At 61.4% G+C, this 57,671-nt stretch carries 19 protein-coding genes (1 of these 19 running past the window's edge); 6 read left to right on the top strand and 13 right to left on the bottom strand.

Annotated features, from left to right (window positions below):
• On the bottom strand, window positions 1-33,745 hold the 5' portion of the coding sequence (locus ACILSO_RS27790; protein ID WP_395740754.1) for an autotransporter-associated beta strand repeat-containing protein. 3,635 nt of this gene lie to the left of the window's left edge; the window shows 33,745 of its 37,380 coding nt (coding positions 1-33,745); its start codon is at window positions 33,743-33,745; its stop codon lies off the left edge, out of view.
• Window positions 33,746-34,212: 467 nt separating this feature from the next.
• Complete coding sequence (locus tag ACILSO_RS27785) at window positions 34,213-35,073, bottom strand: hypothetical protein (RefSeq protein ID WP_395740753.1); 861 nt, start codon at window positions 35,071-35,073, stop codon at window positions 34,213-34,215.
• A gap of 258 nt (window positions 35,074-35,331) precedes the next feature.
• On the opposite strand from ACILSO_RS27785, the gene ACILSO_RS27780 reads away from it, so the two are divergent.
• Complete coding sequence (locus ACILSO_RS27780; RefSeq protein WP_395740752.1) at window positions 35,332-36,630, top strand: MFS transporter; 1,299 nt, start codon at window positions 35,332-35,334, stop codon at window positions 36,628-36,630.
• Between the two features lie 52 nt (window positions 36,631-36,682).
• Here ACILSO_RS27780 and ACILSO_RS27775 read toward each other — a convergent pair whose 3' ends face one another.
• The 6 genes from ACILSO_RS27775 to ACILSO_RS27750 form a co-directional block, all read right to left on the bottom strand.
• A complete protein-coding gene (locus ACILSO_RS27775; RefSeq protein ID WP_395740751.1) occupies window positions 36,683-37,153 on the bottom strand; it encodes an RNA recognition motif domain-containing protein in 471 nt (156 codons plus the stop codon).
• A gap of 172 nt (window positions 37,154-37,325) precedes the next feature.
• On the bottom strand, window positions 37,326-38,750 hold the full coding sequence (locus ACILSO_RS27770) for a hypothetical protein (protein WP_395740750.1): 1,425 nt from the start codon (window positions 38,748-38,750) through the stop codon (window positions 37,326-37,328).
• 23 nt (window positions 38,751-38,773) lie between these two features.
• Window positions 38,774-39,631 carry a Spy/CpxP family protein refolding chaperone gene (locus ACILSO_RS27765; RefSeq protein ID WP_395740749.1) on the bottom strand — a complete coding sequence of 286 codons (858 nt, stop codon included), beginning with the start codon at window positions 39,629-39,631 and terminating at the stop codon, window positions 38,774-38,776.
• The gene (locus ACILSO_RS27760; protein ID WP_395740748.1) at window positions 39,628-39,975 is read right to left on the bottom strand and encodes a hypothetical protein; all 348 of its coding nucleotides are present in this window, start codon (window positions 39,973-39,975) and stop codon (window positions 39,628-39,630) included. The genes ACILSO_RS27765 and ACILSO_RS27760 overlap by 4 nt, the downstream gene beginning before the upstream one ends.
• Window positions 39,959-40,489 (bottom strand): RNA polymerase sigma factor, encoded by a 531-nt coding sequence (locus ACILSO_RS27755; protein ID WP_395740747.1) that lies wholly within the window; start codon window positions 40,487-40,489, stop codon window positions 39,959-39,961. The genes ACILSO_RS27760 and ACILSO_RS27755 overlap by 17 nt, the downstream gene beginning before the upstream one ends.
• Before the next feature lie 82 nt (window positions 40,490-40,571).
• Complete coding sequence (locus tag ACILSO_RS27750) at window positions 40,572-41,651, bottom strand: hypothetical protein (RefSeq protein ID WP_395740746.1); 1,080 nt, start codon at window positions 41,649-41,651, stop codon at window positions 40,572-40,574.
• Window positions 41,652-41,825: 174 nt separating this feature from the next.
• Here ACILSO_RS27750 and ACILSO_RS27745 point away from each other — a divergent pair, with 174 nt between their 5' ends.
• From ACILSO_RS27745 to ACILSO_RS27735, 3 genes are read left to right on the top strand one after another with little or no spacing between them, the layout of a single operon-like run.
• Window positions 41,826-44,810, top strand: a complete 2,985-nt coding sequence (locus tag ACILSO_RS27745) for a serine/threonine-protein kinase (RefSeq protein ID WP_395740745.1) — start codon at window positions 41,826-41,828, stop codon at window positions 44,808-44,810.
• Window positions 44,811-44,831: 21 nt separating this feature from the next.
• Window positions 44,832-45,539, top strand: a complete 708-nt coding sequence (locus ACILSO_RS27740; RefSeq protein ID WP_395740744.1) for a formylglycine-generating enzyme family protein — start codon at window positions 44,832-44,834, stop codon at window positions 45,537-45,539.
• 17 nt (window positions 45,540-45,556) lie between these two features.
• The gene (locus ACILSO_RS27735; protein WP_395740743.1) at window positions 45,557-48,994 is read left to right on the top strand and encodes a protein kinase domain-containing protein; all 3,438 of its coding nucleotides are present in this window, start codon (window positions 45,557-45,559) and stop codon (window positions 48,992-48,994) included.
• 34 nt (window positions 48,995-49,028) lie between these two features.
• Here the strand turns inward: ACILSO_RS27735 and ACILSO_RS27730 are convergent, their stop codons facing one another.
• From ACILSO_RS27730 to ACILSO_RS27710, 5 genes are all read right to left on the bottom strand, one after another.
• On the bottom strand, window positions 49,029-49,847 hold the full coding sequence (locus ACILSO_RS27730; RefSeq protein ID WP_395740742.1) for an oxidoreductase: 819 nt from the start codon (window positions 49,845-49,847) through the stop codon (window positions 49,029-49,031).
• Window positions 49,848-49,927: 80 nt separating this feature from the next.
• Window positions 49,928-50,392 (bottom strand): hypothetical protein, encoded by a 465-nt coding sequence (locus tag ACILSO_RS27725; RefSeq protein WP_395740741.1) that lies wholly within the window; start codon window positions 50,390-50,392, stop codon window positions 49,928-49,930.
• A 173-nt stretch (window positions 50,393-50,565) separates the two neighbouring features.
• On the bottom strand, window positions 50,566-50,868 hold the full coding sequence (locus ACILSO_RS27720; RefSeq protein WP_395740740.1) for a DUF3253 domain-containing protein: 303 nt from the start codon (window positions 50,866-50,868) through the stop codon (window positions 50,566-50,568).
• Window positions 50,869-50,882: 14 nt separating this feature from the next.
• Window positions 50,883-51,359, bottom strand: a complete 477-nt coding sequence (locus ACILSO_RS27715; protein ID WP_395740739.1) for a TspO/MBR family protein — start codon at window positions 51,357-51,359, stop codon at window positions 50,883-50,885.
• 5 nt (window positions 51,360-51,364) lie between these two features.
• Window positions 51,365-52,894 (bottom strand): cryptochrome/photolyase family protein, encoded by a 1,530-nt coding sequence (locus ACILSO_RS27710; RefSeq protein ID WP_395740738.1) that lies wholly within the window; start codon window positions 52,892-52,894, stop codon window positions 51,365-51,367.
• Window positions 52,895-53,011: 117 nt separating this feature from the next.
• Between ACILSO_RS27710 and ACILSO_RS27705 the strand changes: the two genes are divergently transcribed.
• Together ACILSO_RS27705 and ACILSO_RS27700 are read left to right on the top strand one after the other, a co-directional pair.
• Window positions 53,012-55,921 (top strand): PSD1 and planctomycete cytochrome C domain-containing protein, encoded by a 2,910-nt coding sequence (locus ACILSO_RS27705; protein WP_395740737.1) that lies wholly within the window; start codon window positions 53,012-53,014, stop codon window positions 55,919-55,921.
• The gene (locus tag ACILSO_RS27700; protein WP_395740736.1) at window positions 55,914-57,335 is read left to right on the top strand and encodes a DUF1501 domain-containing protein; all 1,422 of its coding nucleotides are present in this window, start codon (window positions 55,914-55,916) and stop codon (window positions 57,333-57,335) included. The genes ACILSO_RS27705 and ACILSO_RS27700 overlap by 8 nt, the downstream gene beginning before the upstream one ends.
• Window positions 57,336-57,671 lie beyond the last annotated feature (336 nt).

Raw genomic sequence — 57,671 nt, 5'->3', positions numbered from 1 at the left:
AACTGTTGAAGCTGCTGGCCGCGGCCGCACCGCCGAAGGTGATGTTCTGGTTCACCACCGATGCGGTGAGCGCATTGTTCAGAGTGATGATGCCCGTGGCTGTGTCAACATTCGTGACGGTCGTGGAAGCGGCAATGCCGATGCCCGTCACGGTTGATCCAACGGACAGCGTGGCAGCCTGCGCAGGAGTCACCGTCAGGGTGGTGGCACCAGCCGCCCCAGCAGTGGACGCGTAGGTCTGGGTCGTGCCAAAAGCAAAGGTGCCGGCGTTTGTGGTGGCCACGGCGGCCTGCGAAAGGGTTACAGCGCTGCCTGCCACAGAGGTCACTGTCGTGCCCGGAGCAATACCGGTTCCATGAACCGTCATCCCGGCGACAACACCTGCGGCGGCGGTGGCACTCAAAGTGAGCGTGTTTGTACCAGCAACGGTTGCATTTGTGGCGGCACCCGTCGCGCTAAGCGCACCGGTCGTCGTCGGTGTCAAAACCAACGTGCCGTCTCCGGCTTTAACCAGACCACCGGCAGTTCCAGTCACAATCCCACCCAGAGTGGCGGTGACCTGCGGGCTGGTGACCGTGATCGTGCGGGCGGCGCCGCCCAGGTTCACCACTCCATTCAGCGTCAGGCTGTGCGTGCTAGCCGTTCCACCGAAAGTGAAGTTGCCATTCACCACCAGATTGTTCGAGAAGGTGCGGGCGGTGTTGTCTGACTGGAGGGTGGTGCCCCCAGCAATGGTCAGGGCGCCTGTGCCCAGCGGACCGCTGGTGATGCCGGCGCCGGCGGTGCTCGGCGTGCTGGCAGCACCAATGATGAGAGTGCCCGTGTTAAGCTGCACACCGCCTGCGAAGGTGCTGGCACCGCTGAGCACCAGGGAGCTGGTGCCTGCTTTGACAAGGCCGGCCACCGTGGTGCTCATGGTGTTCTGCACCACACCGCTCATGATCATGCCCATGGGGGAGCTGCCGTTGACCGTGATGGTCTTGGTCACGCCATTGAGTTCCAGGATGGAGGCAATCGTTGGTGTGAAGCCGTAGTTGTCGTTGGTCGTGGTAATCGCACCGTTGATCACGATCGTGCCACCGGTGACGGTCGGAGTGGCAGAGCCGCCACTGTTGTTGAAGGTGAGCGACTGGAAGGTGTTCTGAGTGACCAGGGTCAGGACACCACCTCCGTTGATGGTGATGTTGCTGGTGGAGGCGATGGAGCCGTTGTTTGTGATCTGGGTGGCATTGGCGTTGTTGAGGATCAGATTGCCGGGAACCTGGATACCGCCGAGCTGGGAAGCCGCGTTGCTGATCTGGAGCGTGCCTTGGTTGACCACCGTGTCACCCGTGTAGGTGTTGGAGAAGTAAGGCAGCGGCGCGGTGAAGGTGAGCGAAGTCGCGCCAGAGCCGGTGGCCGCCGCAGACAGGACAAAGGTCGTGCCGTTCGTGATGGAGGCGATGGTGGCGCCGTTCGGGATGTTGGTGCCGAAGACAGGCATGCCGACCGCAAGGCCCGTTGTGTTGCCCGCGTTCACCGTCGTAGTTCCCGCCAAGGTGAAGGTGGATGTGATGCTCGGGACGTAGTTGGCGATTGGCGCTCCGAAGATCAGGTTGTCAGAAGCAGCCGAGGCAGTCGCCGTAACCGCTGCGCCAGTGGTCGCACTGACAAGCGTGACCGTGGTGCCACTGACGGATCCGACGACCGTGTTTTGAGGGATGCCAACACCCTGCACATACATGCCCGCCACGATGCCTGCCGCATCAGCCGCGGAGGCCATGGTGATGGTGCTGCTTGCATTGGTGACAGAAGCGATGGCCGTGCGACCGATCGCGGGAGACAAACCATAATACGCATTGGCAGTGCCAGTGGCGGAAGCGTTGACGGAAAGCGTGATGGTGTTGCCATCCACGATGCTCGCGACCGTCGTACCGGCCGGAACGCCAGGGCCTTGGACTGGCTGACCGACGAACATGCCCAGGCTGCTCAGGACCTTGACCGTGCTGCTGCCGCTGGTGGTGGCAGTAATGACGGAACGCTCAGCAGGTGCGGTGGCCGACATCGAAGTCACGCCCGCCGTGGTATTGGCCGAGAGGGTGACCGTGGCTCCGGCTCCGGTTCCGGAGAGGGCGGTGATATAGGTGTTGGCCGGGATGCCCGTGCCGGTGACCAGCTGACCCACCACGAGGCCGGTGGCATTCGTCAGCGCCACCGTATTGGTGCCACTGGTATTTGTCACGGCGATCGCGCTCTGAGTTGCAATAGGAGCGAAGAGCAGTGTCGCGGAACCCGTGCCGGTCGCATTGGCGGACAGAGTGACGGTAGTACCCGACACGCTGATGACAGTGGTGTTGGCCGCCAGTGTACCGGTGCTGCCGACAGCCGTGGAGACCACCATGCCCGGATACACCACCGTCCCGGTCGGAACAGTGACCGTGGCCGAGCCGCTGGTCAGCGAAAGGTTGCCAAGCACCTCGGTTGTCGGCGCCGTGAAGGTCTGATCTGCAGCGGTCGTGGTTCCAGTGCCCACATTCTGGCTGACGGTAAGAGTGGAGCCACTGTTCACCTGAGTGATGACGGACGAGGCCGGGATGCCCACGACGGCCGCATTGAAGCCCATGCCGACCACAACGCCGGCAACACCCGTCTGACCGGTGCTGTTGGTGCCAGCCGTGGTGACCAAGGGGCTTCCGGACGTGGAACTGGCGAAGCTCAGACGCGGCTCAACGCGAATGGCAACTGTCGCGCCACCCGACTTCACAAAGTTCACCGCACCGCCGCCGTTGTTTTCCAGGCGGCTCAGGAACTGGGTGGTGCCGTTGTTGGCGAATGCATAAATGCTTGAGTTTGCCGTGGAGCCGGCGGTCATGCGACCGTTAAGGAAGTTGACCGTCTGGCCGTTGTTGTTGGTAAGGATACCGCCAGTTCCGATGGTCAGCAGTTGGTCCATGGAACGGAACACCATGCCTGCAGTCGCGGTCGCGCCCGTATTGCGCACCGCCCAGGAGTTGATCGTGCGGGCAGTGATGTCCGTAACGGTGGCACCGGTGTTGATGTTATCTGCTGCAACACCCGCTGTGATGGCATTGGCGGAATAGCCTCCGAACGGCGTCTGGCCGTTGGTGCTGAAGCCGAGGTTGCCGATTCCGAACGCGCCGGTGATTGGATCCACCGTCGAACGGTAGGTGGCGAAGTCCGCACCGTTGATCACAGCCCAGCCGCCGATGATGCCATTCACGAGCGTCGGCGCGGAGGTGATGACAATTTGCGGATTGGCTCCCTGGTTGAGAAGGGCCGTGTTGGATGCATTGACGAGCGTGCCCACCGGACCGCCCAGGTTGCCGCCGGCACTGGTGAAGTTGATGGTGGACTGAACCGCACTGCCACGCGTGAGGCTGGCGAGAGTCAGCACCGAGCTTGATCCGGAGGTGGCGCCGCTGGCAAAGATGGTGTTGTTGATGACGTTGGCACCACCGTTGATGGTGACCGCACCGAGCGTCTGGGTGTCTGAAATGTCGCCAGCCAGGAAGGACAGCGTGCCGCCTGTCAGGCTGAGGGCGCCTGCGCCGATGCGGGAGGAACTGACGATGCCGAGGCCACTGTTGTCGAGTGTCACCTGTCCAAACGGCAGGCTGATAGTGCCGGTGGTGGTCATGGTGGCACTGTCACGGAGAATCACAGAGCCGCCACGCACGGTGAAGCTGCCCGAGCCGAGGTTGCTGGCGCTCACCAGAGTGAGGCTGTTGGAACCCTGTTTTTCAAAGTTGATGTTACCACCGGAGATAGCTCCAGCAAAGGTGATGGCGGTGTTGTCCTGAACCACCAGCAACGTGGCGGTGGAGCCGCTGCTGTTGGTGACGGTGCCGGCGCCACCAGCATAGATATTGGCGGTGGTGTTGGTCAGCCTGCGGACGGCCTGGGTGTTGCCATTGAGGTCGAACGTGCCGCTGTTGACGTTCAGATCGGCAACGGTCGCGACGGTTGCCGTCGGGATCACAAGCAGCGGATTCGCGGCAAGACCTGCTCCGAGTCTCAAAGTGCCATTGTTGACCGAGGTCGGTCCCGAATTGTAGCTGGCCTTGGTCAGAACCGCCGTGCCGGAGTCATCCTTGGAGATGCCGCCTGTGCCGAGAATCGTCGAGCCGATCGTCAGCGTCGTGCCCGCACCGAGAACGTGGAAGTTCCACGGATTGGCGGCTGCCGTCATGGTGCCGCCAGTGAAACCGACGTTGCCGCTGTTGGCGACGACACCGCCGCTGGTGATCGTCAGGGTGTTCAGGGCGCCATTGAGACCGTAGAACTGGCCGCTTGGACTGTTAGTCGAAGTCATGTTGCCGCCACTGAAGTAGCCAATACCGCCGCCACTATTAAGGGTGAGGCTTTGGAGCGTCGTGGCCTGCTGAATGGCGTTCGACACGGTGGTGACGAAGTTGGCGGTGGCGGTGGCTCCGAAGGTGATGCGCTGGGCCTGTGCGCCACCTGTGGTGGCTGCGCTCAATGTGATGGTGTTTCCCGAAATGCTGCTGATCACCGTGTTCGCTGCGATTCCGGTGCCGCTGACAGCCATGCCCGGAAACAGATTGGAGGCATCCTGAACCTGAAGAGTGGTCGAGTTGTTCATCGAACCGGTCAGCACCACGCCTGTGCCGGCGTTTGAGGTCAGAAGACTGCGGTACTCAGAAGAGGTCAGCAGGCGGAAGCCGTTCGCGTCATGCGTGACGAATCCGCCCGTGGTGTTGGAGGAATCGATGCCAATGATGTCAGGACGGATACCGTTGGTGACTGATCCGCTAACTGCGGGGTTGGTACCAACGAGGTTGGGTGTCGTGGCAATGACCGTGACCCGGTTGGCTCCTGCGGCACCGCCGCCAAGAGTGCCGGTGGCTCCAGCATTCAGGACAAGAGAACCCAAGTTCGTGCTGCTCTGGGCAGCCACGCTAGCAATGTTGATGCGGGTCTGGTTGCCCGTGTTCTGAGTCAGATTCCACTGGGTCTGGCCAGCGAGATTGGTGACGGCGTTCAGATTTTCGGCCACGGCGGCGCTGCTGCTGCCCTGATAGTTCAGGACACCACCACGATTGTTGAAAGCGCGGTCGGCGGTCGTTGTCTGGATGGAGGTGGTGCCGCCGAGGCGGTCACTGACGGCTCCGGTGCCGTTCAAGGTAAGGACACCACCCTTGCCGAGGTTGGTGGTCACAAAGCCCACCTTGCCGGTGGCCTGGTCCATCGAGACGGCATCACCGAGGATGGTCAGCGTGCCCAGCAGGGCGCCTGAGCTGTCGCCTGTGAGCGTCCAGTCTCCCGAACCGACTTTCGTGACCGACAGAAGGCCGGAGGTGTAGTCGCTGAGGAAAGTGCCCGCGAAGGTGCCGGAGGTGCTGTCACCCGTCACCAATGTGGCAGCAGTGCTCACGTTGAAGTTCTTGATGAAGGTGCCTGCTGCGCCGCTGATGGTACCAACCACAATGTTGCTGTTGCCACGCATGTCGAGAATGGTGCCGGCATTGGCAAGATTGACCGCAGTGGAGACATAGTTGGAGGCAGCGGTGCCAGTGTTCGGGCCGAGCACCAGAGTTCCGGCATTGACATTGACCGTGAGCGTCTGGCTGCTGAAGCCGCCCAACTGAAGAACGCCTGCGCCTTCCTTGTTGATGGTGCCGCTGGTAAGGATGTTCGAGTTGATCGCGAGACCGATCTGCTCATTCGACTGTCCGGTGGTGCCTTGGACCGCAGTCAGGCCGCCAGCCACCTGGGCCACCGTGATGGTTGCCGTCGAGGGCAGTGCCAGACGTCCGCTGAGCATGGGCACGATGCGAACATCATCCAGTGCGCTGGCGCTGATCGTATCAGCCGTGTTGCCCAGAGTCAGAGTGCCGATGCCACTGATGACAAAGGTGCTGCCAGGACCGTTCGTCGCCGTCAGGAATCCGCCCTGAGACTGGAACGCGAGCTTGGAAACGGTTTCGTTGAAACCATTGAGGTCCCAGGCTGCGCCACCACGAACGGTGACCGTTGCGGTGTCAGCGATCTGCTGGCTGCCGAGATTTCGCGTGGTGGAATTGCCAACCCCTGCGGTGTCACCACCGCTCTGAGTGCCGCCTGTGATCACCAGGTTGCCAGTGATGGCATTGCCAGAACCGGTCTGATTGTTGAGGAGGAGAAGAACTCCATTGCTGTAGGCGGTGCCAGCATAGGTGTTGGCGTTGGTGAGGTTGATGGCCGGGGTGTTGGCAACCTGGGCCATGGCGTCCATCACCAGGTCGAAAGTGCCGGTGCCATTGGCGCCGATGTCGGAGTTGATGGTCAGCGTATTGGCACCGCTGTGGAGGAAGAGTTCCGAGCCGCTCGTGGTCAGGCGGCCACGAACCGTCGCAGAACCGATCGTGCGTGCGGCATTGTCAGTGCCTGAGAGGAGGCCACCGGAGGCGAGGGTGAGCGTGTCGGTGGCAGCAGCGAAGTTCACTGTGGTAGCCGCACCGTTCAGGCTGAGGGAGTTGATGATCTGGCCGCCGGTGATCACACTTTGTGTGCCGCTAAAGCGAACGTTGCTGGTGCTGGTGGCTGCTGCCAGCGTGGTTGTTTGTTCGATGCCGTTCAACTGGCGGATGCCAGTGGCAGGGTCGTATTTGGCAAACTCGGCGTTTACGGCAGCGGTGGTGCCGTCAGTGGTGACCACGGTGGCCCAGCCGCCGATGATGTTGTTGGTGTTGGTGGTCAGGGCCGCTGCGCTGGCGGTGACAAACGGATTGCTGCCCAGCACACCGCCACCAGAAGTAAAGGTGAGGGTGGACCCTGTCGAGCGGCTGAAGGTGCCTCCAAGATTAAGGGTGGCCTGGCCGAGGCCGCTGTTGCCGACGTTGGCACGAATGACGGCATTGCCGCCCACGACAGAGAGGTTGCCTAAGGTGACGGACCCGACCGTTCCGCTGCGGCTGATGTACTCAAAGGCGCCCCCATCGAGACTGATCGCCACGGCACTGCTGATGCGATTGTTCATGGCCTGGAGGCCGGAGTCGTCCCAGCGCAGGAGGCTGTTGCGAATGCTGATGGTGTCACCAGCAGTCATGCCGGACAGACGGCCCTGATCCACCAGCGCGGTGATGCTGCCCATGAAGGTGGCGTTGCCGGTGAACTGGTTGTTGTCGCGCAGGTTGAGCTGCGTGCCGCCGGTCTTGATGAAATTCAGGTTGCCATTGATCTGGCCGGTCCAGTCACGAGCTGTGTTCACGTTTGTGATGAACGTCGCCAACGAACCCGCGTTGTTGATGATCCCGCCACTGCCTTCGGTGCTGTTGCGGCTGAGGAGGTCGCCGAAAATCTGATTGTTGCCGTTCAACTCAAGCAAACCACCCGTCATGACCAAGGCGTCATTGTTGGCGGTGGTCGTGCTGGCGGAGATGAGCGGAGCCGTGGCAAAGCGGTAGAAGATCGCGTTGTCCGGAGCAGCGGCGGCGATTTCGACCGTACCGAGATTGATGGTGGTGGCCCCAGTGTAGCTGTTACCGGCTGTTGAGCTGAGAAGCAGCTTGCCGTCACCGCTCTTGGAGAGGCCGGCTGTCGTCGGAGCCACACGTCCACCGAGCGCTACATTCAGTGTCAGCGTCGTGCTGCTGCCCATGGTGTGAATGGTCCAGCCCGTCGTGGCCGCGGTGGTCGTCAGCGTACCTGCGCCGGTGATGGAAGCACTGGTCTTGGCCAGGATGCCACCCGACTCGACCTGCAGGTTGCGAAACGCGTTCACCGTGAACGGCCCGGAGCTTTCGAAGGTGATGGAGTTGACGCTGTTGGAGGTGACGCCCGTGGCAGCCGCACCGGAGTTCAAAGCTCCCGTGACACGCATGTTGGCATTGGCGGTAAATGCCGTGGCCATTTCGGTGCTGGTGTTCAGTGGGCGAAGACCATTGGTGGCACCATCGTTAACCAGGAATTGAGTCGTAGCTGTGGTCCCATTGCTCGTCGACGAGGTGTCGGCGATTGCCCACGGGAAGATCTGTTTGTTGGTTGCACCATTAGCACCGGCCTGGCCAAGAAGGGTCTGGAAGTTGGTCGGCGCCGTGGTGGTGGCGAGGATGATGTTGGTGTTGGTGGCACCCGTGCCCTGTCCAAGAGCGTCACCACGAATGAACAAGGTTGCACCGTTGGCACGGGAGAGCGTGCCAGCACCGGCGGTTGTGATGCGGAGGTTCGCGCCGTTATTATCCAGCGAGATGAGGTTGTAGCCGAAGTTGATCGCAATCTGCGCGTCCGTTGCCAGCGCTTCATTCACCGCCGTGGTGCTGTTGCCAAGCATCTCAAGCAGACCACCGTTCAAGGTGACCGCACGCGTGCCGAGGCGGACGCTGCTGGCAGTGCCCGTGTTGTCGAGTGACAGCTTCACATCCGGGACGATGCCGGTGTAGGTGGCGTTGTTGAGGGTGGTGGCAGTGGTGCCGAAAATACCAAGGGTTCCAGCGCCGCTAAGCGTGATGCTGCCCTGGTTGATTATGGTAGTTCCCGTCGTTGCTGTGCCGTAGGTATTGGCAGCGGTCAAAGTGAGGTTGTTGGTGCCCACCTTGGTGAGGGTGAAAGCTCCGCTGACCACGCCACTAAGCGTGATGTCGCCGGAAGTCACACCACTCAGAGCATTGACGCGGCTGCCGCCAATGCTGGTGGCAGCTGACATCGTCACCGGACCGGCAAGGCTGGCCGCAGTCGCGGATGAGTTGATCAACGCAGCCAGAGAACTGACTGTGCCGACGCCCGAAATGGTGCCGCTGCCGCCGAAGCCAGCACCCGCGAGGGTGATCGGCTCAGCACCGATGGTCAAGCCGTTGAGATCAAGCACCGCGCCGCTGGAAATGGTGGTGGCGTTCGTCGTGTCGCTCAAGGCGCCGGCATCCCCCAGTTTCAAGGTGCCCAGATTGACAGCAAGGGTGGTGAAGCTGTTGCCGGAGCCCGAAAGGGTCAGGGTATCGGTGCCGGTCTTGGTCAGACCAAAGGCTCCTGTGATGTTGTTGCTAAAGATCAAATCTCCGTAGCCACCGATGGAGGAGGCACTGCCAAGGGTGATAACACCAGAAAGCGTTGCCGCGGTGGCGCTGCTGTTCCAGATGGCACCCTTGAAGTTGCCAGCGAGCACAGCGGTACCAGTACCGTTGATGGTAAGCGCTTTAGTGATGCTCAAACCATTCACGTCCAGCATGCCGTTGGTGGCTCCCACCAGGTTGGCGATGGTTCCCGATGCCGTAGCACCCTGCGAAATGGTGATCTGCGTGGCACTGTCCACGCTGACAATGTAGGCGCCGTTCGGGATGCCGGTGCCAGTCACCGCCATGCCCTGCTGCATGCTCGCGGTGGAACTGATGCCTGTGATCACGGCGGAACCAGCGGCAGTGGTGGCGGCAGCTTGGGCGGCGAGGGTATTTCCAGACACCGTGACGAGGCCGGACGGCAGTGCCCCGACGTTATTGAGCATCACTGTGCCGTCCTGGATGGCGAGGTCGCCGGTGAAGGTGCCGGCAGTGGCGTTGTTTCCACCGAGGATGAGGGTGCCCTGGCCGGCCTTGATAAGCGCGCCACTGACCCCTGTGCCGGTGACCAGACCCGTACCACTTTGGGTGACGGTGCCGATAAGGTTCAACGTGCCGGCACTGGCAGTGGTGCCAACACTCGTGGTGGCGATAATGGCACCCGTGCCAATGGAGATCAGCCCGTCCGCGCCGAACCAGCCGGTGCCGAAGCTGCCAGAGGCACCATTGGTGATGTTCAGGATGGAGTTGTTGCCCAGCACCATGGCGAAAGCGCCTGCGCCTTGGGTGCCCGTTGTGTCGATTTGGTTGGAAGCCTGGGGAGCGACCACCGCGCCGAACTGTGTGCCGAAGGAGTCGAGCGTGGCTGTGGTGCCGCTGGCCAGATAATAGGCATTATTGATGATGGCTGCACCATTGTAGCCGTTCGCTGCCGTGGGAGCTGCGAGGGTGCTGAAGAGGTTTCCAGAAGCGATGGACTGGAAGCTATTTCCGGTGTCGGCACCGGAGTAGAGCAGGCGGAAGCCGCCTCCGCTGCCAGCATTAGTGACCTTGTAGACAATGGAGTGATAGCCGCTGGTGAGGTTCACGGTGACGTTGGCAAGGTCGCTGAGGCCGTGGCCGAAGGTGCCGTCGCTGGCGACAGCCACGCCATCGATGTAAAGGGCGAGACCGTCGTCGGAACCAGAGCGGAAGGTGTAATTGCCACCTGTCGCAATGTTCAAGAAGCCGGAATAGGCGGCAGCACCATTGGTGAAGCTGCCAGCGGTGGAGACCGGACGATAGGCGAAGGTACCGTCGGCGAGCTGGTTGATGAACAGGTTCGAACCCGAGAAGCCCGCCCCAGAGAATGCCTGGGAGACTGTGGCGGTCGGTGCCGCAGCAAGCTGGGCGAAGCCGGCGTTAAGGCCGCCGCTGCTGTAACCGTAGCTCGTCATGTTCGCACCAGTGAGCACGGCGCTGTTGATCTGAATGGGGTAAGCGCCATTGAGGACAATCGGTGCGCCAGAACTGAGTGTGGTGGTGGTGCCGATCTGAACCTGGTCGGTAAAGAGCAGGTTGCCCTGGCCGACATTGACAGGCTTGTCTCCGGACCAGCCGAAGACGACCACCGTGGAACCCGAGGCGACGTTGATCAGGGGCGCGGCACCACCGGCCGTGTCGCCACTGATGTTCACCAGGCGCAGAGTGTAGCCGTTGGCACTCGAGACGTTAAGGATCTGGCCGCCATTGAGCTGCAGGTCGTTGATGGCGATGGTGTTGCCCGTGTTGGCACCGTTGTTGCCGACGTTGAGGCTGGCCGCAGCAAGCGCACCGTTGACCACAATGTTGTTGGCGTAAGAAATGACACCGTTGTTGGCCGTGCCGTTGTTCTGAAGGGAAAGGAGACCCCCGTTGCCGATGGTGGCCGTGGTGCCGGAGAAGACAGGGGCCGTGCTGTTGTCATTGAGGCCGGCGAGGGTGAGCGTGCCCGCGTTGACCGTGACACCACCCGTGAAGGTGTTGTTACTGCCCAGAAGCAGCGTGCCGAGACCTTCCTTGGTAATGCCGTAGCCATTGCCGCCGTCATCCAGAAGCATGTTCAGGGTCAGCACCGCCTGGGGCGCATCCACAGTCACCGTGGTATTGCCCAGCAACGTGGTCGTGGTGTTATTACCCTGGATGGTCAGGTTGTTGGTGCCCTTGAGCGTGATCTGCGTGCCGCCGAGCACCAAGGCGTTGCTCAAGGTATTCGCAGCCGTGGAAGTCAGGTAGGTGCCCGCCGCACCGGTGGTGAGAGCGCCAATACCGACAGGGCCGTTGGCAAAAGCGGCGACGACACCCGTAGTACCGTCACGCGTGGTCACATTGGTGCTGCCACCGACGGCGAGGCCGCCTGCCTGCACATTCACGCCGCCGCCGAAGAGGCTCGCGCCGGAAAGCTGAAGGAGGCCATTGCCCATCTTGACGAGGCCAGTGGTGCCGACGTTGGAAGAGCTGCTGATCGGCGCGCTGATCGCCAAGGTTGGCGTTACGTTGGCCACGGTGGTGTTGCCGTTCACCGTCACGGGGTTCACCGTCAGGGTGCGATTTGTGCCACCCAGATCCACGGCGAAACCGCCAGTGCCTGTACCAGAGATGGTGGAGACCGTGCCCGCGTTGCTCGAACTTGCGGTGATATCACCGTTGAGTGTCAGGATGCCGGTGCCGGTGGTCAGCGTTGGCGCTGTGCCGCCGTCGTTGTCAAAAGTCAGGCCGGCGAGGGTCTGATTGAAGTTGTTCAGGTTCAGCGTGGCCAGGTTGCCGCGGATCACCGGGGTGATGCCGAAGTTGATCTGGTTGGCCTGCAGGAGACGAACATTGCCGCCATTGAGGATGAGCGAGTCGGCCACGTTGGTGGCCAGCGGGATTGCAGAGTTGCCCGTTGTGCCATTGGCACCGGTCACGTTGAGGTCGAAGATGCCATTGTTCGCTCCATTGGGCGCGTTGACGATGGTGCCACCGGAGTAGGTGTTGGCACCGTTGGTGATCTGGAGGGTGCTGGCATTGTAGCCGGTGTAAACCAGGCGCACCACGTCGCTGCCATTGTCAACAATACGCGAATTGATGATGAAGGCGTTCGCGCCGGTGTTGACAATGCTCAGGTCAGCCGGGGTGGCGCTCGGCACACCGCCCGCCGTGAGGCGACCGCTGTCCACCGTCGCACCAAAGTTCGTGCTGGACGTTGCCGATTTGACGATGAGACCCGCCGTCAGATTGAAGACGTCAGTAGAACTGCTGAACGTAAACGTCTGTGCCACCGCGGCGTTATTCAGGACCATGGCGTTGATGTTCAGCCCGCCCGACGGAAGGGCGATGGAAGCTGCTGTGCCAACTTTATAGTTTCCGGCAGCATTGCTGGCCGCAGGGAGAGCGACACCGTCGTAGCCTTGATAGCCGGCAGTGCCGAGCGGAGCAAAGCCACCGGTGGTGCTTCCGGCTGACGCAGCCACATAGCTCACCAGCTCAGCGCCGCCGCTGTTCATCCACGGGACGATGCCGTTCACCAGCAGGCTGGTGCCATTGGTGGCAGTCAGGCGCTGGTTGCTGCCCATCTGGCCAGTCATGTTGTTCAAGAGGAGCATGGCGCCGTTGGTCTGCGTAACGTTGCCGAGAGCGATGACCGTGGAGCGAACCGTGCCCAGGGCTTGAGTGGACGGGAAGGCGATGTTGTTGCCCCCTTCAGCAAACAGCACATCGCCGAGGGTTTCCAAGGTGTTGGTCTGGTCACGCCCCGTGATGGTGAGAGTACCGTTGCGGAACGTGAAGTTCGCGGCGTTGTTGATCCGGTCGGTGTTCGACATGGTGCCGGCATCGTTAAGCGTGAGGACGGCGCCATTGAGGTCGATGCTCGTGGTGCCAGAGAGGCGGCCTTCGTCCTGAAGGGTCAGCGTGCCGCCATTGATGAGCGTGCCACCCGTGTAGGTGTTGTCAGAGTAAAACACCGTGTTGTTAAGGCCCGATTTGTTGAAATAGAGGCCCGCGCCCTGGATGCTGCCGCCCCACGCACCGGTGGTCCCAGAGGAGTGGGCGGAGATGAGGGTGCTTGTCCCGGTGATGACCCCGGAACCTGCGAAGGCCAGACGGTTCGGCGAGCTGATTTCACCGACCATCTGTGCATTCGCGCCAAGATTGAGTGTTGCCCCCGGACCGACGGAAAGGTTCTGCCCTGCAGTGCCACCCTGCGCACCCTGCCAGAGGGTGTTCTCGCCACCATTGAGGGTGGTCGTGCCACCAGCCACCGTAAAGAAGTTGTTGCCTGCGTTGAAGAACTGCTTGGTGTTGAAGGTAAGGCTGCCTGCCAGGCTCTTGGTAACATCCTGAGTGTTATAGAACGCGGCATTGACCGAGAGGTCGGCACCCGTGTCCACGGAGATCGCGCCTGCGACGCTGGTGAAGACAATGGCGGCGGCACTGGTGGCGGCAGGCTGCGGGGCAGTGCCAAAGAAAATGGCCGGGGCGGAACCGCTGCCTGCCAGAGTCGCGTTACCGATTGTCTGCCCGGCGCCGGCGGCGAGGATCATGCCCGTGTTGATGGCAAGCTGCGTGCCACCGGAGGTGGCGAAGGTGACGTCGGTTCCTGTTCCTGAGATTTTCAGAGCGTTGGTCGTGCGCAGGTTCAGGCCCGGGTTGCTAAGCGCCCCAGTATCACCTGTGATGTTGATGACATTGCGTCCGCCCGTCACAGTGGCTGCGTCCTGAGCATTCATGCCGTAGGCAGTGCCGCCATTGACATTGGTGTATCCCAGATCGGTGCCAGTACCGGTGCCATCAATGGTGGTGTAGGTCGAGTAAGCCTTGACGTTGCCGGCGGCACCGGAGCCGGTGTAGGTCGCGAAGTTCGTGCCCGTGGCGTCCCTCACAATGGCGCGCAAGATGATGCCGTCACCTGCTACTGTGCCGCTATTGACCGGAGTGGAACTGACAAAAGTAGCAGGCATCGTCGCCGCCACTGGCGTGGTGGTGAAGATGATGCGGTTCGTGGTGGCATTGAAGGTCTGCGCACTCTCAAAGAGCAAATTACCGCCTGTGGCTGGAACGGTGAGCGAAGCGAACGTCAGGGTGGCATTGGCCGTTCCTGCATTGTTCAGCGTGAGCTTGCTCCCGCCCGGGCCGGCAGCGAGCGCTGCGAATGTTTCGGCGGAAGCGGAAGTGCCGTTGGCAGTGTAAGCGAAGTTGCCGGCATTCAGAGTCAAGGCGCGGGCAGTGCCACCACTTAAACGGGCAAGCGGTCCGCTTGTGGTGTCGTTTACGCTGAGCAGCCCATTGTTCTGGACGATGATGGCGCCAGTCCCGCCGGTAAACTGACCGGCACCTGAGACGTTGAAAGTGCCTTGTGTCACCGTGATCGCCAAAGCCGTCGTCTGCGCGGTCGTGAAGTTCAGCGTGCCAGTGCCAATCTTGGAGATGGTCACACCAGCCGTGCCGATGCTGCCATTGACATTGATGACGCCCGTGCCCACCGCATTGAAGGTGGGGCTGTTGCTCAACGAGAGGCCACTGATGTTCAGCGTCGCCCCGGTGGCAGCACCGAATGTGAGGCCCACAGAGGCCGTGTTGGTGATGGTACCACTGATCGTGTTGACACCGCTCAAAGAGAACACACCGCCCGTGTTGTTGATGCCGCTGGGTGCACCGGAACCCGTGCTGGCCATGTTAATGTTGTTCGTCAGGGTGATGTTATTGGTCAGATAGAGAGCAGCGCCTCCACCCACTGCTGCACCTGTGCCGAGAACGATCTGTCCCGAGCCGAGCGCATTGGCATTGTCGATCTGGACAACGCCCGCAAAGATGTTGGTAGCGCCGGTGCGGGTGCTGTTGTTTGCCGTGATGAACAGCGTGCCGATGTCGTTTTTCTGCAGGGCGTTCGTGGCGGCGCTGAAGGTGAACGGCGTGTCAATGACCCCTGTGGTGTTGGCAGCAACATCAATGCCCACGGTGGCTGCATTGAGGTTGATGGTGCGACCTGTGAGCGTGTAGGTCGTGCCGCCAGTCAGCCGCAGGCCCTTGGTGCCCGAGTTCGCACTGAGGCGGATGACGTTGGTGGAGTTGCCAAAGGCTCCATTGCTCGTGCCGGACAAGATGCCGTCCGTGACGTCAATGATCGCGCTGGTGCCACCGAAGGTGTTGCCCGCGTTGGTCAGTTCCATCGTGCCTGCTCCAGACTTGGTAAGGACGACGTTGCCCGCACCCGTCTGTCCGCCGCTGATGATGCCGCTGAGGGTCAGACCCTGCACCACGTTGGAGTTGGTGGCGGTACCGACACTGAAGGTCGGGAATCCGCCGCTGGTGGCCAGAGCCTGATTGTTTGAAATCAGCAGCCCGTAGCCATTGGCATTGTTCGTCACAGTCAAAGTGACCGCGGGGTTCGGACTCGCGATGCTGAAATTGTTCAGCTCGATGGTCTTGTTCAGCGCTGCCAGGTTGAGTGGCGCAAAGGTCAGCGCGGCACGGTCCACGGCAATGGTGGCAGCCGTGGTGTTCATGGTGACGGCGTTGCTGATCGTGAGGGTCTCAGGTTTGACACCCGTGGAGACTGCCGTGCCATCCCAAAGAATCTGAAGGCTGCCACCGTCGAGGTTCACAGGAGCCGCGCTCAGCGGCGAAGCACCCACGCTGGAAAGCGTGCCTGCTGCCACGTTGAAACTGGAGGTGCCGGTGATCGTGGTCGTATTGTCGGCGTTGAGACGCAGGATGCCCGCTCCGACCATGGAAATGGTCTGGCTGGCCGCCGTCAGCTTTCCATTGAGCTGGAGCAGTGTGGCGGGGCTGAAAGCGCCTCCGCCTGTGCCGATGGTCACTCCGCGATTGGCGGCAAGCACCGGGCTGTTCGTCGCAGCGAGAATGGCGCCGTTCTGGATGGTCAGCTGGTCAGCCACAAAGCTGGCGGGATCGGCACCGAGGCTGTTGCTGCCGGAAATGGAAAGGACCCCATTGTTCACGGTAGTCTTCCCAGTGTAAGTGTTGGCCACTGCCGCATTGGAGAGGGTCAGAGTGCCAAGGCCTTCCTTGGTAAGGCCAAAGCTGCCGCTGATGAGGCCGCCGATGGTGCCGATCATTTGCGGTGCCGTCACTGTGATGACGGGGGTGGCATTGAGTGTGGTGGCACCGTTGAGGGTAACGCCAAGGATGCCGTCGAAGGTGAAATTTCCGCCCACCGTCACTGCATTGGCCACCGTCGCAGCGGTGGAAGCAAGGAGGCGGGTGTTGTTGCCAATGTTCAGAGTGCCTGTGCCCAGCGGGCCGCTGGTGACGGTGGATCCCACCGCGCTCCCGGTGCTGCTCACATTGAGGACCAAACCGCCCGCCTGGAGGTCCACGCCACCCGTGAAGGTGTTGGCTGCCCCAAGCTGCAGGAGGCCATCGCCCGTCTTGATGATGCCACCGGAGGCACCCGAGTTCCCGATGATTGCAGTGACATTCAAAGTCGGTGTCAGTGAGGCCACCGTGGTGGAACCGTTGATGGTCACGGGCGCAATGTTGAAAGTACGGTTGGCACCATTCAGGTCCAGGCCCAGCGCTGCAGTGCCGGAGATAAGCGAAACCGCGCCAGCGTTGGAAGAGGTCGCCGTGACATTTCCAGTCAGCTTCAGAATGCCACCAGCAGCCCCGAGAGCCACGGTTGGAGCTGCTCCACCATTGTTGTTGAAGTTCAAGCCAGCGAGGGTTTGAGCAAGGGCGTTCAGGTTCAGTGTGGACCCGCCGTTGAGGATCGGCGTGACGCCGAAGTTGATCTGGTTGGCAATCGTCGAACGCACGGTGCCACCGTTGATGATCAGTGAGTCGGCCACCGTGTTAGCCAGCGGAATCGCCGAGACGGCCCCGCCGTCGGCACCCGTCACACTGAGGTCGATCTGACCGGAAACCGCGCCACCGTTGAGCACCGTGCCGCCGCTGTAGCTGTTGGCGCCGTTGGTGATCGTCAGCAAGGAAGCCGCCGTCTGCACCGGAGTGAACACCAGCTTCACGCGATCCGTACCATTGTCCACGATCCGGGCATTGAGCGTCACCGACTGGGTGGCGTTGTTGAAAATGTAAAGGGTGTCGGGGTTGCCGTCCGCAGTGCCGCCTGCGGTAAGGCGGCCATTGTCCACTGTCGCACCGATGTTGAGCACAAAGGCGCCGCTGTGAAGCAGGGTGCCTGCGGTCAAGTTGATCGTGTCGGTGGCATTGGCGAAATTCAGCGTGCCAGTCGCGGTTGCGCCCACCACGTTCAAAGCGTTCGCTTGGAAGACGCCGCTCGCCACTGGGACCGTGACAGAACCAGTGAATGCGGTGAACTTGAAGTTGGAAGCCGCAGACGGGGTGTAGTTTGCGAAGCTTGTGGCCGGTGCGAAATCATAGCCCCGGTAGCCCACGGCATTGAGATTTGCGACGCCGCCAGCGGTGTAATTCGGCGTGGTGCCGCTCGGATCCACATAACTGGCCAGTTCCGTACCTCCCACCACCGCCCAGGGGATGATGCCATTCGTCAGCAGGCTGGAGCCATTGGCAATGGTCAGACGTGAGGCGCTGCCCATCTGGCCGCCAGCGCCCTGCACGTTCAGCGTTGCGTTGTTGGTTTGGGTCAGGGTGCCCAGGTTGAAGGTCGTGGAACGCACGGTGCCGGCACCGTTGGTCACGGTGATGTTCGATCCCCCCTGTGAGAGGGCCACCGTCCCGACCGTTTCTGTGACGACGCTGGTGTTGTCGCGACCCGTCATGGTGATGCTGCCCCCACGCAATGTGAGATTCGAACCTCCCAGGCGGTTGTTGATCGCCACCGTGCCGTTGTTCGTGAAGTTCAGGGCGGCGTAGTCAATTTCAATGGCTCCGCCTCCGGACAGCTTGCCCTGGTCCTGGAGGGTTATGGTACCGCCATTAACCAGTGTGCCTGCATTTGCGCCAGTGTAGGTGTTGTCATTGGACACAGTCAAAGCGGCGGATCCGCTTTTGTTGAAGAAGATATTCCCGGTGATTTGACCACCCCAGGTCGAGGCCGAGTTGACCGCCACAAAAGTGGATGCCGCCGTGGAGGTGATCGTTCCACCACCACCCGCCACGCTATTGCCGTTAGGCGAACGCAGATCGCCCACCATCTGAGCCGTGCCGTTCAAATCCAGTGTACCGCCAACTCCGACGGAAAGATGCTGGCCCGCAGTACCACCCTGCAAGCCTTGGTAGAGGGTGTTGGTGCCGCCATTGAGGGTGACGGTGCCGCCGAGCACAGTAAAGTAGTTGGTCCCCGTATTGAAGTATTGTGCCGTGTTGAAGGTCAGGCTGCCGCCCAGGGCCTTGGTCACGTTTTGGGCGTTGGTGATCACACCGTTGACGGCCAGGGACGCACCACTGTTGACCAGAAGACCACCTTCAACACCAGCAAATGCGGTGATGACACCGGCTCCAATGGTGGCGTTGCTGCCTCGGACCAGGATGTTTGCCGCCGTCAGCGTCAGCGTGGTGCCGCCTGTGACAATGGTGGTGAGGTCCGTATTCGAGTTGTCAAAAGTCAGGGCGTTGACCGTCCTGGCGTTGCCATAGAGGTTTTGGTCGGCCAGAAGCTTGTAGGTGTCCGTAGCTGCCGTGAGATTGATATTCGCGGCGGTGGAGTAGGCGCTGAAGGGGTTGATGCTGCCGCCGGAATAGGTGGCAAACTCCGCACCCGCGGTGTCACCATTGATCACGGCACGCTGGATGATGCCGGCCGTCAATGTCGGAGCGGCGGTGAACACCACCTTGTTGGCACTGCTGCCAAACGTGGTGGCGCTCGCGAAGTTCAGAACGCCGCCGCCGCTGACCACGTTTGAAGCAAGGCTGGCAAACGTGAGGGTGCTGGTCGCGGCACCGCCGTTGGTGACGTTGATGATGTCATAACCGTGCGAGGCGGTGAGCGCTCCCATCGACTCACTCGAAGCACCGGTGCCGTTGGCGATGTAATTGAACGTGCCGTTGGACAGGTTCAGCGTGCGTGCGGATGCCGCACCGCCGTTGTTCAAACGATTTGCGACCGCCGTGCCGGTGTCGTCAATGGTGAACACACCACCTGCAGTCACCGTCGTGGCCACCGCCGCGCTTCCCACTGTGCCGGAACCGGAGATCACAAACTTGCCGTTGTTGATCGTCAGCGCCGTGATGTAGGCCGGGCTGGCCACCCCCAGCGTCACAGCAGCGGCCGTGCCGGGCAACGAGGTGGTGGTGCCAGGATTGATGACTGTGATCGAGGCGAGCGCAGGCAATGCAACGGTGTTGATGTTGATCGCGCCTGCGTCATTCAAGGTCAGTCCAAGGGCACCCGCGAGGCCGCCGGTGATGTTCAGAGTGGCACCCGCATCCGCGCCAATCGTCGCCGCAGTGCCAAGGGTGATGAGTCCACTTGTCGTGTTGGTGGTGCCGGCGAGCGCCTGCAAAGCACCCGCAGAGTTGATACCCGTGTTGTTGAGGCTCAGTGGCTCAGCAATGGAAACGCCGTTCAATTGCAGCGCCGCACCCGCGACGTTGGAAACCACCGTGTTGCCAGCCGTTGTGCCGAGCGCGCCGCTGTTGGACACCTTCACGGCACCAGCCGCAATGGTAAGCACGCCCGTCCAAGTGGAGTTGCTGACATTGATATCGAGCACACCATTGTCGTTTTTCTGCAGGGCGTTGTTCACTGCCGACAAGCCGAAGGCTGTGTCGAGTATCGCCGTGGTGCCCGCCGTCACATCAATGCCATTGGAAGCAGCATTGAAATTAATGGTGCGCCCCGTGAGCGTGTAGGTCGTGCCGCCAGTCAGGCGCAGGCCCTTGGTGGCCGAGTTCGCACTGAGGCGGATCACGTTGGTCGCATTGCCAAAGGCACCATTGCTCGTGCCGGACAGGATGCCGTCCGTGACGTCGATGATGGCATTGGTGCCGCCGAAGGTGTTGCCACTGTTCGTCAGCTCCAGCGTGCCCAAGCCGGATTTGGTAAGCACGACCGAAGTCGCACCGGTCGCGCCACCCGAGATCACGCCATTGACCGTCAATCCTTGGACCACATTCGAGTTGGTGGCCAGTGTGCCGATGTTAAAGGTAGGACCGCCAACCGTGGAGCCGTCGCTGAAACTGCCGAGCACAACCGCATCCGTAGCAGCCAGAGAGAGGCCATAACCGCCAGTGGCGGCAGTAGTGGTCAAGGTGATGCCATTGCCGACAATGCTGTTGCCGCCGAGTGCCAGGAAACTGGCGGGCGTAATGACCTTGTTCGCCGCCTGATTGAAGAGAACGGTCTGGCCGGCGCGGCCAATGGTCACCACAGGCAATGTGCTGTCAAAAGTAATGGCTCCAAAGTTCACGGCATTGGAGGCCACGGTACCGTCGCCATCTGTGATGAGGCTCAGCGCGCCACCGTCATTGATGGTGATCGGCAGGTTGGAGCCGTAACCGGTGAGGTTGAGGTTGAAGGCGCCGAGGCCATTCTTGGTGATGGACGTCAGGGAGCCGATGTTGGTCACTGGACCTGCGACCGTGACCGTGACAGCCGGATTGACGACCGTGGCGACGAGGTCGGTGGGGCCATTGAAGGTGGTGGTGCCGTTCAGCAAGATCGAGGTGGCCGTATTCACGTTGGAGTCAAACGTTGGCTGACCAGAAAAGACGGTTGTGTTGACGAGGGTGCGGGCGCCGTCAGTGTAGAGCGTGGTGCCGCTGCCGACGGTGAGGGTTCCGGTGCCCACCGGACCGCTGACAAAGGCAGCGGTATTCGCGCCGAGGCCCGCGGCCACAAGCGTGGTGATGTTCGTGCTGTTGCTGAGCAGGAGGCCGCCGGACGCGCCACCGATGCTGGTGTTGCCAGTGTAGGTGTTGGCGCCGCTAAGCTGCAGGATGCCGTTGCCAGTCTTGTTGATGCCGGCGGTGGTCGAACCGAGATAGGAGATCGTCGTGGAGGAAGCGATGGTCTGGCTGGCGTTGCCGCCGAGGGTGATGCTGGTGCCAGAAATGGCAACAACCGTCTGTCCGAGCAATGTGGACCCGACCACCAGCGAGGCCGGCACACTGGCCACCGTCACTGCCGTGGAGCCCGTGCTGCTGGTGAGCACCGAAACCGTACCGGCCGTGCTCGAACCATTGATGACCGAAGTGATGTTCAGGGCTGGATTGATGTTCGTGTAGGTCTGGCCGGCCGCCTGAATGGCACCGACGCTGATGGTGTTGGTGCTGTTGGAGAGGGCCAGGAAACCGCCGCTGATGACAGGCACAAAGGCAGCGTTGCCGGAGGTGGCGCTGATCGGACTGCTGCTGCTCAGGATCAGCGTGCTTCCGGCCACGTTGGCCACGGTCGGCGCACCGGTGTCACCGCCACTGTTATTGAAGGTGATGCTGTTGAGGGTGTTGTTCAATCCCGCAGCACCGGCAAGGTTCAGTATGCCGCGACCGTTGATGGTGAGGTTGCTGGTGGCTGCGATCTGGCCGACATTGCTCAGCATGTTGACCGTTGCAGCGGTACCCTGGACACCACCATTGATGGTGAGGTTGCCTGGGATGACGACATTGGTGGCGACACCCGGAGTTGACGCGAGAGCGCTAAGAGTGCCAGGGCTGACGAGGTTCAAGGTGCCCTGATTGACGATGGTGCCGCCAGAGTAGGTGTTGGCGGCCGAGATGTTCAGGATGCCCCCACCGGATTTGACCAGCTGGACGGAGTTGCCGAAGCCATTGTCGGCGATGACCGAGTTGATGATCGTGTTGGCGTAGCCGAGCACAAAGGTCTGAGTGCTCGCCGTGGCGGTGGCATTCTGGCTGACGGTAAGCTGGGTGGCGCTGTCGACGGACACCACAAACGTGCCTGCCGGCAGACCGGCGTTGGTGATGGTCATGCCAGGAGTAACGCCGACGGTGGATGCCATCGTGATGACGTTGGATGCCGAGGTGGTGGCGCCGCCGTCGAGGCTGCCGGTGACAAGCGTGTTGGTGGCGGAGGCCGCCGTTGCGTTGTTGGTGAGCGTGAGCTGGTTGGCGCTGTCCACCGACAGAATTTTGGTGCCCGCAGGGAAGCTGGCATTGGTGATGGTCATGCCTGGCACCAGACCAACGGTGGAAGCACCGGTGACAATCGGCGAACCAATGACGGAGGTGAAGGTGGCGGCGGATGAGAAGTTGGTGGTCGACGTGTTATAGACGATCAGTTCACGGATTCCTCCTGCCTGCGGGCCGGTAACTTCTGTGCCACCTGCTGTCAGCACACCGCGCGCCGAAGGCAGACCGATGGTGGAGGCAAAGTTGACGTTGGCACGGAGCAGGCCGCCTTCTTCAAGATTCAGGATGTTGGTTCCGGAAGTGAAGGTGATGTCATTGTGGCCGTTGCCGGCGAGGCGCAGCATGGAAGTCGTGGTGGTGGCTGCGCTGAGGGAGGTTGAGGTCAGGCTCGCACTGGCAGCGAGGATGCTGGTGATGTTGCCACTGGCGAAGGTGGTCTCGTAGATGCCGTAGCCTGCGGTGCCAATCTGTCCCACACCTTGGGAGACGTTGTAGCCCGCGTAATCGCTCGTGTTTGCGATGGCCCACGCACCGAGGGCGTTGTTGGCGGCATTGTTAGCCAGACCTGTGCCGGCCAAGAGGCGAGGATTGGCGCCGTCGCTGCCAAGCGTGCCCCCGCTTTGCACGAAGTTGACGGTAGCACCTGCAGTCCTGCTGAAGCTGGTAAGGGTAAGGTCGCCCGTGGCATACGAGCCTGTGGCGTTGCCGTTGGCACCAACGGTGATGGTGTTGGCACCTTCGGCCGCTGTCACCGCACCGACAGTTTCCGAGGAGAACGTGCTGGCGCGTCCCAGCCAGGAAAGACCGCCGCCTCGCAGGGTGATGGGAGCGGAATCGTTGATGCGATCATTGATGTTGACCTGCAGGTTGACCGTGTTGTCGATGAACATGTTCGCATAGTTCACGACGATGGCCGAAGTGTTGAGCAGGGTGGCGTTGTCACGCAGGGTGAAAGCACCGCCCATGATCGTCGTGGATCCAGAGTAGCTCAGCGCGCTCTCCAAGGTCAGCGTGCTGCCGCCGACACGGGCAAAACTGCCGGTGCCGGTGATGCCGCCGGCAAAGGTGCCGTTGCCGCCCATGTTAGTGACGAGCAAGCCGGAGCCGAGGTTGATCGTACCGCCAGATCCAGGGTTGGTGCCACCGCTCAGGGTGCCGACATACTGGATGTTGTTGTTCAGGTTCACCACCCCCGTGTTGTTGACAGAAAGCGCCCCGCCATTGGCAAACAGAGTGTTCGTTCCAAAGCTGAGGTTCAAGGTGCCATCGTTCACCGTCGTCTGCCCGCTGTAGAAGTTCTGCGTGCTGAAAGTCAGGGTGCCGCCAAGATTTTTGTTCAGACCAGCGGTGCCGGTCACCGCTCCCGTCACATTCAGAGTGGTGCCTGTGCCGATGTGGAACGCCCCTTCCGCACCCAGCGCGATGCGTGGCACGCTGAGCGTATGGGTTGCCGCCCCGTTGGCAATGACACCCCCGCTGGTAAGGGTGAGGGTGGCGTTGTTAGTGCTGGTGACGCCCACGTTCACGCCGGTGGCATCGTTGATGTTGATCGCATTCACCGTGCGGGAGACAATGAGGTCGTCCGTCGTGACGAAGCCGCTGCCGATTTTGAGTGTGTCCGCCGCACCGGAGGCGTTGATGTTCGTGTAAGGCGTGGTGCCATAGACAAGCGGCTGGGTGGCGCCACCTGTGATGGTGCCGGTGATCGTGTAGGTCGTCGGGCCTGTAATCGTACCGATGGTGGCGCCTGCTGACACCGTGGCGCCGTAGACCGCCATGCCTGCCGTGAGCCCCTTCGTGCTGGGCACAGTCACCGTCGTGTTGGTCCCAGTCACGGTGGTGGAGCTTACGGTCAGCTGATTGTAACCTGCAAACGCCTGCAGGCCGTTGGCGCTCGTCGCCAGCCCGGTGTTGTTGTAGGTGGCGAAGTCGGTGCCATTGATCGTGTTGCGCGCCAGGATGCCAATGGTTCCAGTGGTGAGCGTGGGCGGAGTCGAGAAGATGACCTTGTTGGTCGCCGTGCCCAAGGCAGCGTTGGAAGTCCAGTTGATGAAGCCACCCGTGTTGGTCGTCAGGGTGGTGAAGTTCATCTGCGTGGTGCCGCCGTTGTTGGTGATGTTGACCACGCTCTGGCCGGCGTTGGCGGTGAGAGTGTTGCCTGCCGTGCCTTCGGTCGAACCAGCGCTGTTGCCGATGAAATTCAAAGTGGCGCCATTGAGCACGACTGGGCGGTTGTTGAGGCGGTCGGGAGTGTTGGGATTTCCGGCCGTAATACCGGCGAGTGCCGTGGGGGAAACCGCCGCAACAATATTGGTATTGTTGTCGAGCGTGAGAGTGGCTCCGTGGGTGACGGTGGTCGTTTGCGAGGTGCTGGTGCTGAGACGACCCAACGTTCCGATGAGGGTCGTTGTACCGCTGTTGAGCGTGAGACCCGCACCTGTGGTGCCAAAGGCAGTATCACCGCCAAGGACCAAATTTCCAGTGCCTCCCATGGTGATGCCGCCTGCCGTACCCGTGCCCTGGCCGTGTGCGACGGCACCGCTGATAAACGTGTTGCCCGATCCAGCCAGGAAGAGCGTGCCGCTGCCGTTGCCTGCACCAATCAGATCAAGCGCGGCGACGGTCAGGAAAGCTGAACCGCTGAGATTGTTGTAGAACAGGCGGGTCGGGCTGCCGTTGTTGCCCTGATCCAGCTGCAATTTGGTGGAGATCGTCACGCTATTGGAGCCGGTGAGAGTCGGGAAGGCGGCGTTCGGCGTGTTGGTGCCGTTGCCGTTGAGAGAAAGGGTCGCAATCGTCAGCGGTGTATTGGCCTGGATCACACCACCAATGAAGTCCACCCTGCCGGTCCCGGTGAAAGGATTGGCATTGGCGATCAAAGTCCCTTGGGTGATGGTGCCGCCCGCGTTCGTGGTGGAGTTGGTGCCGTTAAAGGTAAGGGAACCAGAACTCAAAAGACCAAGGTTTACCGTGCCGGCAGCTGCAGCGGCGGTGATGTTGTTGAGCGTGGTGTTGCCGCTGCCCTGGAAGGTCAGCAGACGGGCGGTGCCGCTCTCCATGCTGGTGAAGGTCGGGATGGTCAGCGTTCCGGTGGTGGGGATGGTGTTGGTAATGTTCCAGACACCGCCGTCGTCACCATAGACGCCACCGTTGAGCGTGATGGAACCGTTTCCAGTAAACAACGCAGTGGTGCCTGTATTGATGACGACCGGCTGCGTCAACGTCAGCCCAGCGGCATTGGTGGAGTAGATGCCTGCATTGGAAATGGAGAGCCCGCCAAAGACCAGCGGGCTGCCTGCCACAATGGTGCGGGCGGTGCTGATCGTGAAAGTGGTCGAGTTCACAATGCTGGCAATGGTGTCACCGTAGGCGGCGCCGTTGGCCATGAAGTTCATCCCCACCGTCAAGTTGCTCGTGTTGCCGGAGGCAAGCACAACCGTGGTGGATGACCCGCCGCCAACCGCTGTCAGACCCGCAGGTGCGACGGCGCCGATGTTCGCATCGCTGCCAAAACCCATGAGGCCGGTGTCCACGCGGACACCACCTGTAAAGGTGTTCACACCCGTCAGTTCCCAGGTGCCACCGTCATTTTTCGTGACGCGGAGGGCACCGCCATTGTCCATGAGGACGCTGGTGATGCGGTTGGTGTCATTGCTCACGCCGCGAAGGTTGAAGGTCTTGCTGCCTGCGACCGAGTTGACCACATTGTTGAGGATCAGGGCGCCACTGCCACTGGAGTCGATGGTCATGGAGGCGGTGAGATTGATCTGACGGCTGGACGTTTCTCCAGAGCCTGCGTAAAGCAGGGTGCCGCCGCCAAGGTTCAACTGACCCGAGCCATCACCAAACGCGCTGGAGGCCAGGGAGCCGCCGCCGATGGACTGGACAAGGAGCGTGCCCGCGGAGAGCGTGGTGTTGCCAGAGTAGGTGTTCGCACCCGTGAGGTATAGCGACCCGGCGCCAGTCTTGATCAGCCCGCTTCCCGTAGCCCCGCTGATAATGCCGGAGATCGTGGCGTAGTCGGTGTAGGTGGTCGTGTTGTCATCGACCTGGATGGTGCGAACACCGCCATTCAGATTCAGGTTGGCGCTGATCGTCACGTCAGAGAGCGCGCTGGTGGAGTTCAGGATCAAAGTGCCGGTGCCATTGCCAATGCCGCCCGTGCCAAAGCTGGCGGAACCACCCAAAGTCACGACGAGAGGCGCGTTGCTGGCGGCAAAGCCACCATTCTGGTTGACGGCGGTTCCCGCGGCGTCGGTCCATTGGACCTGATTGGCCCCCGTGCCAATGACGCGGGAGAAGGTGCCGGACGTTTCCAGCACACCGCCTCCCAGGCGGAGGTTGGTGCTTGTGGACAGCGAGCCCGCATTGTTCGTCACCCGCAGCGCACCGCCCGTGATCGTTGTCGGGCCGCTGTAGCTGTTGCTGTTGTTGGACAAGATCCACAGGTTGGCACCCGCTTTGGTGATACCCATGCTGTAACCACCCACCGTGTCAGACAAGGTGGCGGCCAGCTCGTTGTCACCGCTGATGTTGGAAGTAGCCACAATCCCGCCCTGGAGGGTCAAGGTCTTCAGACCAACCGCGCCCGTCTGCACAATGGCTCCCGTATTGCTAAAGACGAGCGCCGCACCGTTCAGCACAGCCGCTGCAGTCGTGTTATTCCCGTAGGAACCCGACGAATCGATCGTGCCATTGCCAGCGAGGGTGAACAGGCGGTCAATGGAAACGGAAGGAGTCTGCGTCGCCTGAAACACCGTAGCACTGGAACCTTGATAGAGCAGCGTGCCGCCATTGAAGACCAGGTTGCTGGCAGCGCTGGTGGATTGGCCGATGGAGGAGGCCGTGCCGCCGTTGGCCAGGACGTTGGCTGTGAGGGTCGCACCGCCGCTTAGAATTGTCGCGCCGGTGTAGGTGTTCAGACCGGTAAGCGCGACCGCGCCCGAGGCACCGTTACGAATCACCGTCATTCCACCGGCACCACTGGTGCCGTCGGAAATGATGCCGGAAAACACACCGCCGACATTGGTCGCTGCGACACCGATGGAGATGGCGGCTGCGGAAGGTGTGTTCCCGCCAAGACCGTTGGTGATGCTGCCCGCACCGGTCAGGGCTCCGATAGAGGTGGTGCGCAGCGCTGTTGCACCCGTGTAGGGAGCCGCAGAGGCGCCTGAGTTGTTGATGTCGAAGGTGGCACCTTGACGGAGTGCAAATGTGGAGCCTGCCGCCTGCGACCCAATGGTGGCGGTTGTCGTGCCGGCGAGCTGTACGATGCCTTCATTGATAAACGCATTTCCAGAGAAAGTATTCCCCCCGCCGAGGATCATGGTCCCATTGCCCGCCTTCGTGAACGAAACCCCGGTGCCGTTGCCGATCGTGGAGTTGACCGTCAGCGTGTTGTTCGCATTTCCGCCGCCCACGGTGAAAATAAGTTCGAAAACAGCCGAGCCCGCGATGTTGTTGCCCGTGATGGTGGCCGAATTTCCATTGGCGCCAGTGGTGTCAAACATGATGCCGCCCTGCTGGGTGGCGCTGGTGTTCGTGACGGTGATGGCATTGCTTCCCTGAGTGATCGTCTGACCGGCCGCGGTGAGGCGCAGGGTATTGACTGCCGTCGTCCCGGTAAGGGTCAGGTTGCTGTTGTTGACATAATTCACCGTTCCACTCGCACCTGTGGCAGGAAGCGCGGTCGCCGCGGCCAGCGCAGCGATCGGATTGCCATTGGAAGGCGCCGCAACGTAGTCAATCGAACCCGTGGCAGCGTTGGTGATGTAGGCAAAGCCGCCGAGCTGACCGTTAAGAATCGACGTTCCGGTGGGGGCCGTGACAAACTGAATGCCCGCGAGCGTTGCCGCAGGTGCAAAATTCAACGTAGCGCCGGCGGCGCGCGTTCCAAAGGTGTTGAAACTGACAATGTTGCTGAAGGTGCTGTTCCCTGCATCCACTTGGATCGTGCCCTGCCCGAGTGTCGCTGTCAGCGCTCCCATGGTCTGGATAATGTTGGCCGTGTATGTCAGCGCGCCATTCGCAGCGATCTGGAACGTCCCCCCCGCATAGCCATTTCCTGTGATTGTGTCACCCGCAAACACCAGGTTGTTAGTCGTCGCGAAAAGATTGCTTCCATTGCCCGTGGTGGCCGTGGGCTTGATCTGGAGCGTTCCACCCCCGATGGTCAGCGCACCGGTGAAGGAGGCATTGGCGCCAAAGGTGAGCGTTGTCGCAGCCATGGCAGTGCCAATGTTATTGCTGAGCGTGATGGTTTGATTGGGGGCCGTACCACTGACAGCGGTGACGATGCTGTTGCCGGGGGTGTTGCCGCCGCTGACGCTCATTCCGACCGCGATCGTGCCGGTTCCGCCTGAAACGGTATACGTGTTGGTGTTGGCACCACCACCAGAGGCCCAGGAATAGCCGGTGGGTTGGGCGGCAAAGCTGGACGCAGCAGGGTCGTAAAGCCAGGTGCCGCTGCCGATTTTGGTGACGCCCGCCGTGCCGTTGATTACCCCTTGCATTTCAGCCGTCGTGCTCGTGCCACCGAGCACCTTGGTACCAGTGCTGCCCGCTCCAAACGGGCTGGTGAAGACAAGGCTTCCTGCGGTGTTGTTCGCCAAAATGATCGCGTTGCCTGTGCCGTTCACATTCAATGGCAGGCTCACCGTTTCTCCCGGACCACGATAATCCAGCGCACCGGTTGACAATTGAAGAGACGCGCCCGCACCGGTGCCGATCACCTTCGCAATGGTGGCCGTGCCCGAACCTGCCTGGGTCACCAGAAGGGTGCCCGCCTGGACCTGAACGCCACCAAGGTTGTTGCTGGTGGTGGCGGCCAGCGTGTTGGAGCCATTCATCACCAAGGTGCCGGTCCCGCCCTTCACCAGAGTATGAATCCCGGTGCTGGCATTGATGACAAATCCGTTCCAGAGGGTGTCAGCGTTGCCATTGATGGTTTGCGAACGACTGGTGCCGTCACCGACTGCCATCGAGCCATTCCAGGTCACGAGGCCGTTGGAACTGTTGGTGTAGGTGTTGGAGTTGGCACCCGCGCCACCAAAGCTGCCGTTTTGCGAGTTGAAAACGGCTCCATAGCCATCACGTCCGGTGATCGTTGGTGTGTTATTTGCCGTCTTGGAGAACTGGCCAAAGGTCACATTGCCCGTGGCGCCATAGGTAGGCAGACCGGCGGCAGAATAGCTGACGGTGCCAAGTCCGGTGCCACCAATGGCACGATCAACGAGGATGTTCACCGAGCCATCCGCCGTGCTGACGTTTTTCGAAGCAAAGCTGGTCGGAGTATCAGTGCGGATTTCAAAGCCAGAGCCAAGAGCGGCCGCCGTTGCACCCCCGCGCAGCACCGAAAGCCCCGTACTGATGCCCAGCTGAGCCCCGTCGGAGAAACGGATCGTGCCTGAATCCGCACGCCAGTCACCGGTGTAGGTGTTGGCGGTGTTGGTCACAACGAGGGTGTTTTGCAAGCCGTTGCTGTTGCGCTTGTTGATGCGGACGTTGATGACGCCGCCCTCGACAACTCCGTTCAGCACGATGTTGCCTGGGCCCGCCTGGATGTCGAAGCCCTCATTCGCCGCCCCCATGAACACCTGGCCGTTGACGGTCATGGTGCCGAAGGTGGAGCCGATGCGGCCTTCACCGATGCCACCGAAGGAAATATTGCCGGTGTAAGTGTTGTTGCCGATGTTCAGCAGAGCGAGGCCGTTGGTGGTATTGCTGCCACGCCCCGCGACGGTGATGTCACGGTTGAAGGTGATGCCGGAACTGCCGCCCTGGACAACAAGTGCCCCACCTGGCAGACCCACGATGCTGGCAACCCCATTGATCGCAATGGGCGAGGAGCCCGTGCCGAGCTGCCCGGCACTGCTGACAACAAGCGTTCCATTGTTAATGCTGGTCTGCCCTGAGTAGGTGTTGCTGCCGCCAGTTAGAGTGAGCGAACCACCGCCGGCGAGGGTCAGATTACCCGTTCCACTGATGAGGCCGCCGAACGAGGTGTGAATATCATTATTTGAGATGTTGCTGATGCTGTTTGCACCGCCAACGGTGAGGGTGGCACCATTGCCAAGGATGACGTTGCCACCAGTGGCACCACCGCCGGAAAGGGATTTGATGCTCTGGTTGTAGCCATTGAGGTCAAGAGATGCGCCGGAGACGTTGGCGAGTGTGTAGGCCGAATTGGCGCTGAAGGTGTTGCTGGCACCAGCTCTCAGCGTGCCGCCGTTCACCGTCGTGGCACCGGTATAAGTGTTCGCCGCGCTGGTCACCAGCACGCCAGAGCCATCCTTCAGCAGGCTCCCCGTGCCACTGCTGACAAGGCTTCCAAGGGTGAAGATGCCGCTGCCATTCTGGTGAACGATAAGTTCGGAATTGGCCGCACCCGCCTGACCTCCGATGAGGGAACCGTTGCCAGTGCCAATAAACTGCAGGGCTCCGCTGGTGAGGGTCAGCACATTGCTGGCCGGCCCCATGTTGGTGATCTGGCCGCTGTTTCCAGTGGCATCAATCGTCAGGGAGTTAACCGCACGGGAGGTGAGCGCACCGCCATTGGTCCAGACGAGGGTTCCTGCGTTGGTCAGCGTGGTGTAGTCTGTGGCAGCGTTGTTGCTGTCAGCGGCAAGCGTTGTGGCGGTGGTGCTGTCGAAGCGAATGATGTTTCCACCGCTGACTTGGGCCATTCCCGTGCCAGTACCATCTTTGACCAAAGCATAGCCAAGGATGTTATTGGTGCCTGAGCCGGTGGCCGTGGACGTGACGGCACTGCCCGCTGCGGAAATATCGAAAGTCACGGTGCCACCCGTGCTGCGAGCAATCGTGCTGCCGGTGCCGAGCACGGCGCCGAGGGCGAGTGTCACCGTGTTTAACGAATTCGCTGAAACGGTGAGATTGCCAATGCTCTGGCTGCCACCGGTGAGATTCAAAGTACCGCCGCCCAAAGTGGTGCCGCTCAGACTGCCAAACGCACCGCCCGCAATGTTAAGGGTGCCACCCGTGATGCTAAGTGCACCCGTATTGCTGCCTGTGGTGCCAGTGAGTGTCCAGGTGCCAGTGCCAGTCTTGTTAAGCCCGCCGGCACCCGTTTGAAGTCCTCCTGCCAGAGTGCCGCTGCCCGATCCGGCAAGTGTCAGATCGAAGTTAGTGCCGGTAACTGCACTCGTGCTGCTGAGATTGAGTGTACCGCCGTCCACCGAGACCGTGGCAGAAGCACCCAGCACAAGATTGCCCGCATAGCTGCTGCTTCCGGTACTGACGAGGGCGCCGTTTTGACCCGCAAGCGCGCCAGTGCCATTGAGGGTGAGTGAACCACCCAGGCCTGCGCCACCAGTGGTGACACCAACAATGGCGAGCGAGCCACCACTCTGCACCGTAACTCCTGCAGAGCCGTTGCCGAGCGCCTGGGCGTTGCCGAGACGGAGGGTGCCATTGCGCACCGTGGTGGCACCACTATAAGTGTTGGCTGCAGTGAGCACAAGGGTGCCGTTGCCGACCTTGGTCAGTCCGCCCCCGCCGCCGCCACCGATGGGATTGGCGAAGATGATCTGGTTATTGTTGGTGTCGAACGTGGCACCTCCCGCCGCGAAGGTCAGCGTCCTGCCAGAAAGATCCACACCAGGAGACGCAAACTGCACGCCCCCACCGCCAAAGGTGATCCCCGCAGTACCAAGATTGGCCAGGACGGTGATGTTGATCAAACCGCCATTGATGTTGGTGCCACCGGTGTAGGTGCTCGTGCCAGTGAGCGTGAGGGTGCCACCACCGACTTTGGTGAGCACGCCGCCGGCACCCGAAATGACACCCGCATAAGTGGTGTTTTCGCCATTGTTGCCAACCGTCAACGTATTGGCTCCCCCAAGATTCACGCCACCACCCGTGGCAGCGCCACCCGACAGAGAGCCGATCGAAATATTCACCCCGCTCAGCTGCAGACCGCCCGTCGTGGCAGTGCTGCCCATGATGACCGGATTGTTCGTATTTCCCAGCGCCGACGCATTGCTAACAATGATGTTTGCCGCGCCGCTAGGATTGAGGGTCACGGGACCTGTGAAACTGTTGCCGGCACTGAGAGTAACATTGCCTGTGGAGGGTATGATGTTCAGACCACCCGTCCCGCTGATCGCGCCTGCAAAGGTGTTCGCAAAGGTGGAGTTCGAAATGGTGGCGATCGCGCCGTTGTTCAGAGCAATGGTGCGATTGAAGAACGGAGTTCCGATGGCGGCGGTTAACGTCAGCTGCCCCGATCCGTTGAAAGTGAGTCCGCCGGTGCCGATGTTGCTTACCGCACCAATGCTCAAGGTGCCGCTGTTCACGATGGTACCGCCGCTGTAGTTGCTGCCCGTGCTGCTAAGGATCACAGTGTTCTGGCCTGAGACAACCAAGGTCAGTGCGCCGGTGTTGTCTTTGACAGGAGCGCTGACGGTGATCCCAAAGGCAGTGCCGGTGGTGAGGTAAACGTTTCCAGCAGTCGTCGTTGGCAGTGTCAATGCCCCTGTGCCGCTGATCGTCAGGGTTCCTGTGCCCGCCTGCAAAACACCGTAGGTGCCCAGATTGAACGTGCTGAGCGCTATGCTCGCTGCGGCACCGGTGTAACGCAGCGTATTAATGTTCGTTGTCGCCGTCAGTGTGGTGCCCGTCGTGCCGTTGGCAAAGTTGATGTTGCTCGCAGCATTGTAGGTGCTCGCAGCCGTGGGCATCGCGGTCACTGCCGTGACGTTCGCGCCGGTAATGCCCGCAGCGGTGGCTGCACCACCAGTGTTCACGCCTGTGGCAGCATTTGTCGTTCCGCCTGAGAAGCCGTAGGTGGCGTAGTCGGCCTGCGCCACTCCCGTCGTACCCACGGTAGCCCAAGGCCCGATGATGGTGTTGGTTGTGGTGGCAGCACCCGTGACGACAATCGAGTTCAGCGCTGACACAGCGCCGTTGGTATATCCACCCATGCCGATGGAAACCGTGCCCGTGCCTGCTTGCGTAAGCCCGCCCAAGGTCAGGGTTTGTGTTCCGCTCGTAAGAGCGTTGGTGGAAACAATCGTTGTGCGCCCACTGCTGGCCGTCACTGCTCCGATGGTCTCCGATGCAAGCGTTTCGGCAGCAGCATTCGTGATGGTGAAAGTACCGTTGTTCGATGTGATTGCCGCATTGGACACATGGTCCAGGGCCGCTTCCGCATTCGATGCGTTGGTCACCAGAATACCGCCGCCATTCAAGGTGATGCCGGAGGTGCTGGCCAAAGCCTGACTGTTTTGCGACAACGACATGGTCATGCCGTTGCTGATCGTGGTGGTGCCGCTGTAGCCGGTCAGACCGGTTCCTGTGCCCGAAAGCGCCAGCGTCCCCGCTGTTGCACCACCAAACACGCCGCCACTCAGAGTGATGTTCCCTGTTCCTCCCAGCGGCCCGTTGATCGTCGCCAGCGCAATGTTGTTGAGCACAATGTTGCTGTTCGCAAACGTCAGCGTGTTGGTATTGGGGGCCAGTCCCAGCACAAAGCCAGTCGTGTTAAATTGCAAACCACCCACGGTGATGCCCGACCCCAAAATCACAGTAGCAGCAGTGCCGGTGAACACAGCCGAATCACCCGTGCTGAACGTGGAAAGCGTGTTCGCACCCAGGCTGCTGCCATTCCACCACTGGGCAGAAGTGGTGTTCCATGTGCCGACACCACCAAGCCCGCCCCCGGTGGACACATCGTTGAGTGTGGTGTTGTCCTGATCCCAGAACAATGTCGCTGCACGCAATGGCTGTCCGATTTGCCAGGACAGCATGAGCACAATCATCAGGGCGCTGATTGATTGGCGATGGAGGCGTAGAAACTTCATAATATGCGAATTTTGCGGGAAACTTTCATCATAAAGAAAAAAACTCGCGGAAAACAAGCTATTCTTACTTTTGAGATAAAGTTTTCGCTTAACTACCCCAAACCAGCCCCTAAATTTGCAAATATCTTATAAAATAATTAGCCTCTTTTCTAAGATTAAGCTTTCAAACCAAGCTTGGAACCGGCCTTTTTTCTCTTTCTCACCCTGTTTTCACCCGGAACGTGAAGGCAAGCGCCTCCACAGGCCTCCTTCCACGCTAGAGATACGCCAAACCACGCACTGCGGGGTGATCTCAGACCACTTGGCTAGAAATACACCTATTCTCGACTACACGGCCACCCTGAATTCCATCCGACCTGCTCGTTCTTCCCGCTTTTCTCGAATGGAAGAACCATCCAGACCCTTTAGCTTCTTTAAAGTTGAGGTTTCGGCCCCGGCAGTTGAACGGCATCCGGTTCAAAATCGAGCACATCCTGGTGGGTGCGCAGCGCTTTCCGCGCCTTGTCAAAAAAGGACGACAGATCGGTGGCGTTCTGCTGCTGCTTCTCGTCGATGTAGGCGTTCAGCTTCTGCAACTGGGCATCAGCATCCAAATTGACCGATCCCATCACCTTCTGGGCCTGCTTGTAGGTGGTGGAGAACTTGCTCTGGGCCTGTTCAAACGCCTCCTTGGCACCCTCCTGCCGGTTGTATTGCTTTTCCGCTTCTCGGAATTCGCTGCTGAACATCCTTTTGAAAAAGCCGCCCTTGGGTTTCTCGATGTGCTTGGACGCCTGTGCGTCAAAGTAGTTCGCCAGCTCCTGAAACTCCTGCATCGGCTTCTGATACTGCTTTTTCAGGTAGCCGAGCCCCGTGGTAATGATCGACAGCTTTTCCACCTCGGCCTTCGACAGCGTCTGCCCCGCCTTCACCTTGTCCTCCAGCAGGTCGATGTATTGCAGGGTCGTCTTGTTGCCCTCAAAAATGTTTTCAAACTCCTTCGCCGCGATCGCCAGGCGCTTGCGCTCCCCCTTGCGGAGGTCGTCGATCTTCTTCTCGTGTTCGTCATTCAGCGCGGTGATCATTTTCTGGTGCTGTGCCGCCTGGGTGTCCAGGGTGCGCTGAAACTCCGCCTCCTTGGACTTCATTTCTTCAAGATGCTCGGCCTTGACGGTCTCCATTTCCGCCCTCAAGGCCGCCACGTCCGTGTTTGCTTGAAACAGAAACCAGCCAAGCACGCCGGACGCGAGAAAACTGAGCACCAGAAGGGCGGTAAGATTTTTGATGGCTGTCATGCTGGGAAGGTTCTGTGAGACTACGCGGCCTGCAATCCTATTCAATGCTCCGCATTTGGCCGTTGATCACCCGGCTCTTGCACGACTTCAGCCGGTTCATCAAGCTGGAATCCGCCTGGAACACTCGTCTTGGAGGTTCGACGAGCGTCTGCTTTGACGTCATGCCCGCCCTTCCATGCTCCTCCAGCCCAGTTCCACCAATGGAGTTTTTGAACTGATTGCTAGGGCTGGCTGAATTTCTGCGTCTTGTCTGTGCCCATGTCTTCCTCCTCCCGACCTACCATCGTCCGCCACCAGATTCTTGCCACGGCGACCATGGTGTCCTTCCTGATGTACCTGGACCGCATCTGCCTGGCGGACATCATTGGCTCCCTCTCCTTCAAAAACGAGATCAAGCTCTCCGTCACCGATGCCGACTGGATTAAGCTCGTCTTCTTCTGGGCCTACGCGCTTTTTCAAGTGCCCGCCGGCTGGCTTAGCGATCGTTTCAACGGCCGTATTCTGATCACCATTTACATCGCCACGTGGTCTTTGTTCACCGCCATGACCAGCTTTGCCACCGGCTTCGCCACACTGCTCATTGCCCGCCTGCTGTGCGGTCTCGCAGAGGCCGGCTACTATCCGGCCGGCAGCAGCCTGGTCACCCGCTGGGCGCACATCGGCTCACGTGGCTTCGCCAGCAGCATCATCGCCTGGGGTGGGCGAGTCGGCGGTGCCGTGGCCCCAGGTTTGACGGCCTACGTCATCATCGCTGCGGGGAACTGGCGTTATGCAGGCTGGATCTATGGCGGTGCCGGCATCTTCGTCGCCTGGTGGTACTGGCGCGTCTTCCGCGATCATCCCCGCCAGCATCCACAGTGCAACTCGGCCGAGATCGATCTCCTGGCAGAGGGACGCGGCGAATTCCAGCCGGTGAAAAACCCGCCGCGCCGTTTCCCCTTCGCTGCAGCCTGCCGCAGTGTGAATCTCTGGTATGCCAACGCCGTGCAGTTTTTCACCAACATCGGCTGGGCCTTCCTCGTCCTCTACCTCTCAGACTATCTGAAAATCGTCATGCACGTGGAGGAAAAATATGCCGGCTGGATCACCACGGCCGCCCTTTCCATCGGCATTCTGGCCCTGCCACTCGGGGGCACTCTCACGGACGTCCTCACTCGCCGCTTCGGCAAACGCTTGGGCCGCATGCTGCCCATGTCTCTCACCAAGTTCGCCGCCGCCGCCTGCTACCCTCTCGCGCTTTGGACGGACTCCCCTCTCGGCATGGCCATCGCCTTCGGTCTGGTCACCTTCTTTGCCGACTTCGGCCTTCCTGCCATGTGGACCACCATGCAGGACATCAGTGGCAGGCACCAGGCTCAGCTCTTCGGCTGGGGAAACATGTGGGGCAATATCGGCGCCGGTCTCATGGCTCTCATGTTTCGCCGAGTGCTGAATGTTTTCGACTCCAACAACGACTACCATGAAGGCGTCTGGATGTGCGCCGGGGCCTTCATTCTCGCTGGTGTGTTCGCGTTGTTTGTGAACGCAGAAAAGCCCGTGACTCAGGAGGACGTTTGAAACGTCGCTCGCCGTGTCACGGGCGTGAAATTCTGATCAGAGAAGGCAGGTCTTACCAGCCGCCTTCGTCGCCGCCGCCGCGGTTGCCACGGTCATAGCCGCCGCCACCGCCACGCTTGCCGCCGCCGCCACCGTAGCCGCCACGGCCACCGCCGCCGCCGCCACCACCGTAGCCGCCGCCACCACCGCCGCCACCGTAGCCGCCACGGCCACCGCCGCCGCCACCACCGTAGCCGCCACGGCCACCGCCGCCACCGCCGCCTGCCGGACGCTCTTCACGTGGGCGGGCTTCATTGATGGCAAGCTTGCGGCCCATGAATTCCTGGCCGTTTTGCGCATTGATCGCAGCATTCATTGCTTCTGCGGAGTCCATGGTCACGAAGGCAAAACCACGCGGACGGCCGCTTTCACGGTCCATCGGGAGGAAGACTTCGGTGACACCACCATATTGGGAAAACAGCTCACGGACGTCTTGTTCCTGAGCGGCGAAGGGCAGGTTGCCCACGTACATCTTGGTATTCATATCTTTCTTTGTTGGGTGCCGTCCTCTGCCTCGTGTCAGAACCAGCCCCGATCATCGGTATATGAACACCAACGGATTTCAAAATCACCTGATGAACGACTGAGCCTGACCCTTAACAGGTGACTTACGGCGTTTTATCGCCGGAAACGGGCCAAAGGCAAACGAAACTTTTCTACGGTTCCACCCCCGCCACCCACGCCAGCTGGGTCACACCGGCCCCCAGTTTCACCTGTTTCCCGTCCGTACATTTGGCAATGACGCTCCCGGCCATCGCCTGTACCGCGATTTTCAAACGCCCGTCATTGGGATAAAGCGCCGTCAAAATCTGCAGCTCCGGCAGCGCCTCCACCGTCATACCCATCGCGTCAAACTCATCCAGCAGAGCTTTGAGTGCCGGTTTCAGCACGGCCTCTGCCTCCTCTCGTTCTTGTCTGCGTTCCTGCGGCAGCGTGAGTGCCAGGTCTTCCAGCGCACGCAGAATGATCACGTGGTAAACCGTGCGCGCATTGTGCGCATCCATCCAGCGCCCGTTCGGTGCCTGCCCCGGAGCCACTCCCACACGAAATTTTTTCAACGCTCCATCCAGATACTTCACATCTCCCGTGGCCAGATACGCCTGCGTCAGCAACGAGACGGAGAAGGCGTTGTAATTAAAGTTCGCGCAGCACTGCTGCGTCAGCGCCCAGTCAGCGGCCCGCAGTCCGGCTTGCTTCCATTTTGCATTCTGGTGCAACACACCCGCCTGCAGCAGTGCCGTACCGCACACACCCGTGTCAAACTGCGTGCCTCCATCCGGATCAGCAGAAATCACCCACCCATCTTTGACCTCCGCAGTGCCAGCCTCCATCCGCCGCGTGATCATGTCTCCAAAGCGGATGTTTTTGCCGCGCAGATCTGGAAACGGAAAAAAGCCCGCAGGCTGCTGCAAGCGGACCAAGATGCCGGCCACCCCGCTCGTCAGCCGGTCCAGTTCCACCACCGCCTCCGGCTGATGCTTTTCCGCAAACGGCCGCACATGCGTCACCCCGCTCAGAATATCCGCATACAGCCGCAGCATCTGATCTGGAAGAAGCTGCCCCTCGCTGAGCTGACGCACCCGCCTTCCCTCGCTCTTCAATGCCTCCACAAACAGCCGCGTCGCCTCGGCCTCACCGAGTGTGATTGGGTCTGCTTTCTTGCCTGCTCGTCGTCCATCCGGCACACCCGCTTGATCACCCAGCACCTTCAGCATCTCCTGCGTCACCACCCGCACCTGCGCCGCGTCATCACTCTTCATCGCCTGCGCCAGTCGCGCATGAAGATCAGGCTGCCTCGCCTTCATCTCCGCCGTGGGATGAAACAGCGGCTGCCCCGCCATCGCCCACCCGCCGGGGTCAATGCCCACGGCGGTCTCCGCTTCGCGCAGCCGCGCCTCCGCATCGGCCGGCAGCGCCGCTTTGAGCTCCCGTGCCAGCTTCTCCACCCTCGCCACCAGCGCACGATCGTTGCGCTCACGCGCGATCTGCACTGCCATCCGCAGCCGCGCCTCCGCCTCATCAGGCGTCAGCGCGGCCGCTGAAACTCCACCAAGAAGCACCAGAAAGACAAGCCTGCGCATACACCGGTGGGGGGCTTGCAGGACTACTTCTTCAGCTTGCCTTCCACATAGGTGAGAATGCGTCCCACCTTCTCCGCGTCCTGCGCATCCTTCGCCGCTTCAAAGGCTTCCTTTGCCTGCAGCAGTTCGCGCAGCAGTGGCAGTGACACAATCTCCTGCCCCGCCGCCTTCACGGTTTCAAAGCGCTCCTGCAGCGTGGTCAGGTCCGTGCTGCCTGGCTCAAATTTGGAGAAGTCCACCTTCTCGACTTCAGCTTCCAGCTCTTTGTAGTGCGAGTCCGCATACAGTTCGTCCAGCTTCGCATCGGCTTCCGCATACTGCCCGCTTTTGATCAGTTTTTCAATTTCGCCCCCCCGATACTTCATCGCCTCCGTCGGCGGCACGCCGAGCGCTTCGAGGGCCGCCTTCAGCTTCCCGGCTTTCTCATTCACCTTTGCCTCCAGTCCGCCGCTGCTGCCTGTGCCTCCCGCAGCCATCGCCTTCGGTGGCCCCAGCTTCCGCGCCTTGGCCAGCTGTTCCGGCGTCAAAACGTCGCGCACTCCTATCAGTGCTCGCAGTTGCAGCTGTTTCACCGCCGCCTCCGCTTCCAGGAGCTTGGAAAGTTGCGCCGCCGCCACATCGGCGCTGGTGCCTTGATCCTGCAGCAGATGTCCCAACGCCTTTTGCTGTTCTTTCACGGCCTGTTCCAGGGGCTCCGCCTGCTTCCGCGCCTCGCCGAGCTGTGCGTTCAGCTTTGCCTGCTGGTCCTGGGTCAGCCCCAGTTCGTCACGCACAGTGGCGATCATGTCAGGATGCAGCAGCCCGCTCTTGAGCCAGTCTTCGACGTGAGCGGCTGGCAGGCTGGCCAGGGAGAGAAACAAACAGCAAAGGATCTTTTTCATGGGATGTAGGGGTTGAGATGAGAGGTCAAAAGAAAGTCCGAAGGCGCTTCAAACGTCAGCAGGGACGGCTCCAGGCCCGCAAACAGCTCTCCTGGCGGCGAGTCTAGCAGCGGTGGCAGCGCCTCGCTCAGCGGGCGTTCATTTCGCGGCCCTTCTGACAGAAGAAAAACTGCAGCGAGCGCACAGGCCGTCCCCAGGGCGGGCACCATCCAGCGCCGCACGCTCCCAGGCCGCCTCTCTCGAAGTTCCAGCAGTTCCGGGCGCCATGCAGGTGCATCGGCACGATCGCACCGGCGCGCATGCGCAAAGGCCTCCATCAGGTCGTCGTCAGAGCTTTGTCTCATGGGAGGGTTCGGGTTGCAGCAGCTGGCGCAGGCGCGCCTTGCCTCGTTCGTAATGCTGGCGCACGGAGCCGATGCTCACTCGCATCACGTTCGCCGCCTCGTTCAGGGTTAGATCCTGGTAAAATACCAAATGCAGCACCTCCGCCTGCCTCGCAGGCAGCTGCGCCAGGCAGCGCCGCAGCTCGGCATTGCGTTCGTCCACTTCCATCTTTCGAGCCGGCGAGGGGCGTGGATCGTGCCCGTCTCCGGAGATCTGCAGCAGCAGCCTGCCGAGCAAAGACTCCCGGTACCGCAGCCGCCGAAACTCTTCGTGCGCCGTGAAGCGGATCACCCCAAACCACCACGTCTTGAAACTGGAGCGCCCGTCGTGCCCTGCCCGCTCCTGCGCCAGCTTCAGATACGCGTTTTGCAGCACGTCCTCCGCTCGTGACTGATCTCCCGCACAGCAGTGCAGCGCCCAGCCAAAGGCGTCGGCGTGCAGAGCTTCGAGCTGGTCGGCAATGGCGCGTTCCATTCATTTTCCGCTGTGTGGCGCGGCATGCTCCGCTGTATGACACACACCCGTAAAAAACCAGCCCCTTCCACCGCTCACCTTCTCATTTGAGCAGTACCCCCAGTCCCAGCAGCAGTGTCAGGATCAGCGTCCCTCCGGCCGCATACCATAGCTGGACAAGCTGCTCCGGCGTAAGGAAACCGCGCCCTGGCAGCAGCGCCACCGCAAACGCCAGCGCCACCAGCAGCCAGCTGAAAAGTAGAAAAACGGTGGGGCTGTAGGGCGCGGGCGCCGGGATGACCGGCTCCGGCAGGAGCGCCGGCTCATCTCGTCCCACCAGCGCCGAAGGATTCGGCAGCGGCACTGGGCTGCTGGCATACAGCGCCGCCTGCACCACCGGTATTGGCGCCGCAGGCTCAGAGGTATGCACGGGCGGGCCCGCCTCCAGCCTGCTTTCCTGGGCGGTCTTCGCCTGTCGCGACACAATCTTCGGGGCGTAGTCCAGGTGCTTGGCCTGGATGCCCGGCATTTTCGGCAGCGCCGCCAGCGCTGGGGCCGCTGTCTTTGCCGTGGGGGCATGACCATGGCTGGTGGCGGCATCACCCGCCCTGACCAAGATCACCCGTCCTCCAATGCTCAAACTCAGCGGCAGCTCCAGTTCCGCCTCACCTTCACCCGCACGGCCCAGCCACCCCACCACCGCGCTGTCGTCCAGCACCTGCACAAAAACCTTCCCTCCTGCCGCAGGCCAAAGCGCCAGCAGCATCTCCGGACAGCCCGCATCAGAAATCACCACATCACACGTCTGTCCCGCCCCCAGCAGCAGCGGCTGGTCATTCGCCAGCACCATCCGCAAGTCCCCGGCTCCCACTCCCTGAAACACCACTTCACGCCCGGCCTTGCCCTGCTCCATCCGGAAAGGCCTGCACAGCTCCAGCTCATGCCTTCCCACCTTCACCTTCCACGGGAGCGGCTGTGCGTAAGGCACACTCCCGTCGCCAGGATGCACCACCACCAGCTGGCAGCCATTCACAAACTGCACCGCCATCTCCTCATCCCTCACACCTTCAGCATCCATCCGTAGCTGGCACGCTTCTCCTCGCCCGAGATGAATCGTCTCCCCGTCCTCCACCAGCAGGCAGCGGCGGCGACCGTTCAATTCGTAGGAAACAGGGATCTTCATGCGCAGCCCATTGTTTACGCTTCAACTTTCCTCAAGTCGAACAAACGATCATCCCCTGCGCAGGCTACACCACGCCGCTTTCCCCGCTGCCGTTTCCAATCTCAAAATCACAGTTGCGGATTCGGAACAGTCCTTGCTAGGATGTCATGCTGGTCGTTCCCCCGACTTTTCCCTATGAGCACTGCAACTTCTGGCTCGAAACCCTCCAAAGGCTGGCAGCCGCCGTCTCTGGAAGAGATGCAGGCCCTGCTCCCACAGTATCACTTCGTCTCGCTTCTCGGCCGTGGCGGCATGGGTGCCGTTTACAAGGCCGTCCAAGTCTCCCTGGACCGCCCCGTCGCCATCAAGGTGCTGCCCCTCGATTTGATCGAAGATGACGATGAAGCCCAGTTCGCCGCTCGTTTCAAAAACGAAGCCCGCACCATGGCCCGTATGAGCCATCCCAGCATCGTCAGCGTGTTCGACTTCGGCGAAACCCAGACCGGCTTGCTGTACATCGTCATGGAATTCATCGACGGCACGGACGTGTCGAAGATGATCATCTCCCAGGGCAGGCTCCCTGAAGACTACGCGCTCTCCATCACCGCTCATGTCTGCGATGCGCTCAACTACGCGCACCGCAACGGCATCATCCATCGCGACATCAAGCCCGCGAACATCCTCATCAATACCGAGGGCGCTGTGAAGGTCGCGGACTTCGGCCTCGCCAAGGCCAGCGATGCCGGCCAGAGCGGCCTGACGAAAACAAACATGGCCATGGGCACTCCCGACTTCGTCGCCCCTGAAGCCCTCATCCCTGGCATGCCGCTGGACGGTCGTGCCGACCTCTATGCCATCGGCGTGATGCTCTACCAGATGCTCACCGGAGAAATCCCGCGCGGCATGTGGACTCTCCCCGGTTCCAGGATCGGCACGGATCCCCGCTTTGATGCGATCATCTCCAAGGCCATGCAGACCGACCGCGAGGCCCGCTACCAGTCCGCCGCGGAAATTCGCCAGGAACTCGACAGCATCCTCACCACGCCGCGCGCCCTCATCATCCAGCAGCAGCAGGAAGCTGCCGAAGCCGCTGCACGGGCCACGCAGGCCCGCAAACTCGAAGAAGCGCAGGCCGCCGCTGCACAGAGAGCTCCGTCCGGCCCGCCGCCCCCGCGCCGATCTCAGGACCAGCCGCCCCGCCGGGTGCCCGCCCCGGTCAAAAAATCCAGCCTTGGTCCCGTGCTCGGTATCGCCGCTGTCGTCGTTCTCATCGCCGGCCTCTTCTTCCTGATGCCGGGGAAAAAATCTGAATCCTCCGGCACCCAGATCACACCGCCCACCGCCTCTGCTGAAAGTTCACCTCCCGTTCCCGCTCCCACACCGCCACCGCCCGCTGCGGAATCCGCGAAGACAAAGAATTTTTCCGGGGTCGAATTCCCCCGCGATCTCCGTCTTCCAGACAGCAAATCGTGGCAGATGAAGGACGGCAAAATCCTCTGCATCCATGTTCCTGCCGATGAATTTCCCTCTTTCTCCGTTCCCACTCGTCTTCAAGGTGCCTATGAGTGCGAAGTCATCTTCTCCATCCCTCCAGCCTCCAAAGGGTACCTGGAGCTGATCCTTCCCGCGCCGCAAGGCTGGATTCCCCTCACCCTGTTTGAGGGCGAACTCGCCGTTTTTCACGGCAGCGTGCGCAAAAGCATTCAGAACCCATGGGCGGCTGGCCCGCAGCATTCCCTCAGAGCTGTCGTCGGCCCACGCCACAGAGTACAAATCTTCTCTGACGGGAAACAGGTCAGCGATGTGGAGGACGCAGGTGTCGCCAGCCCGGCGAACTGGACCTCCATAAAGCCGGACCACGTCAATATCGGCGGTGAGACAAAAAATGGCCCGCCACTCACCCTCCACTCCATCCGCGTCACCCAGGGCGTCTCTCCTCCTGCCGCCACCACCTCCCTCGCCAGCGCTCCCACTGCGCCACCCGCTTCACCGCCTCAGCCATCGTCATCGGCACCCGTTCCCTCGCCGATGCCATCACCTCCCGCTCCGCCACCCCGATCTCCGGCAGACTCTGTCGGCTGGACCGATCTCATCCCAAAGATCGATCCCGCCAGGCACTCCATCAGCGGTGAGTGGCAGGTCACGGGAGGGGAGTTGCGCGGCCGGGGGGTGGACTCCTCCCACCGGGCGCTCGAGATTCCCGTCGCAACCATTCCTGCCAATTACGACCTTCGCATCCGTCTCACCCGCCCCACCATGGGGGCTGCTTTGTTTTTCGCCCTGACTCACGGAAGTTCCGGCGCTGGAGTGACTCTCGACAGCTGGACCGGCAACAAAGACAACAACAACGAAGTAGGCGCCGTCATTTCCAGTAACGGCCGGTCCCTTGAGGTGAAAAATGCCCGGCACTATTTCCAGCCAGGGCTGAAGCGGGAGGTGCTTTTCCAAGCCCGCGAAAACGGTCTGAAAGTCCTGCTGGATGGCGAAGAAATTCTTCGCTGGGACGGCCCCTGGTCATCTCTCACGCAGACGAACGGAAGCTTCCTGCAGCAGCGCATCCAAAGCGGCCCCATCTTCGCCGTCGGTGTCTGCATCGGAGACATCACCTATCATTCCATCGAGATGCGGGAGGTGGACGTCGCCGCCCAGCAAAAAGCCGCCCTGCTCGCCGCTCATCCGCAGCTTGCCGAGCTCGAAGCCGGTTTCCGTTCACACTATGAGTCTGATGCCCAGCGGCCGTACCTCGCCGCGCTCGCCGTCTTGAATCAAAGCTACGTGAACACCGGGATCGCACGGGCACGTGCTGCGGCTCAGGCAAAAGGCAGCCTCGCGGAAGTCTCCGCCCTCGATGCGGAAAAAAACGCCGTCACCACGGGCAACGGTGTTCCCGCCACCGACGCGGACACCACACCCGCCTCGCTCAAATCCCTGCGCACCACCTACCGCGCCACTCTGGCAAAAATCACCTCTGAGCGCGATGCCAAAATCCCGCCGCTCTTCGACATCCATCTCAGGGAGTTGGATGCCTACGTGACCACCCTCACCAAGGCCGGCAAAATCGATGAGGCGAAACAAGTCAGCTCGCTGCGTGAGGAAGTCTCAGCCAGTCGCGGAGCCTTCTCCGGCCCGCTTCCCACACCGACGTCAAGCGGCCCTCCACAGCCACCTCCTCCCAAATAAGGCTTCAGCAACTCCATCGGCATGAAGTTCGTCCCCGTCAAAGGCACCAACCTATTGTTCTGCATCCACGAGACGCGCCGGCAGGACTACGCCGCCTATGCCGCGGCGAATCCCGGCGTCCGCGAAGACTGGGTGAAAGTCACACAGATGGATGTTCCCTGCGGTGACAAGGATGACCACCCCGTGCTGAACGTGCGCTGGACGGAGGCCCAGGCCTTCTGCGCCTGGCTCACCAAAAAAGAAGGCCGGACTTACCGCCTCCCCACCGATGCGGAATGGAGCATCGCCGCGGGCATGAAGGAAGGGCAGCGCCCCGCCGGCGCCACACCCGAATCGCTCAATGAAAACGACCCGAACTCTTACCCATGGGGCGGCAGCTTTCCTCCTTCCGACCGCGCGGGAAATTACGCTGACAAGACCTCCGCCATCCAATTCCCCAGCATCGGCTCCATCGCTGAGTATGACGACGGCTTTGCCACCACCTCTCCCGTGATGAGTTTCAAGCCCAACAAACTTGGCCTCTACGACATGGGCGGCAATGCGCTCGAGTGGGTGGATGACTGGTTCAATGCCAGTCAAACCACCCGCACGCTTCGAGGTGGTTCCTTCATGGAATCCGACGGCCGCCGTCTCCTGTCCTCCTTCCGCTCCTTTGACGGCCCCTTGATCGCCCGCCACTTCAACGGCTTCCGAGTGGTGCTGGAAGCCCCGGGCAAAAAAGACCCCTGACGATTTTTCTCCATCCCATGCCTGAAGACCCATCTTCTCCCGGGGCCACACCCGCGAACTATCAGCGCACCACAGGAGGCCATCTCCGTTGGCAGCCGCCCAGTCCGGAGCATCTGCAGGAACTGCTCCCAGCCTATGAGATTTTAGGCATCATCGGCAAGGGCGGCATGGGTGCCGTGTACCAAGGCCGCCAGAAATCCCTCGACCGTCTCGTCGCCATCAAGCTCCTCCCTCCTGAGGCCGCAGACAACGACATGCAGTTCGTCGAGCGCTTCAAAAACGAGGCGCGCACCATGGCCAAAATGAACCACCCGGCCATCGTTCATGTGTATGACTTCGGGGAAACCTCCGACCACCAGCTCTACATCGTCATGGAGTTCATTGACGGCACCGATGTAGCGAAGATGATCCAGAGCCAGGGCAAGCTCCCGCCCGAGCACGCCCTCGCCATCTCGGCCCATGTTTGCGATGCGCTGCAGTACGCCCACACCCACGGCGTTGTGCATCGGGACATCAAACCCGCCAACATCCTCCTCAACATGGAAGGCCAGGTCAAAGTGGCCGACTTCGGTCTCGCCAAAACCGCCGACGCCGGCGACGCGGGCCTCACCAAGACCAACATGGCCATGGGCACTCCGGACTTCGTGGCCCCGGAGGCGCTCACTCCCGGCATGATCGTTGATTCACGCGCCGATCTCTACGCCGTCGGCGTCATGCTCTACAACATGCTCACCGGCCAGGTCCCTCGCGGCGCCTTCCACATGCCCAGCGTCACCTGCGCCACGGACCTGCGTTTCGACAATATCATCGGCAAATGCATGCAGATGGATCGTGAAGCGCGCTACCAGACTGCGTTCGACATTCGTCGTGATCTGGACGTCATCCTCACCACGCCCCTGGCCAGGCAGGGCGTGCGCACCATCTCCGTCAAACCCCGCGATCTTCCGCAGAAGCCAGCAGCTAAAACCCCCGGCCCGCCCCAGCAGCAGAAACCCGGCAGCACCAGCGCACCCGTGCGCTCTGAGCAGCCACCCCCGGCAGCCGGCCCGCCGGCAAAGTCGGTTCCGAGCGCTCAAAACATCGAATCCACCGCGCAGAAATCCAGCGCCGGCATCTACTATGGCATCGCCGCAGTCTCGACGATTGCAGCCGCTGCCTTGTTTCTGTTTCCAGGCTCCGGAGAAAACACCGCGCCCGATCCCGTTGCGCAGATAAAGGAGCAAAAGCCAAAGCCAGAATCCAAGCCTTCGACCGCACCCAAACCCGCCGAACCCACTCCACAGACCAGCGCAGTGCTCACCTTCGCCGGCCACCGCTACCAGTTCATCGCTGGAAAGGATTCCTGGACAGAGGCCCGGGCTAAAGCCGTCTCCATGGGAGCCCATCTCGCCACAATCACCAGCAAGGAGGAAGATGAATTCATCAACCGGTCGTTTCGCGACAGCCTCCCCAAAGACAAAGACATTGCCTTCATCGGCGGCATGGCCAGCCCCACACCTGACTGGACCTGGGTCACGGGAGAAACCTTTGCTTACAAGCCCAGCTTCTCCTTCAAGGCCGGTGAAATGCGCATGCTCTGCCTGGAAAGGGGTGGCAGGCTTCAATGGAAAGTCCAGCCCAGTGGCAACCGTGGCCAGGGCTTCATCATCGAATGGGACGACGATGGCAGCCCGCCACCTGCCACTCCCATCCTCACCTTCGCAGGCCACCGCTACCAGATCGTGACCAACAAGCTCAAATGGGATGCCGCCAAAGCCAGGGCCGAGTCCATGGGCGGCCACCTCGCCACCATCACCACCAGGGAGGAGAACGAATGGGTGAACAAAAACATCTTCCCCCAGCTCAAAAAAACTGCCGATGCCAAGAACGCAGACCGCTTCTTCATCGGCGCCATCCAGCCTAAGGCACCAGACGGTCCTTGGGAATGGATCACCGGCGAGCCCTTCTCCCTGCAGCCTTGGATGACAAGCTTTCCCAACGACAAAAACCAGAAAGTCGAAGTGGCCACGATTCATTCCAAAAGCTGGGATGATGTGCCCCAGACCTACGAAGCCCTGTCCTTCCTCGTCGAATGGGATGATGCGCCACCCGCAAAGTCTGCTCCATCCCCTCAGGCCGCCCCGGCGGTGGTCGAGATGGTGAAGCCTGCCCAACCCGCCGCTCCGGAACCAGCGATGCCAGCCCCTCCTTCCGCCGGACCAGCGCCACCTGCGGACCCTCGCCTCGCTCAACTCGAAGCAGGCTATCAATCACGCTACGACTCCGATGCCCAGAAACCCTATCTCGCCGCCATCACCGCGCTGAATCAAAGCTACGTCGCCAACGGCATCGCCCGCGCCCGTGCCACTGCACAGGCCAGGGGAAGCCTCGCCGAAATCAATGCGCTGGATGCGGAAAAAACCACCATCGAAACCCGCGGCACCGTACCCGCCGAAGATGCGGCAGACACACCCGAATCTCTCAAAACTCTCCGAGACACCTACCGCGCCGCGCTGGCCCAGCTCACCGCCAGACGCGATGCCGCCGCCGCGCCTCTTCTCCAGCTCTACCTCGGTGCTCTGGACGTCTATGTCTCCGATCTCACCAAGGCAGGAAAAATCGAAGAAGCCCGTCAGGTGCAGGCCCTGCGCGATTCGAAAGCGCAGCCAGCCACCGTTTCAGTCCCCCAACCCGCAGCCACTGCGTCGCAAAGCATCTCCCCTGGCAAAGAATTCACCAACAGCCTCGGCATGAAGTTTGTCCCCGTCAAAGGCACCGACACCATGTTCTGCATCCACGAGACACGCCGCCAGGACTACGCCGCCTATGCTGCTGAAAACCCCTCCGTGGATGGCTCATGGAAAAACGCCAACCGCAACGGAATCCCCGTCGGGGACAAAGACGACCATCCCGTCGTCTCTGTCAGTTGGGATGAAGCGCACAAGTTCTGCGAGTGGCTCAGCAAGAAGGAAGGCAAAACTTATCGCCTGCCTACGGACGAGGAGTGGAGCATCGCCGTGGGCATCGGCCCTCAGGAAGACCGCCGCAAGGACTCCACTCCGGAATCCCTCCGCTTTGTCCTGAAAGATGAATACCCATGGGGTGGTGATTTTCCCCCAAAGACCAAGGACAAGGCTGGAAACTACCGGGACATGACCTATTCAGAAAAGTTCAAGACCGAACCCTATCTTGGAGAGTACGAAGACGGCTTTGCCACAACCGCTCCGGTCATGAGCTTTAAACCGAACAAACTCGGCCTCTATGACCTCGGTGGCAACGCGGATGAATGGGTGGAGGATTGGTACAACGCCGCTCAAAAAGAACGCGCCACCCGCGGGTTCAACTTCCATTATGGCGCCGCAAACGCGATGCATCAAAACTTGCTCTCATCAGGCCGCGGCCATTGCGCTCCCGACAAACGTGAATTTGTCATCGGCTTCCGCATCGTCCTCGAAGCCCCAAAAAAAGCTCCCTGACGGCTTCGCGTTTCCACACAAGGCCCGCAGCAGATCAGCCCGTAAAATCCGTCGACGCCGCCACTTCTCCCCACCGCTCCGCCTCGCGAGTGAGTGCCGCGGCTTTGTCCCGCATCTTCTTCACCACATACTTGCCCAGCGGCAGCCTCGGCGGTGTCTCGCCATCCAGCACCATTTTCACAATGGCCTGCGCTGCACGCGCCGGATCTCCAGGCTGCTTGCCGTTCACGGTTTCCAGAAAGGCGGCAAACTTCCGCGCACTGCCGTCATATTCCGCGATCTGCGTGGCAGCCTTCTCCAGACCACGTGCGATGAAGTCCGTGCGGAACGGCCCCGGCTGCACCAGCGTCACGTGAATGCCCAGCGACGCCAGTTCCAGCCGCAGGCTCTCGCTCATCATCTCCAGCGCGGCCTTGGCTCCGCCGTAGATGCCAAAGCCCGGATAGTTCGAAATCGCCGCCGCCGCGCTGATGTTCACGATGTGCCCGCGCTTCCGCGCCCTTAGGCCCGGCAGCGCCGCGCGGATCACATTCAGCGGGCCGAAAAAATTCGTCTCCAGGCTGCGGCGGATCTGCTCATCACTGCATTCCTCCACCGCGCCGATCAGCCCATAGCCCGCGTTGTTGACGATCACGTCCAGCTCACCCGCCGCCGCGATCACTTCGCGGATGTTCGCCTCATCGGTAATGTCCAGCGCCATCACCTCACAGCTTCCCGGTTTCTCCAGATCCGCAATGCTGCGCACGTCGCGTGCTGTGGCAATGACCTGCTGCCCGGCCGCCAGCGCCGCCTCGGCAATCGCACGGCCAAAGCCGCTGGAACATCCGGTGATCAGCCATTTTTGAGAACTCATGGGCGTTTTGTTTGCGGGTGGGGAGTGATAAGCCAGCCTGCAAATACGGCACCCGCCACCGCCCGGATTCTTTCAAACCTTCAGCCCCGAAAAATCTCCCGCACCGCCTTCTCGCGATGGGCAAAAACACGCTTCAGTTCCGGCGCCACCAGCCAGGGATGCACTAGCTCCCCCAGCGGACCAAAGGGCAGCACATACGTCACTCGATCCGTCGCCATCGTTCGCCCGTCTCCCAGATCCTCAAAGTCATGCTCATGGTGCCACACCGCATAGGGCCCCACCCGCTGCTCATCCACAAACCGTCGCCCCTCCACCACATACGTGATTTCTGAAAGCCACGTCACCGGAATGCCCAGCAGCGGCCGCAGCCGGTGCGTGATCATGAGCCCGGGATGGACGGCGGCAGGCAGGTCTTTCTCGTCCGTCGAGAATCCCATCCCTGGCGGCGTGATTCGCGCAAGGTTCCGCGGATTGGCAAAAAACTCCCACACCTCCGCCACCGGCGCGGGGATGATCTGCTGATGAATAAGAGTGTGCACAGCCATGCAGGAGCTGGTTACGTCCATGAAGCTAACGGAGGTGCGCTAACTATGCCGGATGACGAAACTCAATTGTCCACCGCGAGGTAGGGAGGCTGGTCCTCCAGCCTCCGCCGAGCGTCTCCATGACCCCCTTCCGAAAACTCATTCCGAAAACTCATTCCGAAAATTGCCACGCTTCATTCCGCCGCAGCAGCCGCCCTCGCCAGCCGGATCGGCCCCCGCGCCGCGACCGGATCGGCAGGCTCCCCCTTCTGCGTGCAGACCAGCAGCCCCTCATCCACCAGCTCCGCCGCCACCTCCCGCACCCTCGGCATCAGCGGCCGCCACTCCCCGCTGAGCTGCCGCGCTGCTTCTGAAGGGCAATACGTAGCCCCCTCGCTTCGGCTCGCTGCCAGCCGCAAAAGGCATTCTCGAATCATCACCCCATCCACTCCCGTGGCATTTCTGATCAACGATCTGTCCGTGGAAGATTTCGGCATGGCTCCTTCGTCACTCAACCGTTCAGCGACCAAAGGCTGAAATTCAGATAGGTCGCAAAAGTGACCCAGCACAGATACGGCACAAACAGCCATCCGGCCACTGCATTGACCTTTCGAAAACTCAACCACGTCAGCAGAATGGACACCCACAGCGCCACGATCACCCCGAGGCCCAGGCCCAGGGCATGCGCCCCAAAGAAGATCGGTGTCCACGCCGCGTTCAGCGCCAGCTGAATGAAGTACATCCGCAGCGGCGCCCCAAAGCCCTGCCGCTTCCATACCATCCACGCCGCCACCGCCATCAGCGTGTACAACGTCATCCACACCGGCCCGAATACCCAGCTCGGCGGATTGAGCGCCGGCTTCCGCAGCGCCGAATACCACTCCCCAGGCATCTCGATAAAAGCACTCAGCGCCGGAGCGGCAAAGGTGATCAGCAAAAAGACCACCAGCGCCCAGCCGCTGCGTTTTTGGATGGAGGATGCACTCATGGTATTTACGAATACGCTTCCCGAAGCTGTCTCGCGTGCATGTGGATCGCCCCGCGCTGCTTTTCATCCAGCCGCGCCAGGTTTTTCAGCTGCATGCTCATCCTTTGGTTCTGCCTCAGCTTCGGCTCGTGCTGCAGCAGGTAATCCCAGTACAACGTCGTGAACGGGCAGGCCTTCGGCCCCGTGCTCTGCGCAGGATCATACTTGCAGCCGCTGCAGTAGTTGCTCATGCGCTGGATGTACTTCCCGCTCGCCACGTACGGCTTGCTCCCCATCACGCCGCCGTCGCCGTATTGGGACATGCCCAGCGTGTTTGGCAGCTCCACCCACTCCACCGCATCCACGTACACCGCCAGGTACCACTCGTGCACCTTCCTGGGGTCCACCCCAAACAGCAGTGCGAACAAGCCTGTCACCATCAGCCGCTGAATGTGGTGCGCATAGCCCAGGCGCAGCGTCTGCGTGATCGCATCCCGCAGGCAGTTCATCTCCGTCTCCCCCGTCCAGTAAAAGCCGGGTAGCGGCTCCTGCGCATGCATGGCGTTCCGCTCCAGATACTCTGGCATTAAATGCCAGTAAATGCCACGCACATACTCCCGCCAGCCGAGGATCTGCCGCACAAAGCCCTCCACCGCTGCCAGCGGCGCCTTGCCCTCCCGCCACGCTTTCTCCGCCGCCGCCAGCACCTCACGCGGGTCCAGCAGCTTCAGGTTCATCGCCGCACTCAACCGTGAATGATACAGCCACGGCTCCTGCGTCCACATCGCATCTTGATACTTCCCAAACTCCGCCAGCCGGTGCTCGATGAAATCCCGCAGCGCCGCCTTCGCCTCCCGCGCCGTCACCGGCCAGTCAAACTCCTCCAGCGCCCCGGGGTGCTTCGCGAAGCTCTCGTTCACCATCGCAATCACCTCCTGCGTGATCTCATCCGGCTTGAACCTCTTCGGCGGCACCCGCAGCCCCGGTCCATGCTTGTCAAACGCCCCCCGGTTGTCGTGATCAAAATTCCACTGCCCACCCGCCGGCTTTCCATCCTCCATCAGCACGCCCGTTCTCTGCCGCATCTCACGGTAGAAAAATTCCATCCGCAGCTGCTTGCGCCCCTCCGCGTGTTTGGCGAACTCCTCCCGGCTGCACAGAAAATGCCCGTCTTCCCGCACCTCCAGCGGCACCTCGTTTTCTCCCGCCACCTTCTCGATCTCCCTCTGCACCGCCCACTCTCCGGCCTGCACCATCACCAGCTTGCCCGGCTTCAGCTTTTTCAGATCAGCCCGCAGCGCCTCGCCAAAATTCGGCCACTCCCCCATCTCGTGATAAATCACCTTCCAGCCCTTCTCACGCAGCGCCTCCCGAAAATGCCGCATCGCTGTGATGAACATCGCGATCCGCGCCTTCGTGCTCCACACCTTGGTCGACTCCTCCGCCACCTCCGCCATCCACACCGCATCGTACTTCGCATCAAAGTCCTCCAGCGCCGCTGATTTCAAATCCAGCTGGTCGCCAAGTACAAGGATGAGACGTGAGACATGGGGCATGCGCGTTGGTTTACGTCTCCCCTTTCCTCCTCGGTCACGCAAAAATATCAGGATTGTCCAAAGCCCATGCAAGCACGCTGCATGTCCAGTCGCGTTCATCTCTTCATGCTTCGCCCCATGCCGAAACACCTGCTTCTGTTCCTCACCCTGCCTGTCTCCGCCCTTGCGGACCCGGTGAGTTTCAGCCGCGAGGTCATGCCCCTTCTCTCAGACAACTGCCTCTCCTGCCACGGCCAGGATGCGGGGCATCGCAAGGCCGACCTCCGCCTCGATACTCAGGAAGGCGCCCGCGAAGCACTGAAATCCGGCGACTTTATGGCCCGCATCGTCAGCACCGATCCCGACGAGCTCATGCCTCCTCCGAAGTCGCACAAGCCCGCGCTCAAGCCCGATCAGGTCGCCATGCTCAAACGCTGGATCGCCGAAGGTGCGAAGTGGGGCAGGCACTGGTCCCTCGAAAAACCGGTGAAAGCCAAGGTCGAAGGCCACCCCGTGGACTTCTTCGTCAAAGCCCGCCTCGCCAAAGAAGGCCTCACCCTTTCCCCCAAAGCCCCCGCCCACACCCTCCGCCGCCGTCTCTCCTTCGACCTCACCGGCCTCCCTCCGGCTTCCGGTATCCAGCTTCAAGCATCCAGCATCCAGGATCTAGCCACCAGCCTCCTCGCCTCCCCTCACTTCGGCGAACGCATGGCCATGATCTGGCTCGACGCCGCCCGCTACTCCGACACCGACGGCTTCCAGTCCGACGCCTCCCGCACCAACTGGCCCTGGCGCGACTACGTGGTCGAGTCCTTCAACGCCAACAAGCCCTTCGATCAGTTCACCCTCGAGCAGTTCGCCGGAGATCTCCTCCCTAACGCCACGCCCGAGCAAAAACTCGCCACCTGCTTTCACCGCAACCACATGACCAACGGCGAAGGCGGCCGCGACAAGGAAGAATCGCGCATCGACTACGTCATCGACCGCGTCAACACCATGGGCACCGTCTGGCTCGGCCTTACCCTCGGCTGCACCCAGTGCCACTCGCACAAGTTCGATCCCGTCTCCCAGCACGACTACTATTCGCTCAACGCCTTCTTCAACAGCATCGATGAAGACGGCGCCGCCGGCACAAAAGCCACACCCTACCTCAGCTACCAGTCTCCCTATGCCAAGCGCGCCGTCGAGGAGTCCCAAAAACTCGTCGATGCTCGCAAGCCTGTCGAAGCCAAGGCGAAAGCCGATGCCGAGAAGCCCTTCGAAAAATGGCTCGCTGAAAAGCAGGCCGCCGTGAAGAACGGCTTCCAGGCCTGGCACATCATCCACGGCGGTGTCGAGTCCCAGGAAGGCACCAAACTCGCGCAAGCCAGAGACGGCATCGTCACCGCCAGCGGCCCGAATCCGAAGCAGGACGACTACCGCCTCATCTCCACCTCCATCAAGCTGCCGCGCCTCACCGGATTGAAGCTCGAAGTCCTTCCGCAAAACGGCGCGCTCTCCCGCGGCAAAGACGGCGAGTTCATCCTCACCGACATCAAGGTCCAGGTGCGCCGCAAAGGCAGCTCACAAATCCGCGACATCCTCGTCAAATACGCCATCGCGGACACCAAGGTCGAAGCCAAGGCCCGCGAGTATGGCGACGTGAAAGGCACCCTCGACGACGACCCGCGCAACGGCTGGACCACCAAGGGCTTCCCCAAAGACCAGCCTCACACCGCGCTCTACGGCCTCGCTGAACCTCTGGCACTCGAAAGCGACGAGGAGCTCATCTTCGAACTCCGCCACCGCTCCACCAATGGCGATGCGAACATCTCCAGCTTCCGTGTCTCCGCCACCGACCAGCCCGGCCCCGCCGTTAAAGAGCTTGGCCCCTCCCCTCTCGAACAACTCGCCGCCGGCACCCCCGACCGCCACCGCCTGCTCGATCAGTTCCTCGAAGACCACACCCCGTATCAACTCGCCAAGGCCTCACTCGATCGCGCCAATGCCCAGCTCAAGGAAGTGCAGTCCGCCGCCGGCAAGCTCAATGTCATGGTCCTCACCGAGCGCAAAGAACCGCGCGACACCCACGTCCTCGTTCGCGGTGTCTGGGACAAGAAAGGCGATGTGGTGCAGCGGGATGTGCCCGCCGCCATCGCCCCTTGGCCCGCAGGCCTCGCACGCGACCGCATCGGCCTCGCCAAATGGATCACTTCCAAGGAAAACCCGCTCACTGCCCGCGTCTTCGTGAATCAAGTCTGGCAGATGCTCTTCGGCGCAGGTCTCGTTCGCACGCCAGATGACTTCGGCCTCCAGGGCCAGCGCCCCACCCACCCCGAGCTGCTCGACTGGCTTGCCGTCGATTTCATGGAGAACGGCTGGGATGTGAAGAAGCTCATCAAGCTCATCGTCACCAGCGAAACCTATCAGCAGTCTTCAGATCGCACCACTGCGGCAGACCCTCAGAATCTCCTCCTCTCCCGCGGCCCGCGCTTCCGCCTCCCCGCATGGATGATACGCGATGCCGCGCTCGCCTCCTCCGGCCTGCTCAATCCCGCCCTCGGCGGACCGCCCGTGCGCCCCCACCAGCCCGAAGGCGTGTGGGAGGAGATCTTCATGGGCCGCTTCACCTATGAGCCCAGCCAGGGCGCGGCCCAGCACCGCCGCACCTTGTATGCCTTCTGGCGTCGCAGCATCGCCCCCACCTTCCTCTTCGACAGCGCCCAGCGCCGCGTCTGCGAAGTCGCCATGTCGCGCACCAACACACCTCTTCAAGCGCTCACCCTGCTCAATGACCAAACCATCGCCGAAGCCTCCCGCGCCCTCGCCACGCGCATGCTCGCCGCCAAAGCAGAAGACCGCCTCCAGCTTCTCTATCAGTCGGTTCTATCCCGCGCCGCAACCGCCAAAGAACTCGCCGTCCTCCACCGCGAACTCGACCGCGCTCTGGCCTACTACCGCGCCCACCCCGAAGACACACGCAAGCTGCAGACCACGCCCGAACTCGCCGCGCACACGCTCGTGGCCACCCTGGTCCTCAACCTCGACGAAGCCATCACCCATGAGTGAATCCTCCCTCAACACCACACGGCGCTACTTCCTCGGCCAGTGCACCGGCGTCTCTCTCGGCGCCATGGCGCTCGACTCGCTCGCAGAGCAGGAAGCCACCGGTCTCCCTTCGCTGCCGCATTTCGCACCCAAGGCCAAACGCGTCATCTTCCTCACGCACTCCGGCGGCCCTTCGCAGCTGGAACTCTATGATCACAAGCCCGGCCTCATGCGTCTGGCAGGCACTGAGCTTCCGGAATCCGTCCGCCAGGGACAGCGCCTCACCACCATGACTTCAGGCCAGAAGCAGCTAATCCTGCCCGGCCTCACACAGTTCAGCCGCTGCGGCAAAAGTGGCGCCACCATCAGCGAATGGCTCCCTCACCTCCAGGGCGTCGCAGATGATCTCTGCTTCATCAAGTCGATGACGACAGACCAGATCAATCACGCCCCCGCCATGACCCAGTTCCTCACCGGCCACCAGCTTCCCGGCCGCCCAAGCCTGGGCTCATGGGTCAGCTACGGCCTCGGCAGCCTGAACCGAAATCTGCCCGACTACCTCGTGCTCATTTCAAAAATGCAGCGCCCGAGTGATCAGCCCCTGTACGACCACTACTGGGGCAGCGGCTTCCTGCCTTCACGCTATCAGGGCGTCAAGCTCCGCAACTCCAAAGACCCCGTCCTCTATCTCACCGACCCCGACGGCCTCCCGCGCCACCTTCGCCGCGGCATGCTCGACGGTCTCGCCGAGCTCAACCAAATGCACTTCGAGCAGACGCAGGATCCCGAGATCACCACCCGCATCCGCCAGTACGAAATGGCCTACCGCATGCAGGCCAGCGTGCCCGAACTCACCGACCTCACGGACGAACCCGACCACGTCTTCGAAATGTACGGCCCCGACTCCCGCCGCGCCGGCAGCTACGCCGCCAACTGCATCCTCGCCCGCCGCCTCGCCGAGCGCGGCGTCCGCTTCATCCAGCTCTTTCACCCCGACTGGGACCACCACAGCCGCCTGCCAAGCTGGTGCACCGCCCGCTGCCGCGACACCGACCAGCCCAGCGCCGCCCTCATCAAAGACCTCAAGCAGCGCGGCCTCCTCGATGACACCCTCGTCATCTGGGGCGGCGAATTCGGCCGCGGCGTCGCCGGTCAGGGCAAGTGGGACAGCCCCGAAGCCGGACGCGACCACCACCCCCGCTGCTTCACCATGTGGATGGCCGGCGGCGGCATCAAACCCGGCATCACTTACGGAGCCACCGACGACTTCAGCTACAACGTCGCCGAAAACCCCGTCCACGTCCGCGACCTCCACGCCACCGTCATGCACCAGCTCGGCATCGACCACGAACGCTTCACCTTCCGCTCCCAGGGCCTCGACTTCCGCCTCACCGGTGTCGAACCCGCCCGCGTCGTGAAACCCCTGTTGGCGTAGCCAACTCGTCCTCGCTCCCACCTCTCCGCACCGCTCCATCATCGCGCCACCCAGCGCCGTATTGTAGTTCCGCCTTTAGGCGGTCCGGAACCCAGCACCCCGCGCACGCTGCCTCCCCAGCGTCCTCGCACCACCCCCACCGCTCCACCCAGCGCCGCATTGTAGTACCGGCTTCAGCCGGTCCGGCCCCCAGCGCGGGTAGGGCGGGCTGTCCAGGCTGTGTGAAAACACTCTTTTTAGAGAGGCCTGCCCGGAATGCCGGTTAAATTCTGGCATTCTGCCAAGCGATTTTGCCTTCAGTGCTGTGCTGCTTTCCTGAGCGCTTGTAATGCGCTT

This window comes from Prosthecobacter sp. (assembly GCF_044226605.1).
Taxonomy (GTDB): Bacteria; Verrucomicrobiota; Verrucomicrobiia; order Verrucomicrobiales; family Verrucomicrobiaceae; genus Prosthecobacter.
This window is presented reverse-complemented; position numbering and strand designations above follow the sequence as displayed.

Coding starts and splice junctions, on each gene's coding strand:
- ACILSO_RS27735 (WP_395740743.1), top strand. CDS start 45,557: ATGCCTGAAGACCCATCTTCTCCCGGGGCCACACCCGCGAACTATCAG.
- ACILSO_RS27750 (WP_395740746.1), bottom strand. CDS start 41,651: ATGAAGATCCCTGTTTCCTACGAATTGAACGGTCGCCGCCGCTGCCTG.
- ACILSO_RS27775 (WP_395740751.1), bottom strand. CDS start 37,153: ATGAATACCAAGATGTACGTGGGCAACCTGCCCTTCGCCGCTCAGGAA.
- ACILSO_RS27740 (WP_395740744.1), top strand. CDS start 44,832: ATGAAGTTCGTCCCCGTCAAAGGCACCAACCTATTGTTCTGCATCCAC.
- ACILSO_RS27715 (WP_395740739.1), bottom strand. CDS start 51,359: ATGAGTGCATCCTCCATCCAAAAACGCAGCGGCTGGGCGCTGGTGGTC.
- ACILSO_RS27760 (WP_395740748.1), bottom strand. CDS start 39,975: ATGAGACAAAGCTCTGACGACGACCTGATGGAGGCCTTTGCGCATGCG.
- ACILSO_RS27710 (WP_395740738.1), bottom strand. CDS start 52,894: ATGCCCCATGTCTCACGTCTCATCCTTGTACTTGGCGACCAGCTGGAT.
- ACILSO_RS27780 (WP_395740752.1), top strand. CDS start 35,332: ATGTCTTCCTCCTCCCGACCTACCATCGTCCGCCACCAGATTCTTGCC.
- ACILSO_RS27730 (WP_395740742.1), bottom strand. CDS start 49,847: ATGAGTTCTCAAAAATGGCTGATCACCGGATGTTCCAGCGGCTTTGGC.
- ACILSO_RS27785 (WP_395740753.1), bottom strand. CDS start 35,073: ATGACAGCCATCAAAAATCTTACCGCCCTTCTGGTGCTCAGTTTTCTC.
- ACILSO_RS27745 (WP_395740745.1), top strand. CDS start 41,826: ATGAGCACTGCAACTTCTGGCTCGAAACCCTCCAAAGGCTGGCAGCCG.
- ACILSO_RS27700 (WP_395740736.1), top strand. CDS start 55,914: ATGAGTGAATCCTCCCTCAACACCACACGGCGCTACTTCCTCGGCCAG.
- ACILSO_RS27765 (WP_395740749.1), bottom strand. CDS start 39,631: ATGAAAAAGATCCTTTGCTGTTTGTTTCTCTCCCTGGCCAGCCTGCCA.
- ACILSO_RS27705 (WP_395740737.1), top strand. CDS start 53,012: ATGCCGAAACACCTGCTTCTGTTCCTCACCCTGCCTGTCTCCGCCCTT.
- ACILSO_RS27755 (WP_395740747.1), bottom strand. CDS start 40,489: ATGGAACGCGCCATTGCCGACCAGCTCGAAGCTCTGCACGCCGACGCC.
- ACILSO_RS27770 (WP_395740750.1), bottom strand. CDS start 38,750: ATGCGCAGGCTTGTCTTTCTGGTGCTTCTTGGTGGAGTTTCAGCGGCC.
- ACILSO_RS27720 (WP_395740740.1), bottom strand. CDS start 50,868: ATGCCGAAATCTTCCACGGACAGATCGTTGATCAGAAATGCCACGGGA.
- ACILSO_RS27725 (WP_395740741.1), bottom strand. CDS start 50,392: ATGGCTGTGCACACTCTTATTCATCAGCAGATCATCCCCGCGCCGGTG.